This is a genomic window from Actinomadura rugatobispora, assembly GCF_055379765.1.
This window is the reverse complement of record NZ_AP029191.1, coordinates 10853398-10908677: the sequence shown is the minus strand read 5'-3', so window position 1 is coordinate 10908677 and position 55280 is coordinate 10853398. Positions and strand designations below refer to the sequence as shown.

Genomic DNA, 55280 nt, shown 5'->3' with positions numbered 1-55280 from the left:
CTGCTCGCGCACGAACACCGCGCGGAACAGCGCGGCCTTGCCCTGGAAGTGGTGGTAGGCCGCGCCCTTGGTCATCCCGGCCGCGGCGGCGATCGCGTCGATGGAGGTGGCGGTGTAGCCCTCGCCGCCGAACAGCTCGCGGGCGGCGGCGACCAGACGGGAGGTGGTCTCGTCCGAGCGTTCGGCCTGGGTACGGCGCGGCATGCGTCCTCCTCTTGACGGGACATACTCCCAGTATGTAACTTCCGGGCTGTTACATACCCAAGGTATGGAAATGAGCAGGCCATGACCGCACCGCTCATCGCGATCTACGGAGCCTACGGCCACACCGGCCGCCTGGTCGCCGCCGAACTCCTGGAACGCGGCCGCCGCATCGTCCTGTCAGGACGCGACGCCACCGCCCTCGACGACCTGGCCGCACACCTGCGAACCACCCTGGACGACCCCGCCCGCGTCCACGTCCACCCGGCCGCGCTCGACGACACCGCCGCACTGCACGAGCTCACCTCCAACGCCCGGGTACTGGTGCACTGCGCCGGACCCTTCTCCCAGACCGGAGGGCCGCTCGCCACCGCCGCCACCGCGACCGGTTGCCACTACATCGACCACGCGATCGAGGCCCACCACGTCAAACGGCTCTTCGACGCCCACGCCGGCCCCGCGCGCGACGCCGGCATCGTCATGATCCCCGGCCTCAGTTTCTACGGCGGCCTCGGCGACCTGCTCGCCTCCGCCGTCGCCCACCGCCGCCACGCCCCCGGCGGCACCGCCCCCGCCGAACGCATCATCGTCGGCTACGCGGTCAGCGGCTGGCGCCTGACCACCGGCGCCAAGAACACCGCCGCCCAGCTGTTCGCCGAGACCGAGCGCATCACCTTCACCGGCGGCGCCCTCCACACCGGCTACCTCGAACCCCGCAACGCCGTCTTCCCCTTCCCGCCGCCCCTCGGCCCCCGCACCATGATCGCGCCACTCCCCTCCTTCGAGACGATCACCATCCCCCGGCATGTCCCCACCCGCAACGTCGACCTCATGCTGACCGCCGCCACCTTCCAGGAGGACGGCGCCTTCGACTCCGAGGACGCCGACGCCGACACCCGCGCCGCCACCGACTTCACCGTCGCCGTCCAGGCCGTCGCACCCGAAGGACCCGGCGCCTCCGGGCACCTCACCGGCCGCGACCTGTGGCGCGCCGCCGCACTGGCCTCCGTCGAGGCCGCCGTGCGCATCGCCGACGGGCAGGGCCCCACCGCCACCGGCGTCCTCAGCCCGGCCGAAGCCTTCCCCGCCGCCCCCTTCCTGCGCGACCTGGAAGACCTCGGCGCCTTCACCCTCCACCTGCCCGCAGCGGCCGCCGACGGGAACGGGTGAAGGCCATGGAACCGATCCTGGTCACCGGCGCCGCCGGCGGACGGCAGGGCTCCACCGGCCTCCTGGTCACCCGGATGCTCCTGGAACGAGGCCACCCCGTCCGCGCGTTCGTCCACACCGACGACGACCGCGCCGCACGCCTGCGCGGCCTGGGAGCCGAGGTCGTCGCCGGCGACCTGCGGGAGATCACCTCCGTCCTCCCCGCGCTGGACGGCGTGCGCCGCGCCTACTTCACCTACCCCGTCACCGAAGGGCTCCTCACCGCCGCCGCGGCGTTCGCGGCCGCCGCGCGCCGGCAAGGAGTGGAACGCGTGGTGGAGGTGTCCCAGCTGGCCGCCGACCCCTACGCCGGAACACCCCACATGCGCCGCCACTGGCTTGCCGAGCAGGTCTTCGACTGGGCCGGCGTGGGCGCGGTGCACCTGCGCGCGGCCGTGTTCTTCGAGAACCTGGACTTCCTGGTCCGGGCAGGAGGACGACGCGAACTGCCCGTCCCGCTCGGCCCGCCCGACACCGTCGTGCCGCTCGTCGGCGCCGTCGACGTCGCCCGGGTCGCCACCGGGATCCTGACCGGCACCGGCCCAGGCCCCGATCCGGTGTGCCGCCTGACCGGGCAGATCCTCTCCGTCGAGCAGATCGTCCACGCCCACACCGCCGCGGGCACCCCCCTCACCTACCTGCGCCCCTCCCCCGAGCAGTGGCGCCGCCAGGCCCTCGACCTGTACGGGGACGCCGTCACCGTCGAGCACCTGGACCATCTCTGGCAGCTGTTCCGCACCATCGGCTCCCACCACGAGCTGTACGAGGTGACCCCCGCCATCGGTGAAGTAGGAGGCAGGGAACCGCAGACCTTGGAGGCTTTCATTGCATCCCGCCAGCGGCCTTGACATAGTAAGGTTCAGTCCGGGAGGCCGCGCAGGACGCGGAACAGCCTCACCCACTGATCGGGGTGGACGTAGGCCACCACCGTCCCCCGCTCCAGCTCCGCCGCACGGAACGCCGCGTCCACCCTCCCCCGCGAATACTCCCGGCGCAGCGAAGCGTGCAGCGTCCCTCCCCTCCCCTCGAACCCGGCCGCCACGCACCGCCGGTACTCGGCCAGCGCCTCCCCCGGCAGCAGCGGACGCTCCCGCCGCTCCAGGCGCAGCACGCCCGCGTCCACCCGCGGAACCGGCCGGAACCGCTCGCGCGGGATCCGCTCCAGCAGCCACCACCCGAACACCGGCCAGGTCTCCACGGTCAACCGGCTCCACCGGCCGCCGTACCCGCCCGTGCGCTTGCGCGCGTACTCCAGCTGCGTGATCAGCGTCGCCGACCCGAGCCCCGGCGCGCGCAGGCACCACTCCACGATCGGCGAGGTGGCCGCGTAGGGGATGTTGCCCGCCACGTGGAACGGGACGAGCGGCGGGCTCGCCCTCAGGAAGTCGCCGGTCACGCAGCGCACGTTGTCCAGGCCGGCGCAGCGGGTGCGCAGCCGCTCGGTCATCTCCGGGTCGATCTCGTAGGCGATGACGCGCTCGGCGCGGGCGGCCAGCGCCGTGGTGATCCGGCCGTCGCCGGCGCCGACCTCAACGATCAGGCCGCCGCCGTCGGTGGCGGCACGGGCGAAACGTCGCAGCGTGGCACGGTCGGCCAGCAGGTTCTGGGAGAGGACGCGCCGCCTGCGTCCCCGGTCCGAGGGCACGGGACGAGCGGCGGAACGGTTCAGAGCGGAACGCTGTGGAGTGGAACGGTGAGGCACGGTCGCCTGTCCTTAGCCGCCGGCCGCTGCGAGGCGGCCGGGCATACGAGGGTCATGGACGCTCGAAGGCCCTGGACAGGCAGGAAGGCATCGCCGCACGAACGCACGGCGCACAAGGCACAGGCACGCGGAAGAACGCGGACGGCACGGCGCGTGCGCCCGCACGAGAGGATCAGGCGTGAAAGAAGATCAGGCGCCGGCGCGACCTGGCTGGTCCAGGACGAGGCGACGCGCGCGAGGCCGCGCTACGGCGGCCAGATACGCGGCCACCTGGACCGCGCCGTCGGTCACTGCGCACATGCCGCCGATCCTAGGGAGACTTCGCGGTGGCATCCAACTGGTTTTCCTGGAGGTCGGCACGGCATCCCGGCCATCGGCCTTGACATAGTAAGGTCCAGGGTTTCGTAGGCTGGTGCACATCCCCGAAGACCGCGCGGACGGGAGCGTCATGGGCCGAGACCCCGACTATCTGGCCTTCATGCGGCGCCGCCTGGCCTCCCCTCCTCCCGCCGGGCGCCGGACGATCGAGGAGATCCGCCGCGAGCACGCCGCCGACCTGGCCCCGCTCCCCCGGCCCGCCGTCGCCGTCGTCCAGGACCTCACGCTGGACGGCCCCGGCGGCCCCCTGCCCGCCCGCCTCTACCGGCCCTCCGCGGACTCGCCCGTCCCCGCGATGGTCTACTTCCACGGCGGCGGCTGGGCGCTCGGCGATGTCGACAGCTACGACCCGGTCGTGCGCGCCCTGGCCGTCGCCAGCGGCGTCGGATGGGTGTCGGTCGACTACCGCCGCCCGCCCGAGCACCCCTTCCCCGCCCCCGTGGACGACGCCGTCGCCGCGATCGCCCAGGTCACCGCACGTGCCGGCGACCTGGGCCTGGACCCGGCCCGGATCGGCGCCGCCGGCGACAGCGCGGGCGGGCAGCTCGCCGCGTCCGCCGCCCTCCGCCTCCGCGACGCCCGGGCCGCTGCGCCGGTGCTCCAGCTCCTGGTCTACCCGGCCGTCGACCTGCGGGAGATCCCGCCGGACCCGCCCGACCCCGACGGCCTGGAGTTCAGCCCCTCCGGGCTGGCCCGCATCGTACGGCTCTACCTCGGCGACACCGACCGCACCCGTCCCGAGGTCTCCCCACTCATGGACCCCGACCCCGCGGGCCTCCCCCCGACGATCATCGCGACGGCCGAGTACGACAAGCTGCGCCCCCAGGCCGAGCAGTACGCTCGGCACCTGCGGGCAGCCGGAGTCCCCACCACCCTCATCACCGGCACCGGGCTCGACCACGGCTTCCTCGGCTGGGGCTCCTACGCCCGCCGCCCCGCCGAAGCCGTGGCCCAGATAGGCACCGCCGTACGGCACGCCCTGCACAGCCCGACGCCTTAACAAAGTAAGGCTAGCGGTGAAAGGCACGGGCGGTCCCATCCGGCCACGGCCTCCAGCCTGCCGACCTGGGCGAGGTGCCGGCGGCGGTGCGCCGATCAGCGGCGGAGGGTGCGCAGGTACTTGGCGAACTTCTCCGTGCCGTCGATGACGCGCGGCCCGCTGATGCCCTCGTTGTAGTCGAGGACGAAGAAGTTGTTCTTCCTGACGGCCGGCAGGTGCCGGGTGTGCGGCGAGGTCCTCAGGAACTCGATCTTCTTGGCGGCGGGCCGGTCGCCGTAGTCGAGGATGATCAGGACCTCGGGCCCGGCCTGGGCGACGGCCTCCCACGACACCGTCGTCCATCGCTGGTCGAGGCCGTCGAAGACGTTCCGGCCCCCGGCGGTCTTGATGATGACGTCCTCGGCCGCAATGGCCTCCACGCCGAAGATCCTGCCGAGGCGCTCCAGGTCGGTGTAGAGGGCCTCGAACGGGGTGACGCGTTCGGGGTGGCCCGGGTAGTTGTAGCAGCTCTCGGTGTGCATGTAGACGCCCAGCCCCGCCAGCCCGCCGGTGACCGTGACGCCGACGGCTCCGACGGACGCGCCCGAGGACACCCCCAGCACGAAGGGGTCGGCCAGCGCGTTGCGCACCATCGCCTGGATCGCGACGCCGACCGCGCTGAGCCCCGCCCCCACCAGCGCCGCCAGCAGCACCCGCGGCGTGCGGATCTGCCAGACGATCTGGTACGTCGTCGCCTCGTCCGCCGCGATCCGGCCCCCGGTCAGGGCCGCCCACAGGTACCGGGCGGTCTCCGCGGGCGGGACGGCCGCGGCTCCCAGCCCGATCGCCACGACCACCGAGGCCAGCAGGACGGCGAGCAGCGCGAGGCACACCACCGGCAGGCCGACGCGCGAACCGGGCCGTCGCCCGGGCCGCGGCGCCGCCTGCGGAGCCGTCCCATCAGAACGCGCTGCGGCCTCGGCGCCGGGCGCCGGCCTGGGCAGCGGGGGTGGGGGCATGGTGCGGCCTTCCTCGGCGATGAAGATCGATCCGAGGGGCAATGGTAATCATATTCATTTTCGCTTGTCGCCCCGCCCCCGCCCTACGCTGCGTCTCCATGGGCGTCCGCGGGGGCCGATGTGCTCGACGAGGGGCTGCGGGCGATGATCGCGCCGGTCGGTTCCTCGGCTGGTCGCCCATGTCGGGAGAGGTCCCGGATCAGAGCATCCGGCCCAGCCCGGCCGCCTGCCGGCGCAGAACGGGCAGGAAGTTGCGGCGCATCTCGTCGATCGAGGCGCGAGCGGTGAACGTGCTCGCGGTCAGCGCGGCGCGCACCCGGCCCGACGAGTCGGTCACGGGCACGGCCATGGAGCGTATGCCGTAGTCCAGCTCCTCGTTGGTGAACGCCACTCCCTCGTCCCGGGCCAGGTCGATCCTGCCGCGGATCTCCGGAACGGTCACCAGCGTGTTCGGCGTGGTGCGAACGGGTGCGCACGACTCGAGGTAGGCCGCCAGCTCCGCCTCGGGCACACCCGTGAGCAGGACCCGCCCGGACGCCGACGAGTAGGCGGGGAGCCGCGCTCCTATCCGCACCCCGGTGTTCACGATGCGCTGGACCTCGGCCCGCGCGACGATCAGCGCGGACCCGTCGTCGTACACCGCGACCGACACCGACTCGTTCAGTTCGTCGCGCGCGGCCAGCACGAAGGGCTGCGCCAGCGCGGGAATGCTGGCCGTCTCCAGGTACGCCGCGCCCAGCCGCATCATCCTCGGCGTCGGGCGGAAGAGCCCGCCGTCCTGCTGGAGGTATCCGAGGTCCCGCAGGGTCAGGAGGCAGCGGCGGGCGGCGGCGGGCGTGATGCCGGTCGCGCGCGCGGCGTCGGTCACCGTCAGCTGCGTGCGCTCGGCCGTGAACGCCTCGACGATGGCCAGCCCCTTCGCCAGCCCGGCCATGCCCTCCGGCTGCCGCTTCCCGGCGGGCTCGGCCGCCGCGTCCTCGTGTGATCGCACCACGGACTCCTTATACGGAAGGTCGCCGTCCCGTTTCAAGCACGCGCGAACTCGCCGGCGCGAAGCTCGACGTCGTGGTCGTACAACCAGGCGCGCAGTTCGCCGGACGCGGCGATCTCGGCGTCCCGCTCGCGCAGGTCCTCGTACTGGGAGTCGTACCTGCGGCCGTTGGCGCGCGCCCCCTCCTGCACCTTGGCCGTCCGGGGACGGCGGAACTCCTCGTAGGAGCGCAGGGCGCGCGGCGCGTCCTCGGGTGAGCCGCCGTCGAGCATTACCGCGAGCGCCACGCCGTCCTCGATCGACTGGTTGGCGCCCTGGCCGAGGTGCGGCAGCATCGGATGCGCCGCGTCGCCCAGCAGCGTCAGTCTCCCGTTCGTCCACTTGGGGAGGGGCTCGCGGTCGTACAGCCCCCACCAGTAGGTCGTCTCGACACGTGAGAGCAACTCCCCGACGAGCGGGTCCCACCCGGTGAAGGCCGCGCGCAGCGCGTCGGGGTCGCCCACGCCGGACCAGGTCTCCTCGGCCGCGTCGGCGCTGGGCAGGAAGCCCACGTAGTTGAGCAGGCCGCCGCCGCGCACCGGGTAGACCATGAAGTGCTTCCCCTCCCCCATCCACACCAGGTGCGCGTCCCTGGGCCAGCTCGGCAGGGCATCGGAGGCGATCAGCCCCCGGTAGGCCACGTGCCCGGAGTAGACCGGCTCCGCCGGCTCGGCCACGTACCTCTGCAGCGCGGAGTGGATGCCGTCGGCGGCGACCACGACGTCGGCCTCGGCACGGGCGCCGTCGGCGAACGCCAGCCGCGCCGAGCCCGCGTCCTGCTCGAACCCGACGCAGCGGTGCCCCGTGCGCACCACGCCGGCCGGGAGGGCGCCGGCGAGCGCCCCCAGGAGATCCGCGCGGTGCATCCCGTAGACGCCGTGCGCGCCCTCGGAGTCCGCGGTCCTGATCGGGCCGACCGTGCTGCCGTCCGTCCGGCAGTACCGCGACCCGGCGCCGACCCGGCCGCCGAGCTCGGCGACCGCCTCGCCCAGCCCCATCCGGGCCAGTTGCCGGACGCTGTTCGGCGTGATCAGCACACCGGCGCCGACCTCGCCGAGCGCGGGCGCCTGTTCGAAGACGGTGACCTCGATGCCGCGCCGCACCAGGGCGTTGGCGGCCGCCAGGCCGCCGATGCCGCCGCCCACGATCGCCACCCGCAACCGATCGCTTCCCACTGACCCTCCAATATTTTCGAATAACGAAAAGTGTTCGGGATTCGTTTCACGCTAGGACGCCCTGCCGCGACTGTCAACATCTGGGCACGTCACGCGGCAATCCCTGGGACGGCGTCGACTCTGAATCCGACTCGGCCCGCGCCGGTCAGCCTCTTGACATGCGGCGATACGAGTGCATCATGTAATTCGATTTTCGCGGTGAGTTTCGATAATCGAAAAGCGCCCTCCCGCCCCCCGCCAGGCACTGCCTCGCACACGAGAAAGGCCAGTGGCCATGACGACACGCTCGACCCTGAAGATCGGCTCGCAGCTCGCGCTGATCCTCGGGGCGCTGATCCCGTTGATCTCCTCGGGATGGGTGGGCATGCCGCTCTCCGAGCAGCCCGCGGTACTGCTCGCCACCCTCGCCCTCTGGACGGCCGGCCTGCTCCTCGGCTACCGCGCCTTCGTGCAGGAGAAGGACTTCCCGGCCGGCCACCCGGCCTGGCGGCGGATCTGCCAGTTCGTCACGGCCGCCTCGGCCACCCTGCTCCTGCTGGGCATGACCTTCGGGTTCGTCTACCACCCCACGATCGGCACATCGTTCCTGGGCACGGACTTCACCACGGTCCTGATGATCACGCTCGTCGTCATGGGCGTGCAGATCGCGCCCGACGACTGGAAGGCGGTCGTCAAGGACGCCCGGGTGGTCTCGCTCGCCGTGCTGATCCGCTGGCTCATCATGCCGCTGACCGGCTACTGCGTCGCGTTCCTGGCGTTCCGGCCGTTCCTCGAGCCCGAACTCGCCGGCAGCCTCGCCATCGGGATGATGCTGTTGTCCACCTCCCCGACCGGCGCGGCGTCCAACAGCCTGACCCTGCTCAGCAAGGGCGACCTCGCGCTCTCGGTGTCGGCCACCACGCTCAACGTGCTCATCGCGCCGTTCCTGCAGCCCCTGCTCATCAGGTTCTTCGTGGGCGGCACGGCGAGCGTGGACGCCGTCGGCATGTTCCTGGACCTCGTGCGGTTCGTGCTGGCGCCGGTCGTGGCCGCGAGCATCGTGGGCGCGCTGTTCCCCGGGCTCATCGCCAGGATCAAGCCCGTCCTGGGCCCGCTGGCGGTGCTGTCGCTGACCTGCGTGCTCATGGGGACGATCTCCAAGGGCGCGCCAGCGATCCTGGACAACCTCAACGTCCTGCCCTACGTCCTGATCGCCTGCGTGGTCCAGGGCCTCGCCGGGCTGATGCTCGGCTACCACGTCCCGAAGTACCTGGGCTTCAACCGGGAGCAGCGCATCGCCTCGTGCTTCGAGGTCGGCGTGGAGAACGCCGCGATCGCCCCCGCGCTGGCCGCCACGTACTTCAACCCGCTGGCCATCGTGCCCGCGATCGTGTACGGCAAGACCCAGAACATCCTCGCCGTCACCATCTTCGTGCGGAAGTTCCAGAAGGAGAACGAGGCGCTCGAACGCCGGGAGGAGGCCGCCGAACCGGCGGTGCGATGACGAAGCTCAGAATGCGCCCGCCACCCGCCTTAACATAGTAAGGTCGCTTTTGAAGGCGTTCGCAGCGCGCCTGATATGGCTTTTCATATCGATCAGTGATTCATAGCGGTATTGGACATGCGCGGCCGTTCTCTGCTCTGCTCTTCCGGGTGAGAATCCCTTTCCGGCCGCGGCCCCGATCGGCGGTCGCCCTGATGGCGGCGTCCGCGCTGCTGGCCCCGGCCTGCGCGGCGAATCCCCCCGCCGCGCAGACGGGCGCCGCCAAGCCCGTCGCCCGGACCGGCGCCCTCCCCTCCCGGATCACCGCCGACCCCGGCCTCCAGCGCAGGCTGCGAGCGCTGGAGGTCTCGTACGCGGGCCGCATCGGCGCGGCGGCGATCGACACCGCGACGGGCAAGGCCGTCGGCTACCGGGCCGGCGAGCGCTTCCCCTTCAACTCCATGTTCAAGGCGTACGCGTGCGCCGCGGTCCTCCGCAAGGCACGCGACACCGACCCGGGCCTCCTGGACCGCGTGCAGCACTGGAAACCCGGCGAGGTGCTGGAGAACTCGCCGGAGACCAAGGAGTACACCGACACCGGCATGACCCCCGCCCAGCTCTGCCGCGCGGCCGTCACCAAGAGCGACGGCCTGGCGGGCAACCAGCTGCTGAAGCAGATCGGCGGGCCCGCCGGGCTGACCGGGTACTTCCGCTCCCTGGGCGACCCGGTGGGCCGGCTCGACCGCTACGAGCCCGATCTGACCGGGTGGAGGCCCGGCGAGGCGCGCGACACCACCAGCCCCGCGGCGGCCGCGGGCGCCCTGTCCCGGATCACCGTGGGCGACGCCCTCCACGCCCGCGACCGGGAGCGGCTCGTCGGCTGGCTCCGCGCCTCCGTCACCGGCGCCGAGCGCATCCGGGCCGGCCTTCCCGAGGACTGGACGATCGGCAACAAGACCGGCACCGGCGGCGCCGCCAACCACGGGACCGCCAACGACATCGCGATCGCCTGGCCCCCGGGATCCTCCGCGCCCCTCGTCATCGCGGTCTTCACCAACCGGAACGCCAACGGGGTCCCGCCCGACGAGAAGGTCATCGCCTCCACCGCCACGGCACTGGCCCGGGCCCTCGGCCGCCTCTGACCCGCACCTCCCCCACCCCGCCCATCGCCGCGGCGCGCCGCCCCGGAAGCGGCGCGCCGCCGGGCGTCCACGCGTGGAATCCAGGAGCCGCAAGGGCTCCGTCTTTGAAGAGAACTGGCGATTCTTTGGCCGGGCGGGCGAAACGCCGCTGGCTATCGTGGAGCATGAGCACAGAGAGGTCCGGGGACCCCGCACCGGACACCGCGGAATCGGCTCGTCTCCGCGACGCGGCGACCCGGCTGTTCGCGGTGCTCGGCTATGACGGGACGGCCACGGAAATGATCGCCGACGCCGCGGGCGTCCCCCGGGAGCAGGTCGTGGCGGCGGGCGGGCGGAGCGGGCTGTACCGGCAGGCGCTCGAGGAGCACTGCCGGGAGCAGTGCCTCATGCTGGAGGAGATCGGCCAGGGGTTCAGACCCGGTGACGACCGGATGGCGATCGTGCTCGAGCACCTCATGGACTTCTATCTGGCACGCCAGGACCTGGTGGCCATGTGGCGGCAGCGCCGGATGATGGACGCGGCCGACATGACCGATCTCGAAGAGCGCTACCAGTACCCCATTCACCAGAAGGTCCTGGCCATTCTCGGCCCCGACGTCGTCGAAAGCCCGGAATACGAGCTGATCGGTGTCGTTTTCGCGTGGTGCCTGCTGGGGTTCACGGCCGGCGGCGCCCCGCGCCCCGACGGCTCGCTCCTGGATCCGGACGATCCCCGGGACCGCGCCCTGTTCCGCTCCCACATGATCGAACTCATGGAGAAACTGCGCTCCGCGTAACGGGAATCGGTTCTGATCCGGCGCCCCGGCCGACGGCCTTGACAAAGTAAGGTTCCCGCCGGCGAATGACTCCCGCCTGATCCCGAACTGCCCAAGTGATTATGTTTCGTCTGATTTCGGGCACGGAGTGCCCGGGTACGGGGACGAGCACGCCGTCTCGTCGGCCCGGCTCAACGGGGGTGTGCTGTGAGAGTTGTCGTCGACCTCACGCGCTGTCAGGGGTACGGGCAGTGCGCCTTCCTGGCACCGGAGGTGTTCACCCTGCACGGCCAGGAAGCGCTCATGTACGACACCGACCCCGGCGACGAGCAGCACGAACGCGTCCTGCGGGCGGCCGCGGCCTGCCCCGTCCAGGCGCTGCACGTCGACCGCCTGGTCACCCAGCACCGGACCGTGCGCCCCGAACTGGCCCCCTCGCCGACCGGCGGCGACGAGGAGTTCAAGCGCAGCGGGCGCATCGTCATCGTCGGCGCCTCCCTCGCCGGCGGCCGCGCCGCGGGAGTCCTGCGCAGGGACGGCTTCCGGGGCCGGCTGACCCTCATCGGGGACGAGCCGCACCAGCCCTACGACCGGCCGCCGCTGTCCAAGCAGGTGCTGACCGGCCGGGTGCCCGCCCAGCGCACCCTGCTCCCCTACCTCCGCAGGATCGACGTCGAGTGGCTGCCGGGGACCCCTGCGACCGGGCTCGACCTGGCCGCCAAGCAGGTCCTCCTCGCCGACGGCCGCACGGTCGGCTTCGACAAGGTGCTGATCGCCACCGGGGCGCGGGCCAGGCCCTGGCCGAACGAGCGGGAGGCCGCGCTGGACGGGGTGCACGTCGTGCGCACCCTGGAGGAGGCGGAACGGCTGCGGCGGCGGCTGTCGGCCGGCGTCGGCCGCGTCCTGGTCATCGGCGGCGGATTCACCGGGTCGGAGGTGGCGTCGGTGTGCCGCGGCCTCGGCCTCCCGGTGACCCTCGTCGAGGCGGGCCCCGCTCCCCTGGCCGGCGCCCTGGGCCGGGTCATCGGCGAGGTCGCGGCGGACATGCAGCGCGCCGCCGGCGTCGACCTGCGCTGCGGAGTCAGGGTCGGCGCCCTGGAAGGCGACGCCGGCGGGCGGCTGCGCGGCGCACGCCTGTCCGACGGCGGCACGGTGGAGGCCGACGTCGCCGTGGTCGCGCTCGGCGCCGTCCGCAACGTCGAATGGCTGCGCGACTCCGGGCTGGCCGCCGGCGTGTGGGGGGTGGCCACCGACGCCGGCTGCCGGGCCCTGGACGTCAACGGCCTGGTCACCGACGACGTGTTCGCCGCCGGCGACGTCGCGCGCTTCCCGCACCCGGTGTACCACTACCAGTTCATGGCGCTGGAGCACTGGGGCAACGCCGTCGCCCAGGCCGAGATCGCCGCCCACAACATGCTCAGCGACCAGGCCCACCGCTGGCCGCACCTGTCGCTGCCGGTCTTCTGGTCCAACCAGTTCGGCACCAACATCAAGTCGGTGGGGGTGCCGACCTTCAGCGAGGAGGTCGTCATCGCGCAGGGCTCGGTGCCCGACCGCCGCTTCGTCGCCGTCTACGGCCACCGCGGCAGGATCACCGCCGCCGTCACCTTCGACCAGGCCATGTGGCTGGACTTCTACCAGCGGCTGATCGAGCAGGCCGCACCGTTCCCGCCCGATTTCCGCATGGTCGACCGGCCGGACGGGGAGCGTCCCGTCCCGGCCGAGGTCCCGCCGCGGATCGTCCCCGCCGAGGGCGCGACCGTCGTGGTGACCGGCCACGACCCGGCCGAGCGCCGCGTCTCGGCCGTCCGCGAGTCATAGGGACGAGGAACCAGCGACACGGGGAGGCACCGACGTGGAACCGGCCGGCGTCTACGAGCGGATTCACCAGTTCTCCAACCGGGCCGACCCCTACCGGCTCTACACCGAGCTCCGCGACACGCCCGTCGCGCGGCAGGAGGACGGCAGCTACGTCGTCAGCACCTACCGCGAGATCGTCGCGCTGCTGCACGACCCGCGGGTCAGCTCCGACCGCCGCAACCTGGCCGAACCGGCCCACGCGGACCAGGACGCGCTGCCCTCGGCCTTCATCGGCCTCGACCCGCCCGAGCACGACCGGCTCCGCCGCCTGACGATGCGGCACTTCGGGCCGCCGCACTCGCCCGGCAAGGTCGACGCCATGCGCGCGGAACTGCTCGAGATCATCACCGGCCTCATCGACGGCGTCGCCGGCCGCGCGCGGGCCGACCTCGTCGACGACATCGCCTACCCGTTCCCCGTCACGGTCATCTGCCGCCTGCTCGGCGTGCCCCGCGAGGACGAGCCCCGCTTCCACCGGTGGGCCGAGGAGATCGTCGAGACCATCGGCCCCGGTGAGGGCGACAGGGACGAGCGGGCCCGGCGGCGCCAGGCCGCCGTCCTGGAACTGGGCCGGTACCTGGGCGAACTCGCCGAGGCCCACCGCCGCGACCCCGGCGACGACGTCCTGTCCGGACTGGTCACCGACCAGGGCCCCGACGGCCCCATGTCCGGGACCGAGGTGATCACGACCTCGGCGCTGCTGCTGATCGCCGGGCACGAGACCACCGTCAACCTCATCGCCAACGGGATGCTCACCCTCCTGCGCGACCCGCCGCTGCTCGAACGGCTCCGCCGGGAACCCGACCTGGTCGTCCACACCGTCGAGGAGCTGCTGCGCTGCGAACCGCCGGTCCACTTCCTGCCGCAGCGCGTCGCCCTCGACGACATCGCCATCGCGGGCGTCACCATCCCCAAGGGCGCCTCCATCGTCCTCGCCCTGGCCTCGGGCAGCCGCGACCCCGCGCACGTGCACGATCCCGACCGCTTCGATCCCGACCGCCCCTACATCCAGCACCTCGGGTTCGGCGGCGGCGTCCACCACTGCTTCGGCGCCCCGCTGGCCCGCCTCGAGGCCCAGATCGCGCTCCGCGAACTCGCCCGCCGGCTGGTGAACCCGCGCCTGGTCACCGACCCGCCGCCCTACCGCCCCAGCTCGACGCTGCGAGGCCCGCGCCACCTCGACATCGAGTACGACGACGTCATCCCGTAGCCCTTTTCAGGGGCGCGGGATGTTGCGGAGGTTGGCGCGGGCGAGCTGGATCATCCGCCCGACGCCGCCGTTGAGGACGAGCTTGCTGGTGGTCGTGGCGAAACCGGCCAGCTGCCGGCCGGTGACGTGCGGCGGGATCGACAGCGCGTTGGGATCGGTGACGACGTCGACCAGCGCCGGGCCGTCGTGGGCCAGCGTCTCGCGCAGGGCGTCCCGGACGTCGGCCGGGTCCTCGACGCGCACGCCGTGCCCGCCCGCCGCGCGGGCGATCGCCGCGTAGTCGGTGCGGGGGTAGGCCGTGCCGTACGGCGGGAAGCCCGCGACCATCATCTCCAGGTCGACCATGCCCAGCGAGGAGTTGTCGAACAGCACCACCTTGACCGGCAGGCCGTGCTGGACCAGCGTGAGGAAGTCCCCCATCAGCATCGAGAACCCGCCGTCGCCCGACAGCGCCACCACCTGCCGCGACCGGTCCAGCATCTGCGCGCCGATCGCCTGGGGCATGGCGTTGGCCATCGAACCGTGGTTGAACGACCCGATCACCCGGCGCCGGCCGTTCGGGGACAGGTACCGGGCCGCCCAGACGTTGCACATGCCGGTGTCCACCGTGAAGATCGCGTCGTCGGCGGCCTCCTCGTCCAGGATCGAGGCGACGTACTCGGGATGGACGGGCCGGTGGTGCTCGACGTCGCGGGTGTAGGCGGCGACGTCGTTCTCCAGCAGCTCGGCGTGCTTGGCGAGCATCCGGTCCAGGAACCGGCGGTCGGTCTTCTCCCGCACCTCGGCCGTGACTGCGCGCAGCGTCTCGCGGACATCGCCCCAGACCGCCAGGTCCAGCCTGGAGCGGCGGCCCAGATGCTCGGGGCGGATGTCCACCTGGACGACGCGGACGCCGTCGGGCAGGAACGCGGTGTAGGGGAAGTCGGTCCCCAGCAGGATGAGCAGGTCCGCCTCGTGCATCGCCTCGTAGGCGGCGCCGTAGCCCAGCAGCCCCGACATGCCGACGTCGAAGGGGTTGTCGTACTGGATCCACTCCTTCCCGCGCAGCGCGTGCCCGACGGGCGCCTTGACGCGGCCGGCGAACGCCATGACCTCGTCGTGGGCCCCGGCGGTGCCGCTGCCGCAGAACAGCGTGATCGCGCCCGCCTCGTCGACCAGCCGGGCCAGTTCGGCGATCTCGGCCTCCCCGGGCCGCACGGCGGGCCGCCGGGTCACCATCGCCAGGGGGGCGTCCTGCCCGGGCGCGGCCCGCCCGGCGACGTCCCCCGACATGGCGACGACGGCGACGCCCGAGCGGCCGATCGCGTGCTGGACGGCCGTCCGCAGGATCCGCGGCATCTGCGCCGGATCGGAGATCAGCTCCGAGTAGTGGCTGCACTCGGTGAACAGCCGGTCCGGGTGCGTCTCCTGGAAGTAGGCGGTGCCGATCTCGGCGCTGGGGATGTGCGCGGCCAGCGCCAGGACCGGCGCCATGCTCCGGTGCGCGTCGTAGAGCCCGTTGATCAGGTGCAGGTGGCCCGGTCCGCAGCTCCCGGCGCACGCGGCCAGGCGCCCGGTCAGCTGCGCCTCGGCACCGGCGGCGAACGCGCCGGTCTCCTCGTGCCGCACCTGCACCCACTCGATCGAGGGGTTGCGCCGCACGGCGTCGGTGACGGGGTTGAGGCTGTCCCCGACGACGCCGTACAGGCGCTGGACGCCCGCGTGCACCAGCAGGTCGACGAACTGCTCCGCGACCGTCTGCTTGGCCATGCCCCGAACCTCCGTCGAACGGCGGACGGCCCCGGTACGCGCCGCCGGCCGTGGCCGGGGCGCTCCGCCCTCACTGCGCAGGGTCCTGCCCCGGCACCGGACGCCGACGACACGGGGGCCCGGTCCTTTGTCAGCCCTCGAAGGAGTTCTGGGACGGCGTTTGACCGCGGGGATACTCGTCGTGGCGGCGCAGCCAGCTCATGAAGGGGTCGTCCCCGCGGCGGGGAGCGGGCTCCCAGTCCTCCTGCCGCCCGCGGGCGGTGAGGTCGAGCCAGTTGTAGGTGCCCAGGAGCAGGTCGAGGCCGCGCGCGTATCCGGAGTAGGTGTGGAAGACGCGGTCGCCCTCCCGCAGGAACGCGCTCACGCCGGGCTGCTCACCCGACCATCCCCGCCAGGCGGGGTCGTCCCGCACCAGCTCGGCCTGATCCTTGTAGTTGTACTCGACCGGTGCGACCGACTCGTCGAGGGTCACGTGGTAGTCGTAGTTGAAGTCGCTCCCGTGCGAGGAGTACCACGGGAAGGTCCACCCCATCCGCCGCCGGTAGCGCTCGAGCCTGTCCAGCGGCGCCCGGGACACCAGCGCGAACGAGGTGTCGCGGGCGTTCAGGTGGCCGAGATGGCCGACGTTGTCGGTCACGAACGAGCAGCTCGGGCAGCCCTCGTCCGCGTCGGGCTCGAACATGAAGTGGTAGATCAGCAGCTGGCCGCGCCCGTCGAACAGGTCCGGCAGCCTCGCCGGCCCGTCCGGGCCCTCGAACACGTAGTCCTTGGTGACCTCGACCATCGGCAGGGCGCGCCGGGCCGCGTTGACCCGGTCGCGCTGACGGGTCAGCGCCTTCTCCTCCTCCAGCAGCTCCCGCCGCGCCGCTAGCCACTGCTCGCGCGTGGCGACCCGCGGATCCTCGGACATGTCGTCCCCCCTCGTCTCGTCCCGTCGCCCCCGTCCGAGGACATGCCCGCCGCCGGGCGGTTCGATCCCGGGCGGTCCGATCTCGGGCCGTTGATCTCGGGCGGGCGCCGCGTGGGACGCTGGGCCGATGGAGAGCGATGTCGCCGCCGACCACCGCCCGTTCGCGGTCCGCGCCGGAGGCCAGGACCTGCTGGTCGCCTGGCATCCCCCGTCCCGCCCTCCGGAGGGACGCCCGCACGGCGCCGAGGGCGTGTGCCTGACCGGCACCGGGGAGGCGGTCCTGGTCAGCCATGACGGCGAGCGCTGGTCGTTCCCCGCCGGACGGCCCGAGGACGGGGAGACCTGGCAGGACACCCTGTACCGGGAGGTGCGCGAGGAGGCGTGCGCGGAGGTCGTGAGCGCACGCCTGCTGGGCTACAGCCGCGGCGAGTGCGTCGCCGGGCCGGAGAAGGGGCTGGTGCTGGTGCGCTCCATCTGGCGCGCCGAGGTCGAGGTGGGCCCGTGGACGCCCCGGTTCGAGATCAGGCACCGCCGGATCGTCGCGGCGGCGGACCTCGCGACCGAACTCAAGCTCGGCGCCCACCCGTTCGCGCCGCTGGTCCGCCGCGCGCTCCTGGAGGCCGGCATCGGCTGAGCCGAACCGGTCTCGGGCGGGCCGGTCGTTCAGAGCGTCCGCGTACCCGCGGGCGAGACGGGGCGGAAAGGATCGGCCGGGCGGCCGCCGACGGCGGCCGGAGCCGCCAGGACGCGGCCGTCGGCGGCGCCCTCGGGACGATCGCCCAGGCCGTACAGCGCCGTGGTCACCACGATCCGGTACGGCGGCGACGGCGTCAGGCACACGCTGGTGGGCTGCTCGGCGGGCACCGCGACGACCGCGAGCAGCTCACCGGACGGCGCGTAGCGGTGGACGGCCGCCGCGCCCCAGACCGCCGACCACAGGCACCCCTCGGCGTCGACGGTCATCCCGTCCGGGGAGCCGTCCGGCACGCGCGCGAAGACCTCGCGCCCGCCCGCCTCGCCCGAGGCGGGATCGACCGGGACGCGGTAGATCAGCCCGAGCGCGCTGTCGGCCAGGTACATCGTCCGGCCGTCGGCGCTGAAGGCTGGACCGTTGGGGACGGTCAGCCCGCCCATCGCCGCGGTGACCGCCCCGTCCCGGTCCACGCGGTAGAGGGATCCGGCTCCGCGCGTGCCGTCGTAGGCCATCGAGCCCGCCCAGAACCGCCCCGCCGGGTCGGCCGCGCCGTCGTTCATCCGCATCGCCGTGGCCGCGCCGTCCTCTGGGCGCGCGAGCCAGCGCACCCCGTCCGCCGAGCCGTCCGCGGGCAGGAGCGCGATCCCCGTGCCGGCGGCGGCGATCCAGCCGTGCGGGCCGCCGGGTGCCGTGACCGGGGCGACGGCGCCGAGCGGGAAAGGGACGCGGGCCGCGAGCACGGTGGGATCGAGCCGGTACAGGCGCCCGGCCAGCAGGTCGACGGCGACCAGCCCGCCGGGCACCGCGCGCAGCCCCTCCCCCAGCTCCCACGGCCCGGCGCCCTCCACCGCCGACCAGGATCCGACCAGGCCGCTCATCGCAGCGCCGCGCCTTCCGGGAGACCGATCATGTCGAGTTCGTCCCGGTAGGGCAGGCCCTCCCAGTCGCCGCGGCTCGACACGGCGAACGCGCCGACGGCGTGGGCGCGCCGCAGCCGCCCCTCCGCGTCCAGGCCGTCCAGGAGACCGGAGAGGTAGCCGGCGACGAACCCGTCCCCGGCCCCGATGGAGTCCACCGCCTGCACGCTGTGGGCGGGGACGGCGCGGACCCCGTCCGCAGTGAACGAGCGCGCCCCCGCGCCGCCGTCCTTGACGACGACCTCAGTGGCGCCCCCGTCCAGGAGCCGCGCCGCGACCGGCTCGGCCGCGATCGGCTCGGCGGCCCCGCCGGGGTGCAGGAGCTCCAGCTCGTCGGGGGAGGCGATGACGTGGTCGGCCTGCGCGGCGATCGGCGCCAGCGCCCGCGCCGCCTCCTCCCGCGTCCACAGCCGGGACCGGTGGTTGACGTCCAGGCTGATCCGCGCGCCGCGCTCCCGGGCCAGGGCGCACAGGGCCCGCACGGCCTCCCGGCAGGACGCGCCCAGCGCCGGGGTGATCCCGGTGAGATGCACGATCGCCGGCGTGTACGGCACCGCCGCGACATCGTCGGCGCACAGCCGCGACCCGGCCGAGCCGGCGCGGACGTACTGCACGCGGGTCACGTCCGGCAGCCGCTGCTCGAACATGATCATTCCGGTGGGGGCGGCGTCGTCGCGGCGCACCGCGGAGACGTCGACGCCCTCGGCGCGCAGCGTCCGCACGACCAGGCGGCCCGGCTCGTCCGCGCCGACCCGGCCCAGCCACGCCGCCGAGTGGCCGAGGCGGCTCAGGCCGATGGCCACGTTGCTCTCCGCGCCGGCGACGCCGGCGGTGAAGCCCGAGCCCAGCCGGATCAGCCCGGTGGCCCGCAGCGCCATCATGGTCTCCCCGGCGGTCAGCACGTCCACCCGCGTCACGAGGAGCCCCCCGGGACCGGCGCGGCCGCCCCCGCCACCGCGACGAACGCGCGGGCACGGCGGCGCAGCGCCTCCAGGTCGCCGCCGGAGGGGGCGTCGCCGCACAGCGGCGAGCCGACGCCCACCGCCAGCGCGCCGCGGGCCAGGAACGCCGCGGCCTCCTCCTCACCGACCCCGCCCACCGGGACGAACGGCACGTCAGGGAACGGATCGCGCAGCGCGCGCAGGTAGCCGGGCCCGTTCGCGCTCGCCGGGAACAGCTTCACCGCCGTCACCCCGGCCGCGACCGCGGCGGCCACCTCCGTGGGTGTCAGCGCCCCGGCCAGCACCGGCAGGTCCAGCCGCAGCGCCTCGTCGACGCCCGCGCCCAGCGAGGGCGTCACGATGTAGCGGGCGCCCGCGTCCCGGGCCCGCCGCACGTCGTCGCCGGTCAGCGCGGTGCCCGCGCCGAGCGCGACGGAGCCGCCGACGGCGCGGGCGATGTCCTCGATGGCGCCCAGGGCGTCGCGGCCGCTCAGCGACACCTCGATCAGCGGCACCCCCTCCTCGGCCAGCACCAGCGCCGTCCGCACCGACGCCGCCCGGTCCGAGCCGCGGACCACGGCCACCAGCCGGTGCCGCCGCAGCGCCTCCAGCATCCCGCTCCGAGTGATCATCGTGCCGGTCGCTCCCCTCACCTCTGGGCCCGTCTCTGGGCCCATCTCCGGGCCCATCTCTGGGCTCACCACTCCGCGTGCCCCCCGTCGGGATGCCGCCACACCGGCGGCCGCCACCGGTGCCCGACCCGGTCGGCCCGGCGGACGGCGGCCTCGTCGATCTCGATGCCCAGGCCGGGCGCCTCCCAGCGCTCGATCGCGCCGTCCACGAAAGCGAACGGCGACCGGTCGGCCATGTAGTCCAGCAGTTCGGCCCCGGTGTTGTAGTGGATGCCGATGCTCTGCTCCTGGATGAGGAAGTTCGGCGTCGCGAACGCCACCTGCAGGCTCGCCGCCAGCGACAGCGGCCCCAGCGGGCAGTGCGGGGCCAGCAGCGCCCCGTACACCTCGGCCAGCGAGGCGATGCGCCGCACCTCGGAGATCCCCCCGGCGTGCGACAGGTCGGGCTGGACGACCCCCACCCCGGCCTGGAGCGCGGGCAGGAACTCCGCGCGCGAGAACAGCCGCTCGCCGCACGCGATCGGGGTGGTCGTCGCGGCCACCACCTCGCCCAGCCGGTGGGTGTGCTCGGGCAGCACCGGCTCCTCCACGAACAGCGGCCGGAAGGGCTCCAGCAGCGGCACCAGCCGCCGCGCCGCCGGGACGCTCACCCGGCCGTGGAAGTCGACGGCCACGTCGTTGCCGTCGCCGATCGCGGCGCGCACCGCCTCGACCCGCCCGACGATCGCGTCGATCTCCCGCGCCGCCGGCAGCGGCGCCACCCGGCCCGAGGCGTTGATCTTCACCGCGGTCAGCCCGGCCTCGACCTGCGCCGCGGCCGCCTCGCCGACCCGCGACGGCTCATCCCCGCCGACCCAGCCGTACACCCGGACCCGGTCGCGGACCGCGCCGCCGAGCAGCTGGTGCACCGGGACGCCCAGGGACTTGCCGAGGATGTCCCACAGCGCCTGGTCCAGCCCGGCGACCGCGCTCGACAGCACGGGCCCGCCCCGGTAGAAGGCCGCCTTGGTCATCGTCTGCCACAGGTCCTCGACGCGCCGCGGATCGGCGCCGATCAGAAGGTCCGACAGCTCCTCGACTGCGGCGCGGGTGGTCGCGGCCCGGCCCTCCACCACCGGCTCGCCCCAGCCGGCCACGCCCTCGTCGGTGTCGATCCGGCAGAACAGCCAGCGCGGGGGGACGAGAAAGGTCTCCACCCGGGTGATCTTCACGTTCGGTTCTTCCCCCTCGGTGCCGCCACGGCCCTTCCCGGCGCCGTCACGGCGAACTCTCGAGCTCCCGTCATGAGGAGCTCTTGGTGATGCTCCAGCCGCCGTCCACGTACAGGGACACGCCGGTGATGTACGAGGCGTCCGGCCCGGCCAGGAACGCGACCGCGCCGGCGACCTCCTCGGGGCGGCCCAGGCGCCCCGCGACGGTCTCGGCGGCGCTGCGCGTGCGGTCCTCCTCGCCGATCCCCTGCCACTGCGCGGTGAGGACGGGGCCCGGCAGCACGGCGTTGACCCGGACCCCTGGCCCGTACTCGACCGCGAGCTGGCGGGTGAGCCCGGTCAGCCCGGCCTTGGCCGCCGCGTACGCGGGCCGTGCGGGCAGCCCGAAGGCGGCGTGCACCGACGACACGATCACGATCGCGGCGCGGCCGCTCGCGCGCAGGTCGTCCAGGGTCGCCCGCACCCCCAGGAAGGCCCCGGTGAGGGTGACGTCCAGCTGCCCGCGCCAGGACTCCAGGGACAGCTCGTGCGCCGCCGCGGGCTCGTAGCGCAGCGCGTTGGAGACCAGGACGTCGACCGGGCCGAGGCCGTCGCGGCAGGCGCGCACGGCCCGCTCCCAGTCGCCGGGGTCGCTCACGTCGCACAGCACGCCGAGCGCGGCGGCGCCTCCGGCGGTCAGTTCGGCGGCGACCCGCTCGACCTCCGGGGACACGTCCAGCAGTGCGACGCCGTACCCGTCGGCGGCCAGTCGCCGCGCGGTCGCCGCGCCGATGCCGCGGGCCGCCCCGGTCACCACGGCGACCGGGCGGCCCGGTGTCCTCTCCTGCGAGGTCATGGCGCCTCCACGCTGACGCGGACGCCGAGGGAGGCGGCGGCGCCGGGCTCGAGCCGCTCCCACGGGCCCAGCGCCTCGCATTCGACGATCCGGTCCGGCGGGTTGAGGCCGCCCAGGTGCTCCAGCGGACGTTCCAGCGGATGCTCCATCCACACCTCCGCGCGCGACCCGCCGTCGGGGTAGGCGGCGTCCGCGCGCACATCCCATTCCATGGTGAGCCGGTGGCGGCCGCGCGCATAGGTCAGCCGCCCGGTGGCGCCGGGGAAGCCGAGCTTGCCGACGACGTCCTGCGCCGGGACCTCCAGGAGCTCCGTCCCGGCCCGCTGCCCCGCGCCGACGCGCGTCCAGGCGGGCGCGGCGGTGCCGACGGCCAGCTCGACCGGCGCGCCCGCTCCCGCCTCGACCTCCACCCGGACGACCCCGCCGCCGGGGTACTGGGCGATGTTCCACAGGGCCCAGCGCACCGGCCGGGACGACTCGTTCACCGCCGTCAGCCGCAGATCGTAGGAGGCCCGCCCGGCCCCCAGCCCGATCTCGCGGCGCAGCCGCAACCCCGTGCGCGGGTCGTGGCCGCTCTCCAGCGTCACCGTCGCGCCGTCGCGCTCCTCGCGGACCGCGGCCGTGTACGGTCCCGAGTCCAGGACGGGGTCGGGCGGCCCGGCCCATTCCTGCGCCGACGACCATCCCTGCGGCGCCGGCCAGGTCTTGTCGCCGCCGTAGTTCGCCCAGGCCGCCATCGGGCCCGAGGCGGGCGCGGGACGGTGCCCGCCGGCCGGGTGCAGCCGGTCGTCCAGCAGCGCGGGATTGCGCCACAGCAGCTCAGTACCGTCGTGGACGAGGCTCAGCAGCCGTCCGCCCAGCAGCGGGACGATCCCGAGCCGCAGCCGCCCGTTGTCGAGCCACACCACCTCGTACGGGCCGGAGGCGTCCGTGGTGGCCTCGACGCGCTCTGTCATGACGCCTCGCCGGGCACCAGGACGACCTTGCCCTTGCTCGCGCCCGCCGCCAGCGCGTACGCCTCACCGGCCCGCTCGAACCCGAAGGCGTCGCTCACGACCTTCTCGGGCCGCAGCCCCCAGCCGACCAGGTTCCGCGCCAGCTCGCTCATCGCCGGGAGCGAGGTGACCCAGGAGGCGTGGATGGTGAGCTGCTTGTGCAGCAGCGTGTCCGACACCTCGGTGTGCAGGTCGCCGCCCTCCCCGACCAGCGACACGTGGCCCCACTCGGCCGCCGCCTCCAGCGCCAGGCTCCGGCCGGGCCGGGTCCCCGAGCAGTCGATGGTGACGGCCGCCCCGCCGCGCCCGGTGAGGTCGGCGACTTCCTCCGCGGCGTCGTCACCGGCGGGCAGGACGGCGTCGAACACCCCGGCCGTCGCGGCCCACGCGCGGCGCGCCTCCGCCGTCTCCACCCCGATGACCTTGCGGGCGCCCATGCCGCGCCCGATCATCCCGGCCGCCAGCCCGACCGGGCCGAGCCCGACGACCAGCAGGTCGGCGTCGCCGCTGACCCCGGCGCGGCGCAGCCCCTCGTAGGCGGTGCCGAAGCCGCAGGCGATCAGCGCGCCGTCGACGTAGGACAGCTCGTCGGGCAGCGGCACGCAGGTCCGCTCCTCGGCCAGCAGGTACGGGGCGTGCCCGCCGTCGCGCTGCCACCCGTAGGACTCGCGGCCGTACCCGCAGCTGATGTAGTGCCCGCGGCGGCAGTTGTCGCACAGCCCGCAGCCCACGATGTGGTAGACGATCACCCGGTCGCCGGGGCCGAACCGGCGCACGCCCGGCCCGGCCGCCACGATCCGGCCGGACGGCTCGTGCCCCGCGATCACGCCGCGGTAGGCGGGGCCGTCCACGCCCCGGTAGCCCTTGTAGCCGCGGTAGATGAAGCCGATGTCGCTGCCGCAGATCCCGGACGCGCCGATCTCCACCAGCACCTGCCCGTGGCCCGGCCGGGGCACGTCGTACTCGCGCAGCTCGGCGGTGGAGTCGCCGGGCAGGAAGACGCCCCGCATCCTGCTCGGTGTCGAAGTCATGATGATCGCCAGCTTTCTCAGAGCCTTCTCAGGAGGTCGGGGTGCCGCGGCCGCGGCGGGCGACGATCACGTTGATCAGCACCGCGCCCACGATGATCACACCGCGCACCACGTTCTGCAGGAAGGAGTCCACGCCGAGCAGCACCAGCCCGTTACCGATCACGGTGATGAACACCACGCCCAGCAGCGTGCCCAGCATCCCGCCGCGGCCGCCGGCCAGCGCGGTGCCGCCGATCACCACCGCCGCGATCACGTCGAACTCCAGCCCGGACGCGGCGCCGCCGCTGCCCGAGCCCAGCCGCGCCGCCAGCAGGATCCCGGTCACCGCCGACAGCAGCCCGGTGGTGGCGAACAGCAGCACCCGGACCCGGGTGAGGCTGATGCCCGACAGCCGCGCCGCCCCGGCGTTGCCGCCGATCGCGTACACCGACCGGCCGTAGGCGGTGAACCGCGCCACGTAGGCGAACACCGCGAACAGCGCCAGCATGATGACCGCGGCGGTGGGGACGCCCAGCAGGTCGCCGCCCAGCACCTCGAACACCCCGCTCTCGGGCAGCGTCACCGGCAGGGCGTCGGTCAGGTAGAGGCCCAGCCCGCCCAGGACGCTCCACACCCCCAGCGTCGTGATGAACGACGGCACGTCGAACGCGGCGCGCAGCCAGCCCGCCAGCCCGCCCCACAGCAGGCCCAGGACCAGCGTGAGCGCGATCGCCCCCGCCACCCCCAGGCCCCATTGGGTGCTTCCCTTGGCGACCAGCACCGAGGAGAACGCCACCGCCGGGCCGATGCTGATGTCGATCTCACCGGCGATGATGACGAGGGTGACGCCCCACGCGGCGATGCCGATCATGGCGGCGTCGCGCAGCATCCCCAGCTGGTTGTGCACCGACAGGAAGCCCTCGGCGGAACTGCCCAGCGCGATGTACAGCACCGCGATGGCGGCCAGCAGGCCGATCTCGTTCAGCTGGTGCGCCCGCCCGGCCAGCAGCCGGGCCGCCGCGCCGCCGGCGGGCGCGCCGGGCGGCGCGGCCCGGCCGGTCTGTGCGGTGGTCATGTGATCTCGTTCTCCTCGGTTGTGCGATGCGGGGGTTGCGGCGGACGGCCTCGCGAGGCGGGGCCGCGCGGCGCGGGATGCGGCTCAGGCGGCCATCGCGGCGGACAGGACGGCGTCGACGGTGACGTCCGCGCCGGTGAACTCGGCGGCGACGGTGCCGCCGCGCACCGCGATGACGCGGTCGCAGACCAGCGGCAGCTCCTCCAGCTCCCCGGAGACGAACAGCACGGCGTTCCCCCGGTCGGCCAGCTCGCGCACCAGCCGGTAGATCCCCTCCTTGGCCTCCACGTCGACGCCGCGGGTCGGCTCGTCCAGGAGCAGGATCCGGCTGCCGGCGTGCAGCCACCGGCCGATCACGGCCTTCTGCTGGTTGCCGCCGCTGAGGGTGGCGATGGGGGTGCGGCCGGAGGCGGTGGCGATCGACAGCCGCTCGATCAGGCCGCGCGCGGCCCGGCCGACCTTGGACGGCGTCACGGAGGTGCCCGTGCTGACCGCGCGGTAGTCGGACATGACCATGTTCTCGCCGACGCCCAGCAGCGGGACGATCGCCTCGCTCTTGCGGTCCTCGGGGGTCAGCCCGACGCCGCGCCGCTTCATTCCGGCGGCCGTGACCCTGGGCACCTGCGCCCCGTCCACCCGGACGGTCCCGGCGGCGATCGGGGCGAACCCGGCCAGGGCGCGCAGGATCTCGGTGCGTCCCGAGCCCATCAGCCCGGCCAGCCCCAGGATCTCGCCGGGGTGGAGGTCGAAGGAGACGTCCACGACCTTCGGCGGCACGCTCAGCCCCGACACCGACAGCAGCGGCGTCCCGGTGCGGTCGACCGTGCGCGGGCGGGGCCGGACGGCCGCCTCGTAGGCGGAGCCGAGCATCATCGCGACCGCCTCGTCGGTGGAGGTGGTCTCCAGGTCGACGGTGCCGACGACCCGGCCGTCGCGCATCACGGTGGCGGTGCGGGCGATCCGGCGGATCTCGTCGAGCCGGTGGCTGACGTAGATCACCGCGACGCCGCTCTCGGCGATCCGGCGCACCGCGTCCAGCACGGTCTCCACCTCGGCGGCCGCCAGCGCGCTGGTGGGCTCGTCCAGGATCAGCAGCCGGGGCTCGCGGCGCACCGCCCGGCAGATCTCCACGAGCTGCTGCTCGGCGAGCGGGAGCGTTCCAACCCGGGCGTCGGGGGCGATGTCCAGACCCAGCCGGCCGAAGATCTCCCGCGCGGCGCGGCGCATCGCGGCGTGGTCGACCCGGCCTCCGCCGGTCCGCGGCCAGCCGCCCAGGAACAGGTTCTCCGCCGCCGTCATCCCCGGGACCAGGCTGAGCTCCTGGTGGACGGTCCGCACGCCCAGCTCGCCCGCGCGGCGCACGCCGCCGCCGTCCAGCGGCACCCCGCCGATCTCCACGGTGCCCGCGTCGGGCCGCTCCACCCCCGACAGCACCCTGATCAGGGTGGACTTGCCCGCGCCGTTGCGGCCGAGGAACGCCCGGACCTCGCCGGCCTCGATCTCCAGGCTCGCGCCGGTCAGCGCCCGGACTCCGGGGTAGTGCCGCGTGACGTCGGCGATGCGTACCAGCGGGGTGCTCATGAGTGGGTCCTTCGTTCGGGGGTCCTGGGGTTCGCCTCTCTCGGACGCGCAGGGGGTCTACGGGATGCCATCGGGGTGCTCCCGGAGCCAGCGGGCGCCGTCCTGGGCGCCGAGGTAGCGGTCGACGGGCGCGGGGACGATGAACCCCGCCGGCGGGTTCCCCGCCAGCACGGCCCGGGCCACCTCGCCGGCCAGCCGCCCGACCTTGATCCCCGAGATGTCGGCCACGCCCTTGAGGACCCGGCCGTCCTGCAGCTTCTTGGCCGCCTCGACGGACATGTCGCCGCCGAAGACGGCGGTCTCGCCGATCCGGCCGCGGGTCTCGACCGCCCGGACCGCGCCGAGCGTCTGGGAGCCCGCCTCGCCGTAGAAGGCGTCCAGGTCGGGGTGGGCGGTCAGGAGCTGCTGGGCCCGCTCCACGGCCTCGTCCATCTGCAGGCCCTGCTGGCTGGCCACGATCCGGGCGCCCGGCACCTTCTCCTTCAGCGCCCGCTCGAAGCCCTTGCGGCGCTGGACGCAGACCTCGAACTGCTCGCAGTTGATGATCCCGACCTGCGGGGCGCGCCGGCCCGCCCGCAGGAAGTGGTCGGCCATCTGCTCGCCGCTGACCCGGCCGAACTCCTCCGGCGAGCCCAGCACGAAGGCGCGCACGTACTTGCGGGCCTGCTCGTCCTCGACGCAGGTGTTGTAGCAGATCACCGGGACGCCGCTCTCCTTGGCGAGCCGCATCGCCGGCACCGACGCGGTGGCCGAGGCGGGCGACACGATGAGCGCGTCGGCCTTCGCCGAGCTCATCGTGCTGATGAACGAGCTCTCCCTGGCGGGGTCGGACTGGATGTTGGTCTGGAGGAGCTGCGGCCCGCGGCCCTCCTCGCCCAGCGTCGCGCGCAGCCCCCGCTCCACGCCCGCGTAGTAGCCCTCGGCGTTGAGGTAGACGACGCCGATCCGGCCGTTCTCGCCCACCCGGCCGCCGCACGCGGCCGTGACCGCCAGGACCGCGGCCGTCACGACAACGGCCAGGGTCCGGCGCTTGGCATGGTTCATCGACGCACTCCTCGACGTGCTCCTGCTTCACCGCGGCGTTCACCGGGAGGTTCACCGGGGGGTCGGCCGCGGGTGTGTCCGCCGACACTGTTTAACGCCCTCGTAGCACCGCTGTCAACATTAATTAGTATTTTATGATTACTGGAGGGCGAGCGATGCCGCTAGGGTGCTCGCCGACGGCCGGAACGGAGGGGGACCCGTGGCGCGCTACTCGGAACGCGGACTGCACGGCCAGACCGTGCAGGAGATCGCGCGCCGCATCCTCACCGGCGAGCTGCGCCCCGGCGACACCATCGACCCGGCCGCCCTCGGCGCCGAGCTCGACCTCAGCCTCACCGCCCTCCGCGAGGCCCTCAAGGTCCTGGCCGCCAAGGGCCTGGTCGCCTCCCGCCAGAAGCGCGGCACCTTCGTCCGCCCCCGCTCCGACTGGAGCCTCCTGGACCCCGACGTCATCCGCTGGCAGTTCGCCAACCGCAACGACCACGCCTTCCTGGAGAACCTCGCCGAGGTCCGCGGCATCATCGAGCCCCAGGCCGCCCGGCTGGCCGCGCTGCGCCGCACCGAGCACGACCTCGCCGCCCTCGACGACGCCCTGGCCGCGATGGGCCGGGCCGACGGCGACGCCGCCCTGGCCGTCCAGGCCGACCTCGCCTTCCACCGCGCCCTGCTCACCGCCACCCACAACGAGCTCCTGGAGCGGATGGAGATCGTCATCGAGGTGGGGCTGGCCGAACGCGACCGGCTCGTCCACGGCGTCGGCGGCCACGACGACCCGGTCCCCAGCCACCGCGCCGTCCTGGACGCCGTCCGCGCCGCCGCGCCGGGCCGGGCCGAGGAGGCCATGCGCGACCTGCTCGCCAAGGCCCGCCGCGACCTCGACACCGTCCGCGAGGACTGAGCCCCCGCCGCCTACGGCTTCGGGCCGACGCGATCCCTGGGATCGGGGTCGGGGCGGGCCCCGGCGAGAAGGCGGCGCGCCTTGTGCGCGGCCCGCCAGCCGGCGTACCGGTGGACGGGCGGCGCCGAGTCGACCGGGTGGTACCGGACACGGGTGAGGACCACGCGGACCGCCAGGAGGGGACCGCCCGCCTCCCCGTCGAGCCGATCGATCGGCACGGCGGGCGGTTCCGCGCCGGACAGGACGATGGAGCGGGGCCGGGGCAGGCCCGTGAGATTCAGGCGCACGCCGCGCTCGATGGCGGGCGCGCACTCCTCGTGCACCTGCCGGTCGTAGGCGTCGAACCCGTGGTCGAGGCCGCCGGCGAACTCGTACCCGAGCCGCCCCTCGGGAAGGGGCTCGAAATCCAGGCTGAACCAGGCGAAGTCGGGGGCGCAGTTGCCGACGCTGCCGTACCGCACCTCGACGCCGCGGACCGCGCGTCCCGGGAACGTCTCTCTCACGCGGGCAAGGGTACGGGCATCGCGGCCGCTCACGGCAGGGGTCGGCCGCGGCCCCCAGAAGCCGCATCGGGTAACGTGGCCGCAGGTGTGCCGGGAAGTCTGGTCGGCGAGGTCCCTCATCCGTCGACTTCGAAGGAGCCCGGTGATCCGTCCCAACCGCCGAACCCCGTCCGGAAACCGTTCCGCCGGCCGCGCCAGGGCCCTGTTCAGCCGCGGCTCGTGGCCCGAGGCACGGCGGATCGGTCACATCCTGCGGCAGGAGACGGTCGGCGGCGTCCTGCTGGTGGCCGCCGCCGCGGCCGCGATCCTCTGGGCCAACTCGCCCTGGTCGGACGTGTACGAGTCCGTGCGCGACCACACCGCCGGGCCCGCGGCCCTGCACCTGGACCTGTCCCTGGAGTCCTGGGCCGCCGACGGGCTGCTGGCGATCTTCTTCTTCGTGGCGGGGCTCGAACTCAAGCGCGAGTTCGTCGCCGGCGACCTGCGCGACGTGCGGCGGGCGCTGGTGCCGGTGCTCGCGGCGGTCGGCGGCGTGGTCGTCCCGGCGCTGATCTACCTGGCGCTGACGCTCGGCGAACCGGGCGCGGCGCGCGGCTGGGCGATCCCGACCGCCACCGACATCGCCTTCGCCCTGGCGGTGCTGGCGGTGATCGGGCGGTTCCTGCCCACCGCCCTGCGCACCTTCCTGCTGACGCTGGCGGTGGTGGACGACCTCATCGCCATCGTGATCATCGCGCTGTTCTACACCGCGCACCTGTCGGTGCTTCCGCTGCTGGGCGCCCTCGTCCCGCTCGGGCTGTTCGCGGTGCTCGTCCAGCGGCGGGTGCGCAGCTGGTGGCTGCTCCTGCCGCTGGCCGCCGCCACCTGGACGCTCGTGCACGCCTCGGGCGTGCACGCCACCGTCGCCGGCGTGCTGCTGGCCTTCACCGTCCCGGTGCTCCGCGGCCACCGGGCCGGCGGCCCCGACGCCGGCCCCGGCCTGGCCGAGCACTTCGAGCACCGCTTCCGCCCGCTGTCGGCCGGGGTCGCCGTCCCCGTCTTCGCCCTCCTGGCCGCCGGAGTCCCGCTCGGCGGCCTCGACGGGCTGGCGTCCGCCCTCGGCGACCCGGTCGCCGTGGGCGTGCTGGCCGGCCTCGTGATCGGCAAGCCGGTGGGCATCATGGCCGCGACCTGGCTGGTGTCGCGCTTCACCCACGCCGACCTGGACGAGGAGCTGGCCTGGCTGGACGTGCTGGGCCTGGGCCTGCTGGCCGGGATCGGCTTCACCGTCTCGCTCCTGATCGGCGAGCTGTCGTTCGGCGGCGGATCCGCGACCGACGACCACGTCAAGATCGCCGTGCTGGGCGCCTCGCTGACCGCCACCGCCCTGGCCACCGTGGTCCTGCGCCTGCGCAACCGCGCCTACCGGCGCATCCACAAGGTCGAGACGCTCGACCTGGACCACGACGGCGTCCCCGACGTCTACCAGGAGCGGTGAGGCGCCCGGCTCAGCCGGCGGGCGCGCGGCCCTCCCTGCGCAGGGCCAGGGCTCCCAGGGCCGCGTAGCCGCCGGTGATCGCCACCAGGCCCGCGGCCGACGCGCGCGGCACGTCCCCGCGGACCAGGTGGACGGCCCCGGCCGCGGTGTCGCACACGTCCACCGCCAGGCACAGCCTCCGCCAGCGCCGCCGCGCCGCCTCGTCGCCGAGGAGGTAACCCAGTCCCAGCGCGACGGCCCTGCTGCCGAAGACCCGGATCAGGTACCTCAGCTCGGGGGTGTCCCTGCTCCCCATGCCCGCCAGCCGCACGTTGAGGCCGGGCGCCGCCAGCGCCAGCACTCCCCAGACGACGCGGCCGCCCGCCGCCGCCTCCAGTGCGCCTTCGATGCCTGCACCGTTCATGCCTGAGCGTTCCATGCCGCCCACCCTCCCGCCCCGTCTCGGACGGGATCGATTACCCCGGAGGTAGGGTCACCGGCCGCGCGCTCACCCGCCCAGCGACGCGCGGTCGTGCGGCTCCTCCCAGTCGGCCCGGTGCGGCTCGACCTCGATCCGGGTCACGGCCTCGTCCAGGAACGGCGGGCCGAGGTGGGAGAACGCGTCCAGGTCGGTGGTGCCGCGGAAGGCCGGACGCCGGTAGAGGTCGCGGGCGTAGCCCCACAGGTTCGGGAAGTCGGTCAGGCGGCGCTCGCTGATCTTGGCGAACGGGTTGTAGGTCAGGTCGAAGCGGACCAGCGTCACCCACAGCCGGACGTCGGACTCGGTGATGGAGTCGCCGTGCAGGAACCGGCGGCCCGACAGCCGCTCGTCCAGCCGCTCCAGGGCGGAGACCACCCGTCCGCGCAGCTCCTCGTAAGACTCGTTCGAGGCCGCGCCGGCGACCCGGTAGGTGCCGTCGTTGACGTTGGCGTAGATGTAGTCGTCGAGCTCGTCGATCTCCGCGCGCAGCTCGGCGGGGTAGAGCCGCACCTCCGGGTCGCCCCACTCCTCGAACCCGGTGCCCAGGTCGATGGTGATATCGGGGAAGTTGTTGCTCACGATCCGTCCGGTCTTCCGGTCCCACAGCACCGGGACGGACACGTGGCCGTCGAAGCCTGGCTCGGTCGCCTCGTAGGCCTCCCGCAGGAACCGGAAGCCGTTGACGGGGTCGGCGCCGCGCCGTTCCCGGAACGCCCAGCCCCGCCCGTCCCGCTTGTCGTCGACGTAGGAGAGCGAGACGACGTCCTCCAGCCCCTTGAGGGCGCGGACGATGGCGGTGCGCTGCGCCCACGGGCACAGGTGCGCGACGTAGAGGTGGTAGCGGCCCGGCTCGGCCCGGTAGCCGCTCGACCCGTCGGCGGTGACGCGCCCCTGGAACGGGTAGCGCGGCCGGTACCAGCCGCCGTTCCGGACGCTGAGCGCGGTGGCTCCGTAGACGCCGTGCTCGTCCAGGTCGACGGGGTCGGCGTAGACGGGGGCGCCGGTCGGCGTGGTCATCAGATCGCCTCCAGAGGGTTCGCGGGACCACGGGAGCCGCACCTCGACCTATCCGACCAAAGCTATCGGTTTAGCAGGGATTCGGCCGTTCGGCGGCGCGGTCAGGATCGCACGGCACCGGGTGGTAACAGCAATGTTCCCTCTTCCCGGCCTGCCGGGCGGCGCGTACATTCACCAGTGCGCCGGGGACGATCGTCCGCGCGGCCGACCGGCGTTCTCTGGGACTCGACGGGGAAGGAAGCGCGATGCCGGCGGAGTCTCGACTGCCCGACGACGTGGACCCGGGCACGTGTGCGGCGTTCCGCGACGTCCTCGACCGGGTCGGGAGCAAGTGGGCGATCGCGATCATCGCGGCGGCGAGCGACGGCCCCATCCGGTTCGCCGAGCTCCACCGCGCGATCCCCGGCATCAGCCGCCGCATGCTCACCCTCACGCTGCGCGCCCTCGAACGCGACGGGCTCCTCGTCCGCACCGTGCACCCGACGGTGCCCCCGCAGGTCGAGTACGCGGTCACGCCGCTGGCCGAGGAGCTGTTCGCCTCCACCCGCGCGCTGTCGGATTGGGCGGCGAACAACCACGAGAAGGTCGCGGCCGCCCGCGCCGCCTACGACGGCGGCGAGGCCGCCGACCGGTAGCCGGGACCGGCGAACCGCACGGCCACCGGCCCCCGCGGGCTCACCACCTGTAGTCGAGGAACTTCCCGTCGAAGGTGACCACGACGCGGTCGCCGTCGGGATCCGGACGGCGCGAGACGTCGACGCGGAAGTTGATCGCGCTCATGATCCCGTCGCCGAACTCCTCGTGGATGAGCTCCTTGAGGGCCGGCCCGTACACCGACAGGGCCTCGGCGAAGCGGTAGATCGTGGGGTCGCTCATCAGGGCCGGGTCGGCGCCGCGCGCGGGCTGGAGCCGCAGGCTCTCGGCGACCGCCTCCTCGAGCCCGAGGAACTCGCAGACGCGGCGGGCCTGCTCCTCCGTCATCGGGTGCTGGCCGAGCAGCGCCGCGGTGGTCCACACGACCGGCGCGCCGATCTCCCCGGCGATCTCGGCCCAGGTCACGCCGCGTCGTATCCGGGCGGCGACCACCAGCGCGGCCGCGTCGGACTTGCTCATGATCGGGTTCATGGGGGCACCGTAGGCCAATAACACCCCGTGCGCGCCGGTGTGAGCCCGAGGTGACGAGATGATCTTCACCTCGTCACACGCCGGAAATAAACGGAGCCGAAACTCGACCGGACACGAGCCGGAACTTGGGCACGCCACCACCTTCCCGCCGGTGCCCGCCGGCCTGCCCCCACGAGAGAGCGACGCATGTCCTACCTGAACCCAGCGGAGTTCGTCACCAAGATGATCGACGCGGGCGAGGCCAAGGCCTTCATGTCCACCCGCGACACCATCATCCGCGCGTACATGGCCGGTGCCATCCTCTCGCTGGCCGCGGCGTTCGCGGTCACGATCACGGTGCAGACGGGCGAGCCCCTGCTCGGGGCCGTGCTCTTCCCGGTCGGCTTCTGCATGCTGTACCTGCTGGGTTTCGACCTGCTCACCGGCGTCTTCACCCTGGTGCCGCTGGCGCTGATCGACAAGAGGCGAGGCGTCACCGTCCGCGCGGTGCTGCGCAACTGGTGGCTGGTCTTCGTCGGGAACTTCGCCGGCGCGCTCACGGTCGCGGTCATGATGGCCTGCATCTTCACCTTCTCGTTCAGCATGGACCCGAACGAGGTCGGTCGGCAGATCGGCACGATCGGCGAGTCGCGGACGGTCGGTTACGCCGACCACGGCGCCGCCGGGATGCTGACCCTGTTCATCCGCGGCGTCCTGTGCAACTGGATGGTCTCCACGGGCGTGGTCGGGGCGATGATGGCGACGTCCGTCCCGGGCAAGGTGATCGCCATGTGGATGCCGATCCTGGTCTTCTTCTACCTGGGCTTCGAGCACTCGATCGTCAACATGTACCTGTTCCCGTCCGGCCTGATGCTCGGCGGCGACTTCTCGATCGCGGACTACCTGCTGTGGAACGAGATCCCGACGGTCATCGGCAACCTGGTGGGCGGCCTGACCTTCGTGGGCCTCACCCTGTACGCCACGCACGCCCGTACCGGCGCGGCCCGCAACGCACCCGCACTCCCCGAGAAGGTCAAAGTCCCGGCCGAATGACCGGTCTCACCCTCGCCTGAACTGACCTGGACGGCCGCGACCGCGGCGACGAACATGGGGGCGTCCGGGCCCGTGAGATGCTGCACTCGTGATGAGGACCGGGTCCGCCGAACCAGCCCCGCGCCGCCGGCGCGGCCGTCCCGGCTACGACCAGTCGGCGATCCTGCGCGCCGCGGTGGAGCTCTTCAACCGCAAGGGGTACGACGCCACCAGCATGGGCGACCTCGCCAAGGAGCTGGGGCTCACGAAGCCGGCCATCTACCACCACGTCACGAGCAAGGAGCAGCTGCTCGGCCAGGCCCTGGACGACGCTCTCGACGAGCTCACCGCGGTCGTGACGGAGGCCTCCCGCGAGAGGGCGGGGGCGACCGCCCACGGGCGCCTGCGCGAGGTGGTGCGGCGCAGCGTCGAGGTGCTCGTCGCGCACCAGCCGTCCGTCACGCTCCTGCTCAGGGTGCGGGGCAACAGCGACGTCGAGCTGGCCGCCCTGGAGCGGCGCCGCTGGCTCGACGACCGCCTGGCCGGGCTCGTCGCGGACGCCGTCGCGGAGGGCGCCCTGCGCGACGACGTGCCGCCGGCGCTGGTCAGCCGCCTGCTGTTCGGCATGGTGAACTCGCTGGTCGAGTGGTATCGCCCTGACGGGGCCCACGACCCGGCGACGGTCGCCGACGCGATCACCGCCATCGCCTTCGACGGCCTGGCCCGGCACGAGACCTGAGCCCGGCGCGTCGGCGGACGGGCGGGGACGGTTCAGGCGTCGTAGTCGACGGTCACCTTCTCGCCGACCGGGAACGTCTGGCAGGTGAGGACGAACCCGGCGTCCACCTCGGAGGGTTCGAGGGCGTGGTTGCGGCGCATGTCGACCGCGCCCTCGCGGACGACGGCGCGGCAGGTGCCGCACACGCCGCCCTTGCAGGCGAACGGCAGGTCGGAACGGGTCGCCTGGGCGCCGTCCAGGAGCGTCGCCTCCCGGGAGACGGCCGAGGTCGCGCGCAGGCCGTCGAGCACCGTCGTCAGCTCGCTCGTCGCGCCCGTCGGGACGGCCCCCTCGGTCCGCCGCGGCCGCGGCGGGGGCGCGTCCACGTAGAACAGTTCGACGTGCACGCGGTCGGCGGGGACGCCGAGGCCGGAGAGCACCGCGCGGGCGTCCTCGACCATCCACAGCGGCCCGCAGAGCCACACGTGGTCGAACACCTCGACCGGCACCAGGCCGGTGAGCAGGCGGCGCAGCCGGTCGCCGTCCAGCCGCCCGGAGAACAGCTCGACGTCGCGCGGCTCGCGCGAGAGCACGTGGACCGTCTGGAGCCGGGGGCCGTACCGGTTCTTCAGGTCGCCGAGCTCCTCGGTGAACATCACGGTGCGGCTCGTCCGGTTGCCGTACAGGAGCGACACCTGGGCCCGGGGGTGGGTGAGCACCGTCGAGGCGACCGACAGCATCGGGGTGATGCCCGATCCGGCCGCGACGCACAGGTGCCGCTCGCCCGGCCCGGGGTCGGCCCGCCAGGAACCGGTGGGCGTCCCCACCTCGATCCGTGTTCCTGGCACGACCTCGCGGACCAGCCAGGTGGAGAAGAGCCCGCCCGGGATCTCGCGGACGCCGATCCGCGGCGCGGCCCCGGCCGGTGCGCAGATCGAGTAGGAGCGGCGATGCTCCCGCCCGTCCACGACGCGGCGCAGGGTGAGCGACTGGCCCGCCCGGAAGTCGTAGGCGTCGCGCAGCCCGTTTGGAACGGCGAAGGTGATCGCCGCGGCGTCCTCGCACAGGCGGTCCACCGCGGCCACGGTCAGCGGGTGGAAGGCGGTCCGCCGGGGCGGCGCGGGCGCGGACGTGGGCATGTCAGATCTCCTTGACGTGCTCGAACGGCTCGAGGCACTCCGTGCAGGTGTAGAGGGCCCTGCAGGCGGTGGCGCCGAACTCGGAGACCGGCCGGGTGGCGGCCGCGCCGCAGCGGGGGCAGGACGGGGCGGGCCGCACCGGTCCGAGCGTGAGCCGCACCGGTCCGCCGGCGGGGCGCGGGGCGGGTCCGGGCGGCGATATCCCGGCCTCGCGGAGGGCGGCCCTGCCGCGTTCGGAGATCCAGTCGCTGGACCAGGGCGGGTCGAGCACGACGCGCACCTCGACGCGGGGGAACCCGGCCCGGTTGAGCCGGTGGACGAGGTCATCGCGCATGGTCGCCATCGCCGGGCAGCCGGTGTAGGTCGGCGTGATCGAGACGACGACGGCCGCGGCGTCCGCGTCCAGGTCGACGCCGCGCAGCACGCCGAGGTCGGCGAGGGTCAGCATCGGCATCTCCGGGTCGCGCACCTGCCCGGCGGCCTCGGCGGCGCGTTCGCGGGCGTTCACCAGCGCCCGCCCGGATGTGCGCGCGCGACCTCCTGCATCTCTGCGAGCAGCCGGCCGAGGGCCTCGGTGTGCAGGCCGTCCCGGCCCCTCCGCCCGCCGTCGCCGGGTGGCGGCTCGCGGTCCGGGCGGTCGACGCCGCTCACGGCGAGGACCTGGTCGAGGACGGCGTCCGCCTCTTCGTGGAGGGAGCCGGGATCGACCGCGACGCCGGCGCGGGCGAGGGAGAGTTCGAGGGGGTGGGCGCTGACCAGTTCGGTCCGGAGCGGCCACAGCGCGTCGAGGGCCGTGAGGAGCCGGCGGCGCGATTCCTCGGTGCCCTGCGCCAGGGTGAGGAACCAGCGGCCCGCCCAGTCACGGTGGTAGGCGACCTCCTTGACCCCCTTGGCGGCCACCGCGGCCAGCACCGTGTCCCTGCTGGTGCGGAGCCGTTCCAGGAGGGCGAGGCGTGCCACCGAGAACAGGAGCAGGCGGACGACGACGTGCGCGAAGTCGCCGTTCGGCACTTCGGCGAGGCGCACGTTGCGGAACTGCCCGGCGTCGCGGAAGAAGGCCAGCGCGTCCTCGGCGGGCACCGGCGAACCCTCGGGGAGGACGGGCACGACGCCGGGGTCCGCGGCGGCCGCCCGTGCCAGGAGCAGGCGCGCCTGCCCGAGGAGGTCCAGTGCCATGTTCGCCAGCGCGATGTCCTCTTCGAGGTCGGGCGCGCGGCCGCACCACTCCGACAGGCGCTGCGACATGATCAGCGCGTCGTCGCCGAGCATGAGGCAGTACGCGGCGAGTCCGGCGTGATCGACTCCGTCGGGCACCCGCGTGTCGACGCCGGACAGGGGGTCCTCGAAATCGGTGCCGAACGCCCACTGGGAGGAGTCTCCGCCGATCAGGCCGTCGAAGACGGTGCCGTGGTCGTCGCTCATGGTGGTCCGCCCCTCACATGTGCGGGACGTTCTCGGGGATGTCGTAGAACGTCGGGTGCCGGTAGACCTTGTCGCCGTTCGGCGCGAACAGGGGGTCCTTCTCGTCCGGGCTGGAGGCGGTGATGGCGTCGGCCCGCACGACCCAGATGCTCACGCCCTCGTTGCGCCGGGTGTAGACGTCGCGCGCGTGCCGCAGGGCCATCACCTCGTCCGGGGCGTGCAGCGATCCGACGTGCACGTGGTTGAGCCCGCGCTTGCCGCGGACGAACACCTCGTAGAGCGGCCACTCCCGCCGGTCCGTGCTCATCGGGCGCCCTCCCCCACGGACGTCCGGTCCGCGAACGCCGTCGCGGCCTCGCGCACCCACGCCCCGTCCTCGTGCGCGGCCCGGCGGTGGGCCAGCCGCTGCGCGTTGCACGGCCCGTCGCCGCGGATAACGGCGGCGAACTCCTCCCAGTCGGGCTCGCCGAAGTCGTAGTGGCCGCGTTCCTCGTTCCAGCGCAGGTCCGGGTCGGGCAGCGTCACCCCGAGCGCCTCGGCCTGGGGGACGGTCATGTCGACGAACCTCCGCCGCAGCTCGTCGTTGGAGTTGCGCTTGATGCCCCAGGCCATCGACCGCTCGCTGTTGGGCGACTTCGCGTCCGGGGGGCCGAACATCATCAGGACCGGCCACCAGAACCGGTCGACCGACTCCTGCACCATGGCGCGCTGGGCGGCGGTCCCGCGCATCATCGTCATGAGCAGCTCGTAGCCCTGCCGCTGGTGGAAGGACTCCTCCTTGCAGATGCGGATCATGGCGCGGCCGTAGGGCCCGTAGGAGGTGCGGCACAGCGGCACCTGGTTGCAGATCGCGGCGCCGTCGACGAGCCAGCCGATCGTGCCGACGTCGGCGTAGGACGGCGCCGGGTAGTTGAAGATCGAGGAGTACTTCTGCCGCCCGGCCAGCAGCAGGTCGGTCAGTTCGGCGCGGGAGACGCCCAGGGTCTCGCACGCCGAGTACAGGTAGAGGCCGTGCCCGGCCTCGTCCTGCACCTTGGCCAGCAGGATCGCCTTGCGGCGCAGGGACGGGGCGCGGCCGATCCAGGCGCCCTCGGGCTGCATGCCGATGATCTCCGAGTGCGCGTGCTGGGCGATCTGGCGCACGAGCGTCCCGCGGTAGTCGTCCGGCATCCAGTCCCGGGGCTCGATGCGGTCGCGGCGCGCGATGGTCGCGTCGAACGCCGCCCGCGGCGGCCCCTCCGGGTCCGGCTCGGCGGTCGTGGTCGTCATCGTTCCTCCCGAGGCGTCGGCCCATTTACTTATCGCTCGGTCAGTAATAAGGTCGCACGGGTCGGCCCGGCCGCGCAACATCGGTGACACCATTGAGGCCACGCATGGCGTGCTCACGACTCCGGAGGCTGAAATGCACCGCATCACCGTCCAGTACTTCGCCCCCGCCGATCCCGCGGCCTTCGACGAGCGCTACGAGCGCGTGCACGTGCCGCTGGTCCGCGCCCTGCCCGGGCTGAAGTCGTTCACCCTGTCGCATCCACGCCCGCTCGGCACCGACGCGCCCCACCTGGTCGCCGAACTGTGGTTCGAGGACGGCGACGCCCTCAAAGCCGCGCTGACCAGCCCTGAGATGGCGGCGGCGGCCAAGGACGCGGCCACCTACAAGGTCGCCTCCTCGGTCATGTACACCGGCGAGGTCCGCGAGGCCCTGGACTGACCCGCGAGGCCGGCTTACGGGGCGGCCTTGCGGGCCTTCCGCTCGGCCAGCAGACCGGCCAGGGTCACGGCGGCGGTGTAGGCCGGACGCGGCTCCCGGTCGCTCCGCGGCCCCGCCGTGTCTCCGGCGGGGACGGCGGTCAGGTCCCAGGCGAACACGGCGATTCCACGGGGCGGCCCGCCGATGACCGGCCCGACCAGGTACGCCACCGGCGACCGGCCGATCCGCGCGTCGGGCAACCACACCGCTTCGGTCACCACGGCCGTCTCCCTGTCGGCCAGTTCCACCAGATCGCCCACGGTGGGGCCGTCGATGGCGCCGGTCAGCACCGCGTCCAAGGTCTGCCGCGCACCGTCCACGGCGGGGTCCAATGCGGGGTCCGGCGGCGAGTGCGGAGCCATCCGCGCCTGCCAGACCGTGGACCCCAGGGTCAGGTAGCGGCGGGCGCCGTAGTCCAGCGGCGCCATGACCCGGTGCGTCGCCGCGGCCTCCGCCCGCGAGGCCGTCACCGCCTCGACGACGGCCGCCACGGCATCGGCGCCGGGCATCAGCCGGGAGTCGTGGCGCAACACCGCGGAATAGGTGGCGCGCAGGACCATGACACGGTCGGCGCCACCGCCGAACAGGCGCACTTCTCGCCCCGGACGGCCGACCACGCGCTCCTGGAAGAGATCGGTCAGGTATTGGCCGCGACGTTTCGGGTCGAAGGCATCCTGGAGCCGCGCCTCACTCTCACGCTCTCCCACCCGGTTCTCCCTTTCCAGTGCCCGGCGTGTTGCCGCACTCCACGGCCTGTCGCGTCCCGCGGGCCTCAGCCGGACGGCGTGCTGCCCACCTCGGCGCAGTACTTGACGACGCTGGCGTAGTAACCGGCCCACGCCGATTCACTGGTCGAGCTCGTACGAACCACCTGCCCGAAATTGCCGAGGGCGACGCTGACGTTGTCATCGGGCACGTTCTGAGCCATGGCGCGGAGTTGCGTGGCCAACTGCGACGCGGCCACCGACGCCGCGGCGTCGGACCGCGAGCGGTCCCGCTCGAACGCCGCAATGGCCGCGAAGGCCTCGTCGCAGGCCGTCCGGGAAGCGGTCCTGTCACGATACTGGTCGCCGAAGTAGACGGCCCCGGCGACGACCACCGCGGCCTGATCATGGAGGTGACGCCGGGCGGCAGCCACCGCGCCGCGTGGTCCGCGGGCGCGGCCAGCCGGTCCAGGATCTCCCCCACCTCCGGCCGTGCGGCGGGGTCCTTGGCCAGGCAGCCGGCCACCAGGCCGGCGAGCCCGGCGGGCACCTCCGACAGGTCGGGCTCGTCGTGGACGACGCGGTAGAGGACGGCCTCCACCGGGCCGCCGCCGAACGGGCTGTGACCGGTGGCGGCGAAGGCCAGCACCGCGCCGAGGGAGAACACGTCGCTGGGCGGGCCGACCGGGCGGCCGCGCACCTGCTCGGGGGACATGAACGCCGGGGTGCCGATCACCCCCCGGGTCAAGGTGTGGGACGTGCCGTCCAGCGCGCGGACGATCCCGAAGCACGCGGGGCCCGTCCTCGGCCAGGATCACGTTGCCCGGCTTGAGGTCGCGGTGCACCAGGCCGCACGCGTGGATCGCGGCCAGGCCCTCCGCCAGGCCCGCGCCCAGGGCGGCGACCGCCTCGGGCGGGAGCACGCCGTACGCCTCCACGGCGTCCTGCAGGGGCGGGCCGGGAATGTAGGCGGTGGCCAGCCAGGGCGGATCGGCGCCGGCATCGGCGTCGACGACCTGCGCGGTGTAGAACCCGCCGACCCGCCCCGCCGCCTCCACCTCCAGGGCGAACCGGCGCCGGAACCCCGCGTCGTCGGCGAACTCGGGGCGCACCAGTTTCACCGCGACCGGACGACCGCCCCGGGAACGGCCCAGGTACACCTGCCCCATCCCGCCCCCGCCCAGCCTCCGTTCCAGCCGGTACGGCCCCACCTGCCGCGGATCGGCCGGTCGCAGCGGTTCCATGTGGAGACACCTCTCAAAAGGACATAGGAGTCTGGTCGACCATTCGAGATCATCTCAGGCGACAGACCGTCCATAAGCGGTGTCGGGTACATCCCGTGCGTGCGGCTCTCAGTCCAGGCGGACCGCGGACGGGGTCCACTGCGGTCACGCCGTGCAGGACGTGCGCCAAGACCTGCGCCCCCGCACCACCCCGAGGCCGGGACGGTCGAAGTAGGCGGGGCCGTCGAACCCCGCCTGGGCCTGTGCCGCGCCTAGCGCGCGTCCCGCCGCGTCACCGTCCTTCCCGGGACGGCGCGGGCGCCTCGGCGGGCCGCCGACCGTCCGGCCGGGAGCGGGGACCGTCGCGGCCCTCGCCCCGTTCCAGGCCGGCCCGCACCGCGCCCGCCGAAGCCACCACGACCAGGGCGATGCCGGCGATCTGCAGGCCGCGCGGCTGCTGGCCGAGCACGGCGTACCCCACGGCCAGGCTGATCACCGGGCCGAGGCTCAGCAGGATTCCGAAGGTGTGGGCGCTGACGTGCCGCAGCGCCAGCAGGTCGAGGCTGTAGGGCAGCGCCGAGGAGAACAGCCCGACGACCACCGCGAGCGCCAGCACCCGGCCCTCGGTCAGCGGGCCGCCCGTCTGGGTGACGGCGACCGGGGCCCAGAGCACCGCGCTCAGCACCATCGCCGCGACGAGGCCGGTCCGGTCGGGGAAATCGCGTCCCAGCCGCCGTGTCAGCAGCACGTAGGCGCCGCGCAGGACCGCCGCCGCGGCGGCGAACGCCAGCCCCGCCCCCGACAGCGCGCCGGGCACGGTCAGCAGCGCCAGCCCGCCGATCGCCAGCAGCGCCCACACCGCGTCCATGCGGCTGCCCGCGGCCAGCAGCGCCACCGCCAGCGGCCCCAGCAGCTCGATCGTGGTCGCGATGCTGAGCGGAAGGTGGTCGATGGCGGCGAAGAAGCAGAAGTTCATGCCGGAGATGACCGCGGCGTAGGCGCAGATTCCGGGCAGGTGCGCGCGCCGGATCCGGCCCAGCCGGCGTGCGGGCAGCAGCGCCAGGACGCACGCGGCCAGGATCACCCGCAGCGAGACCGTGCCCCAGGTCCCGATCCGGTCGAACAGGTGGGTCGCCGCGGCGGCGCCCACCTGCAGGCTGGTGATCTGGATCGGGACCAGGGCCGGTGCCAGCGCCGTGCGCCGGTCGGCGGTCACGACGCGGAGAGCATCGCCTCGTGGACGCCGCTCCAGTAGCCGGCGGTCAGTTCGAGGAAGCCGTCGAAGCCCTGCCGCACCCGGGCGAGGTCGTCGTCACCGCGGCAGACCGCGGCGGCCGACACCACGGCCTCGGCCTTGTGCTCCTTCTCCGCCTCGCCGATGTGGACGTAGAAGTACTCGCAGGCTTCGTGGAACTCGTCCTCGCCGTACAGGTCCTTGTAGTTGCGGACACCCTCGTAGAGGCGGACGAGCATCGAGAACGCCAGATGCTCCTGCCCGAGCAACGCGCCCTGCACGACGCGCTGGTCGGCGTCGGAAAAGAGGGAGCGCTGCCCTTCGCTGAACGCGCGCGTGCTGGGGAGCGCCTCGGCGCCGCGCAGTTCGTCCAGTGAGTAGGGGGCGCCGCGCAGCCGGGTGAGGAGGTCGGTGAGGAACTGCTCCAGAAGGAGCAGATGCGCCTTGGCGGGGTCTCCGTTGCCGTACTCGGAGTACAGGTTCTTGACGCATTCGACGCGGGCCGCCAGGTCCTCGGTGTTCAGGACCGACAGCGCCACCATGACCGAGGTGTTGACGGTGCGGGCGTAGAACTCGCGCGCGAACGTCTCGACCTCCGGGTAGGGCAGGGGGGCGGCCATCCAGCGCTTGTAGAAGTCGTTGTCGAGCGCCGGATGGTGGTGGACGGAGGCGGCGAGTTTCTCCACCGCCTCGGTGTAGGGCGTGGCGAGGGTCTGCTGCGCGGACATGGTCCTCCTTGGGAGCGGTTGAGATGACACGTGTCCGAGGCGCCGCAAACAGTTTGCATTAACTCGTGATCTGACGAAAGCCCACACCAATGGAAAAGACCGTCTCTCCTTCCCCACGGGTGCGTGAACCGCGGGCCGACGGCGGGTGGCCTCAGCGGCACCGGTGGAGGATCCAGGCCAGGTAGCAGCCGCCGAAGGCGTGAGGCTTCGCGCAGCGCAGAGTCTGCGACCCATGCCAGCGGAAGGCGGCATCGGACCAGGGGCTCGTCATCCGGCCCCGTGCCACCAACTCGGCGGCGGGCCGCCGCATACAGCGGCGGACCTCGGGCATGACGGCGCCCGGCATCGCAGCAGAGGAAGGAGAAGAAGATGAGCACCATCGTCGAGTCGGTCGACGTGGACGTTCCGGTCCGCGCCGCCTACGACCAGTGGACCCAGTTCGAGACCTCCCCGAGGTTCATGGAGGGCGTCGAGCAGATCCACCGGCTCAACGACACCACCACCCGCGTCACCGCCCAGATGGAGATCGACCCCGAGGGGTTCGCCGAGAAGGCCGCCGACAGGCTCGGCGCCGTCAAGGGCCGGGTGAAGGGCGACATGCAGCGCTTCAAGACCTTCATCGAGGAGCGCAAGATCCCCACCGGCGCCTGGCGCGGCCAGGTCGACCGGCCGCACTGACCCGCGAGACCGCGCCTGAAGGCGGAACCCGCGGCGGCCCCGGCTCCTCGACCACGCGGGGCCGGGGCCGCTGCGGGGGCTTCGGGTCGGAGGTACCGGTCCCCTAGTTGGACCCGTCTCCGCGCGCAGCACGTGAGCTGTCCAGCACCCCATCGTCGCCTCCGCGCCAGCGACGCACCGCCTCGGCACGATGCGCCTCCGGCGCGGGAGGCTCGGGGTGGGCGCGGAGATCCGGAGAGTCAGAAGGGCGAGCGCCGGCGGGCCCGGCGGCCTGCCTCCCCGCTGCGGCCCACGGCCCGGGACGAGCTCCGGAACGGCTTGCTCAGCAGCCGCCCGAGAGGGCCGGGCGCGCTCCGGCCCGTCCGGGAGCCGATGCCGAGCGCGCGCTGGGTCCCCTGCTGGGGATGTCGTGAGAGCCGCGGGGCGAGGAAGGCCAGGACGAGCAGGACCGCGCACACGGCCACGATCGCGACGATGGCCATTGAGTTCTCCTTTGAGTGATACGTCGTGCTCGACCGGCTTTACCCCTCAATCTCGATGCCATGCGCCCGCGCCGGGGCGCACCGGTTACCTAGCGTTACTTGCTGTGGGTTGAGTATTCTTCGGCGTTGAATTGACCGTGGCGACGAGCGGATGGGTGAAGCGTGGTCCTGCCCGGGATGGCCGGTGGGTCGAGGTCACCGTTACAGGACGTGCCAGGGCCCGGTGTGACGCCGGTCCCGGCGGACACGGTGCGGGCGGGCGACGGCTCCGGGCCGATCGAGCTTCTGCTCGTCGAGGACGACGCCGGTGACGCCCTGCTGGTCGAGGAACTGCTGGTCGACGGCAATGTGCACAACCGGCTGACCTGGGTGCGCTCCCTCCAGGAGGCGCGCGCCGAGCTGGCGGGCGGCGGGCGCGGGCGCTGCGTGCTCCTCGACCTGCACCTGGCCGACGCGCAGGGGCTGGACGCGCTCAAGATCGTGCTGGCCGAGGCGCCGGAGGCCGCGGTGATCGTCCTCACCGGGCTGGCCGAGGCTGAGGCGGGCCTGGCCGCGGTGTCGGCGGGCGCGCAGGACTACTTCGTCAAGGGCCAGTTGGAACCGGAGTGGCTCGGCCGGGCGATCCGCTATGCCGTCCAGCGCAAGCAGGCCGAACTCTCAGCCGCCGCGCTCCAGGCCGGCCGGCTGCGCGCCGAGGAGAACGCGCGGCTCGAACGCGGGCTGCTGCCGAACCCGCTGCTGACCACCGACCAGGTCACGGTGGTCCCCCGCTACCGTCCCGGACGCGCCACCTCACTGCTCGGCGGCGACTTCTACGACGTGGTCGAGACCCCCGACGGCGCCGTGCACGCGGTCATCGGGGACGTGGCCGGCCACGGGCCCGGCGAGGCGGCCCTCGGCGTCTGCCTCCGGGTGGCGTGGCGGTCGTTCATCCTGACCGGCGCCCGCGGCGCCCGCCTCATAGAACTCTTGGAGGAACTGCTGCTCGCCGAGCGCGACGACGATGAGAGCTTCGTCACTCTCACGACCCTCACCCTCACCCCCGACCATCGGACGGCGATCGTCCTGCGGGCAGGCCATCCGGCGATGATGCTCCGCGAGTCCGACGGTCCGGTACGGCTCGTCGAGCCCGAGGGCGGCATGGCGCTCGGCCTCATCCCTGGCCTCGGCGAGTGGCCGGAGGAAGAGGTGCCGCTGGCGCCGGGGACCGAGCTGGTGCTGTTCACCGACGGGCTGTTCGAGGGCGAGGTCGGTCCGGGCGGCAAACGGCTCGACCTGGACGGGCTGCTGGAACTGGCGGGGCGGTCGCGGCACCTGGACGCCGCGGGCTTCGTCGACTCACTGATCGCGGACGCCGAGGAGGCCTCGGCCGAATACGGCGGGCTCGGTGACGACGTCGCCGTGCTGAGCCTGGGCTGGAAGAACCGGTGACAGGGAACGAGAACGGGAACACCCCGGACGCGACGGACGCGGGCGAGGCGGCTGAGCGCCCGGCCCGCCGGAGGCGGGGCGGCGGCCTCACGGTGCAGCAGTGGCTGGTGCTGGTCCTCGCCGCGGTGGGGCTCCTGGTGGCCGTCTCGGGCGTCGTCGGCTACACCCTGCTGAACCGTACGAGCGAAGCCGCCGACCGCCTGCTCGGCGGGCTCTCCCCCGCCCGCACCGAGGCGTACCGGCTGCAGGCCGCGCTCCTCGACCAGGAGACCGGGGTGCGCGGCTACGTGCTCACCGGCGACCCCTCCTTCCTGGAGCCCTACCGGCGCGGGCAGCGCGCGGAGCGGCAGGCGGCCGGCAGGCTCGTCGCCCTGGTGCGCGAAGTCCCCGAGGCCGGCGCGGACGTGCGGCGGATCAACGGGCTGGCGGCCGCCTGGCGCACCTCCTACACCGAGCCCGTCGTCGACCGGGTCGCCGAGCGCGGCCCCGGCTCGGTGGACGCCGCCACGGTCCGCGGCGGCAAGGCCGGCTTCGACCGGCTGCGCGACGCGCTGGACGACCAGAACCGCCGGCTCGACCGGCTGGTCGCCGAAGGCCGCGCCGACCTCCGGGACAACCGGGCCACCCGTGACGCGGCCCTGGCGACCATGGTCGCGGCGATCCTGGTCGCCGGGCTGTTCCTGGCGATCGTGCTGCACGTCGCCGTGGGGCGGCCGCTGTCGCGGCTCGGCCGCTCCTCCCGGCGCGTCGCCGACGGCGACTTCGACCACGTCATCGAGCCGCGGGGGCCCGCGGACCTGCGCGCCGTGGCCTCCGACGTCGAAGCGATGCGGCATCGCATCGTGCACGAGCTGGGGCTGTCCACCCGGCGGGCACGCCAGCTGGAGGAGCGGACCGCCGATCTGGACGCCCAGACCGAGGAGCTGCGCCGCTCGAACGCCGAGCTGGAGCAGTTCGCCTACGTCGCCAGCCACGACCTGCAGGAGCCGCTGCGCAAGGTCGCGTCGTTCTGCCAGCTGCTCCAGCGCCGGTACCAGGACAAGCTCGACGAGCGCGGCAACCAGTACATCGAGTTCGCCGTCGACGGCGCCAAGCGGATGCAGGTGCTCATCAACGACCTGCTCTCCTTCTCGCGCGTCGGGCGCCTCTACGACGAACGCCGCCCCATGAACCTGGGCGAGCCCCTGGACAAGGCCCTGTCCAACCTCCAGGAGTCGATCGAGGAGTCCGGGGCCGTCATCGAGCGCCCCGAGAGCCTGCCCGAGGTCGAGGGCGACATGACCATGCTGACCATGCTGTGGCAGAACCTGGTCGGCAACGCGGTGAAGTTCCGCTCCCCCGACCGCGCGCCGATCGTCCGTATAGGGTGCGAGGAGACCGGCGAGGGGTGGGAGCTGTCGGTGGCCGACAACGGCATCGGCATCGCGCCCGAGTTCGCCGAGAAGATCTTCGTGATCTTCCAGCGGCTGCACGGCCGCGAGGCGTACGGCGGCACGGGCATCGGCCTGGCCCTGTGCAAGAAGATCGTCGAGACGCACGGCGGGCGGATCGGGCTGGACACCGAGCACTCCGGGGGGGCCCGCATCGGCTTCTTCCTGCCCCGTCCCGGCGGCTCCACCGCATCCGGCGGCGAGTCCGCCACCACCGACGTCTCCGAGGGAGCCGCATCATGACCACGCCCGTACGTCCCATCGAGGTCCTCCTGGTCGAGGACGACCCCGGTGACGAGCTGATGACGCGCGAGGCGTTCGAGGACAACAAGGTCGGCAACGTGCTGCACGTCGTCCGCGACGGCCTGGAGGCGCTCGACTTCCTCTACCGCCGGGGGGAGTACGCGGACGCGCCGCGTCCCGACCTCATCCTCCTGGACCTCAACCTGCCCCGCTACGACGGCCGCCAGGTCCTCGAGCAGATCAAGAACGACGGCGAGCTCGCGTCCATCCCGGTCGTCGTGCTCACCACCTCCTCCGCGGAGGAGGACATCCTGCGCAGCTACCGGCTGCACGCCAACGCCTACGTGACCAAGCCGGTCGACTTCGAGCAGTTCATCGCGGCCATCCGCCAGATCGACGACTTCTTCGTCACGGTGGTCCGCCTGCCGCCGCGCGGCTGACCCCGCCTGTCGTCGCCGGTCCCGGCCGCCGCGCCGCCGCGGCGAAATTCTTTCCGGGGACGTGTCCATTCGGCGCCGTCCCGTTCGTAGTGATGGCGTACGGCGGCCACGCCGTGCCGGAGACGACGCAGAACAAGGGAGTCAGACCGTGAAGTACATGCTGCTGATCATGGCCGATGCCGCGGACGAGAACGGCGGCGCCGCCGGCTGCACCGTCGAGGACTGGACGGCCTACGACAAGGAGGTCCGGGAGGCGGGGATCATGGTCTCCGGGGAGTCGCTGGCCGACCTGGTCACCGCCACGGCGGTCCGGGTGGACGAGGACGGCCGGCGGATCGTGACCGACGGGCCGTTCGCCGAGACCCGGGAGCTGCTCGGCGGCTTCTACGTGATCGACGTCCCGGATCTCGACGCCGCGCTCGACTGGGCCGCCCGCTGCCCCGGCGCGCGGGACGGGTCGATCGTGGTCAGGCCGGTCGCCGACTTCGGCGCCTGAGCACGATGGACGGGCGGGACGCGGGGGCGGGCACGCCGGACGGGACGCCGGCGGCGTCGGTGGAGGCGGTGTTCCGCGAGGAGCGCGGCCGGCTGCTGGCGGCCCTGGTCCGCCGCTTCGGCGACCTCGACCTGGCCGAGGAGGTCACCTCCGAGGCCGTCGAGGCGGCGCTGGAGCGCTGGCCGGTCGACGGCGTTCCGCCCAAGCCGGGCGCGTGGCTGATGACCACGGCGCGCCGCAAGGCCGTCGACCGGCTACGGCGCGACCAGGCGTTCGCCGCGCGGCTGGCGGTCCTGCAGGTGGAGGCGGACCGGGCGGGCCCCGTCCCCGCCGCCGAGCCGGGCGGCGACCTGCCCGACGAGCGGCTGCGGTTGTTCTTCACCTGCGCCCACCCGGCGCTCGCGGCCGAGGACCGCGCGGCGCTGACGCTGCGCTACCTGGGCGGGCTGACCACGCCCGAGGTGGCGCGGGCCTTCCTCGTTCCCACCGCGACGATGGCCAAGCGGATCACCCGGGCCAAGAAGAAGATCCGCGAGGCCCGGATCCCGTTCCGCGTCCCCGGCGCCGACGAGCTGCCGGACCGGCTGCCGGGGGTGCTCCAGGCGGTGTACTCGATCTTCACCGAGGGGTACGCGGCCAGTTCGGGCCCGCTGCTGCAGCGGCTCGACCTGGCCGAGGAGGCGGTCCGGCTGGCGCGGATCCTGCACCGGCTGCTGCCGCGCGAGCGGGAGGCCGCCGGACTGCTCGGGCTGATGCTGCTGGTCCACGCCCGGCGCGACGCCCGTACCGGCCCGGCCGGGGAGCCGGTGCTGCTGGAGGAGCAGGACCGCGGCCGGTGGGACCGGCCGATGATCGAGGAGGGCCTCGTCCTGGTGCCGGCCGCGCTGACCGGCGGCCCGCCCGGCCCGTACGGGGTGCAGGCGGCGATCGCGGCCCTGCACGACGAGGCCGCCGACGTCGCCTCCACCGACTGGCCGCAGATCGTGGCGCTGTACGACGTGCTGCTCGCGATCGCACCGTCGCCGGTCGTCGCGCTGAACCGGGCCGCGGCCGTGGCGATGCGCGACGGCCCGCAGGCCGGCCTGGACCTGCTCGACGAGCTGGCGGGCGAACCGCTGCTGCGCGGCCACCACCCCTACCCGGCCGCCCGGGCCGACCTCCTGCACCGGCTCGGCCGCGACGCCGAGGCCGCCTCGGCCTACCGGGAGGCGCTCGACCTGGCGGGCACCGACCCGGACCGGGCGCTCCTGCGGCGCCGGCTCGACATGATCGAGCGCCCCGGCTCGTAGCCGGACCAACGACCTATAGAAGAGAGTTCGACATGCGACGCGACGAGATCCTCGCTTGGGTGCGGGCCGAACGGCTCGGCCTCGCCGACTTCCTGGACACGCTCGACGAGCACGAATGGCGGGCCGACTCCCTCTGCCAGGGGTGGACGGTGCACGACGTGGCCGCCCACATGACCCTGTCCACGCGCACCACCCTCCTCGTCGCGGTCAAGGGCGCGATCCGGGCCCGCGGCGACTTCAACCGCATGGAGGCCGACCTGGCGCGGGAGCGGGCCGCCAGGTACGGACCGGCCGCGCTCGTCGAGCAACTCCGCGAGACCGCGGGCTCGGCCCGCCGTACGCCCGGCGCCGCCCCGCTGGACCCGCTGGTCGACGTCCTGGTGCACGGGCAGGACATCGCGCGCCCGCTGGGACGCGTCCGGGAGATGCCCGCCGAGCCGGCGATCCCGGCGCTGGAGCACGTGCTGCGCCGCCGGTTCTACGGTGCGCGCAAGCGCCTCCGCGGCACGCGGCTGACCGCCACCGACGTCCGGTGGTCGGCGGGCGAGGGGCCGGACGAGATCCGCGGTCCCATCGCCGACCTGCTCATGCTGGCCACCGGGCGCACGGCGGGCCTGGCGGCGCTGACGGGCGCGGGCGTCGCGCGCGTCGCCGCCTCCGCGACATAACCGGATGGCTCCTCGGGCACCCCGGCGTGATGCGTTGTGGCGCCCTCCCCTGGAGGATCCGCAGGCGAGCACGTGGCGGGCACGCTCGGAACGCATCTCGCGGGGCAGTTCCAACCCCTCTGCGAAGCCGTAAGACTTCCCGGCACCGTCCGGCCCCATCTGCCGGCGCTGCACGACCTGCTCGAGCCCGTGCGGGACGTCACAGCCGCCACCTGATCTCGCGGTCGGGGGCGTAGCGGCACGTCGCGCCGGTCGAGACGGACGCGCGGAGATGGGCGGCGAGGTCGGGGTGCCGGTCGCCGATACGGCGCAGGGCGTTGTGGATGCGCGCCGTCACCGTCTTGCGGGCGCGCTCGCCGGTGTCGCCGAGCCTGCGGGCGCGTCCCGCCAGGCCGGTGGCGCGGCGCAGCTCGTCGAGCAGGGCCTCGCGCTCGCGGTCGTATTCGGCGGCCCGCCGGTCCTGCCCGAGCTCCGTGGCCTGCTCGATGGCCTCGTCGAGCCGCGCCAGGCGCTGCCGGTAGCGCGCCTTGGCCTCGTCGTCCAGGACGGCGTCGGCCCCCAGGGACGCGGCCGTCTCGACGGCCTGCGTCGCGTCCTGGGGGTTCAGCAGGCGTACCGCGGCGAGGTCGCGGCCCGGCTGGGAGAGGAGGCAGTGCAGGTCGCGCAGCCCTTTGGCATCGGGCATGTGCACGGTGCCGCCGCCGTAGGTCAGCCGCCAGACGGAGCCGTCGCGGGTGAACTCGTACGAGCCGTCGGCGGCGCCCTTCCTGGACGGGCCGGGAGCCATGTGCTCGGCCCGTTCGGCCAGATGCGCCATGCCCAGCCGTCCGGCCTCGGCGGCCACCTCGCGCAGCAGCGCGGCGGCGGTGGCGGCATCCTGCCCGCTCCCCCGGGCGTTCAGGACGGTCGCGAGTTCGAAGCGGGCCCGTACCGACCACGCGCGCAGGTGCAGCCGGTCGGCGGACCGCCGGGCCTCGGTCAGCTCGTCCACCGCCTCGTCCCAGCGCCGCTGCGCCGCCGCCAGCATGCCGGCCCACAGCGATGCCGGGCCACTGATGCTCCACCCGTAGAACGAGACGACCCACTGCCCCCGGTAAGGGGCGAGGTCCGCCCGCGCCCGCTCGCACCGGACCGCGTCCCCCGAGGCCGCCGCGGCCTGGGACTCGTACCTCAGCCACAAGGGGAGGATGCTGCGCTGCAGGACGGTGTCGGCGTCCCGCGCCGGACGCGGTACGGGCTTGGACGGTCGTTCGCCCCGTTCCAGCGCGCTGATGGCTTCGAGCAGTTCGATGTGCGGATGGCCGTGCGCCGCCAGCGACCGCAGGACGCCGTCCGCCTCATCGAACCGCCCCTGGAGCAGGGCCAGGGCCCAATGGTGGTGGAGGGCGAGGAGCCGGAAGTACTTTCCGTCCCGTTCGGTGAGCGCCAGCGTTTCGGCGAGCAGCTGCTCGGCCTCGGCGAAGCGGCCCATGGCGGCGCAGACGACGCTGCGGTCCATGACCGAGGCGAAGCCCATGCGAGGCGAGCCGCTGTCCCTCGCCGCCCTCGCCACCGCGTCCAGCTGCTCCAGGTAGGCCGGATCACCGTTCTCCAGCAGCGTCACCCAGTGGACGCACATGGTGACGAGTTCCATCACGCGGTCGCCGTGGCGCCTCGCCACCTCCACGAGCTCGCCCGTCAGGGCGACCCTGTCGGCCACGGTGTCCGGTCCCCATTCGGCGACCAGGCGTCCCCACAGCCCGATGCGCAGTGCCTCGTCGTCGCCGGACTCGCGCGCGGCGGCGACGACCCGGCGGGCCACGACGCCGGCCAGCTCCTGCTCGCAGCCGGGAGCGTCCCCGGCGGGAGCCGCCCCTCCCGCCGGCAGCGCGTGCGTCTCCCGGAGGACGCGGGACTTCAGCCCGGTCCGGTCGCCCTGCCCGTCGGTGCTGAAGAGGACCATGGCCACCTGGCCCAGGAGTTCCAGGTCGCCGGCCTCGCGGGCGAGCGCCGCCGCCCGCTCGAAGGCGAGCCAGGACCGGTCGTGCTCGCCGATGAACTGCAGCTCCGTGCCCAGGAACAGGAACAGCCGGACACGCCTGCCATGGGCGTCGGCGGCGAGCCGTTCCAGGGCGCGCTCGCAGTGCCGCACCGCCTCGTCGCAGGCCATCCTGGCCGACGCGTGCCGCGCCGCGTCCAGCAGCAGGTCCACCGCCACGTCCTCGTCGAGTTCGCCCGCGGCGAGGTAGGCGTGCCGGGCGAGCGCGGTCGGCCGTTCGGGATCGGGCACCCCCGCCGGATCGCGCAGAGCGCGGACGGCGGCGGCGTGCAACCGCCGCGTGTGCCGCTCCTCCAGCGAGTCGTACAGGGTCTCCCGTACGAGGTCGTGCCTGAAGACGAGGTCGCCTCCGGGGGCCGTCCGCACCAGATCGGCGTCCACCGCCTCCGCGAGGAGCCCGGCGACGCCGGTCCCGCTCGCGCCCACCATCCCGGCCAGCGTCGCGGGGCCGAAGCGCCGGCCGAGCACGGCGGCCGCGCCGAGCAGGTCGGCGGCCGGTTCGCTGAGCAGGGACACCCTCCGGCGCAGCGCGGCCCGCACGCCGGAGGAGATCCGGGTGACCGGATGCCCGGCCGACAGCAGCCGCGCCGCCTCCTCGACGTAGAACGGGTTGCCGCCTGTGCGCAGGTGCGTCTCCCCGAGCACCTGCTCGAGCGGCCGTTCCCCCGTGATGCGGGCCATCAGCTCCGCCACGCCCTCCGGCTCCAGGCCCGCCAGCCGGACGGTGGTCGCCCTCATCACCAGCGGCTGGAACAGCGGGCGCAGGGGATGGCCCGGCCGCTCGACCTCGACGTCCCGGTACGTCGCCACCACCAGCAGCCGCTCGAACCAGATGTGCTGCGCCGCGAACTCCAGCAGGCGGAGCGACGCCGCGTCCGCCCAGTGCAGGTCCTCCAGCACCGCCAGGACGGGCCGGTCCTGGGAGGCGGCGATCAGGACGGAGGTGACCGCGTCGAACAGGCGGAAGCCGTCGACGGCCTCGTACTTGGCGTCCTCTCCCAGCAGGGCCGGCAGCAGCCCGCCGGCGGACGCCGCCACCCGCGCCCACCCGGCGTCGTCGAGGCTGCGCCGCAGGCCGCGGAGGGCCTGGGTCCACGGCCAGTACCCCGGGGTGCTGTCGGAGTCCCAGCACGCGCCGTGCAGCACGCGCACGCCCCGCCGCGTCGCCTCCCCGACGGCGGCGCCCACCAGCGAGGTCTTGCCGATGCCGGCCTCGCCGGTGACCAGCACCAGGCCGCCGTGGCTCGCGGCCGCCCTCTCGATCTGGGACCGCAGCACGCGCAGCGGCGCGTCCCGCCCGATGAGCGTCGACTCCATGAGGCCTCTTCCCCCACCCGACATCACCGAGAGTTTAATATTGATCACTGTCGGCGATAACCGCTCGGCGCCCGCACGCCAAATAGACAAGCGTGTTTACAGTCGCTATTTTCGGCGCATGCCTGGCGAATCGGCTGACATCCCCGGGGCGAGGGACCGGTGACCCGCTTCACCAAGAGCGTGGAAACGGTCCTCGGCATGGCCCGCCGGGAAGCGCGGGCGGGGCACGCGCCCTCGGTGGAACCGGGGCACCTGCTGATCGGGCTGAGCAAGCTGAGCCGCGCCGACATGGCCGAGGTCCTCGTCGGCAGCGGCCTCACCGCGGACGACCGCGCCGCGATGGAGAACGACGCCCGGCGCCTGTATCAGCTCTTCGTCATCGCCCGCGCCGATCCGGTCGCGCTGCGCCGCCGGCTGCGCACGGCGCTCGCCGCTCCCGCCCCGGGACGGCCGCGCAACGGGCCGGTCCATCGCAGCCCGGCCGCCTACCGCGCGTTCAGCAGGGCGGCCCAGCTGGCGGACCCGGGCCCGGCGGGTCCGTCCCACCTTCTGCGGGCGGTTCTCGAACGGCTCGGGCCCGCGGAGTCGCGCGCCTTCGTCGCTCTCGGCGTCGCGGATCCGCTCGCCGCCTTCTTCCCCGAGCCCGGCGGGCGGGCCGCCCCGGCCGCCCACAGCGCCAGGTCGCCTCGCCCCGAACCGGCCCGGAAGCCGAAGCCGGAGCCGGAGCCTCCCGAGGAGCGCAAGCTGGAGTTCCTCGACCGGTACGGCCGGGATCTGACCGCGCTGGCCCGCCAGGGCAGGCTCCCGGAGCTGATCGGACGGCGCGAGGAACTGCGCAAACTGGCCCGCGTGCTGGTGCGGCAGCGCAAGGCGAACGCGGTCCTGGTGGGCCACGCGGGCGTGGGGAAGACCTGCGTCGTGGAAGGGCTGGCGCAGCGGCTCGCCGCCCCGGGGGCCCCCGCCGCGCTGGCCGGGTCGCGCGTGATCGAAGTGTCGATGGCGGGCCTGGTCGCGGGCGCGACGTACCGGGGCGAGTTCGAGGAGCGGCTGCAGGGCGTGCTCAAGGAGGCGACCGGGGCGCCCGAGGTGATCCTCTTCATCGACGAGCTCCACACGGTGCTCAGCGCCGGCGGGAGCGGGGCGGGCAACGCGGCGAACATCCTCAAGCCGGCGCTGGCGCGGGGCGAGCTGCGCTGCGTCGGGGCGACGACCCCGGGCGAGTACCGGCGGTACATCGAGTCCGACCCCGCGCTGGAACGCCGTTTCGAGGCGGTCTGGATCGACGAGCCGAGCCGCGCGGAGGCGGTGACCGTCCTGAGCGGGCTGCGGGGACGGATCGCGGGCCACCACGGGGTGGAGATCGATCCGGCGGTCCCGGAGGCGGCGGTGGACCTGGCCGTCCGGTACCTGCCGGACCTGCGCCTGCCGGACAAGGCCATCGACCTGGTCGACCAGGCGTGCGCGGCGACGCGGATCCAGACCCTGAGCCCGGAGCCGGAGAGCGTCGCGCCGGCCCGGGTCGGCCGTGCCGAGGTCGCCGCCGTCGTGGCCGAACGCGCCCGGATCCCGGTGGAACGCGTCGAGGAGGACGAGGCGCGGCGCCTGCTGGGGATGGAGGAGCGCCTTCGCCGCCGGATGATCGGCCA

The 55280-nt window shown here is 73.7% G+C and carries 55 protein-coding genes and 3 pseudogenes (2 of these 58 only partly in view); 23 read left to right on the top strand and 35 right to left on the bottom strand.

From position 1 onward, the window contains the following. Positions 1–204 carry the 5' portion of a TetR/AcrR family transcriptional regulator gene (locus ACZ466_RS48775; RefSeq protein WP_378283205.1) on the bottom strand. The gene continues 405 nt to the left of window position 1, outside the view, so the window shows 204 of its 609 coding nt (coding positions 1–204); its start codon is at positions 202–204; its stop codon lies beyond the left edge, outside the window. Between the two features lie 81 nt (positions 205–285). Between ACZ466_RS48775 and ACZ466_RS48770 the strand changes: the two genes are divergently transcribed. Then, positions 286–1371, top strand: coding sequence for a saccharopine dehydrogenase NADP-binding domain-containing protein (locus ACZ466_RS48770; protein WP_378283206.1), 1086 nt, complete (start codon positions 286–288; stop codon positions 1369–1371). Positions 1372–1376: 5 nt separating this feature from the next. Continuing rightward, positions 1377–2258: an NmrA family NAD(P)-binding protein gene (locus ACZ466_RS48765; RefSeq protein WP_378283207.1), complete on the top strand. Its 882-nt coding sequence runs from the start codon at positions 1377–1379 to the stop codon at positions 2256–2258. An 11-nt stretch (positions 2259–2269) separates the two neighbouring features. Here the strand turns inward: ACZ466_RS48765 and erm are convergent, their stop codons facing one another. After that, the gene (gene erm, locus ACZ466_RS48760; protein ID WP_378283208.1) at positions 2270–3055 is read right to left on the bottom strand and encodes an ErmE/ErmH/ErmO/ErmR family 23S rRNA (adenine(2058)-N(6))-methyltransferase; all 786 of its coding nucleotides are present in this window, start codon (positions 3053–3055) and stop codon (positions 2270–2272) included. Positions 3056–3524: 469 nt separating this feature from the next. Here erm and ACZ466_RS48755 point away from each other — a divergent pair, with 469 nt between their 5' ends. Beyond that, positions 3525–4490 (top strand): alpha/beta hydrolase, encoded by a 966-nt coding sequence (locus ACZ466_RS48755; RefSeq protein WP_378283209.1) that lies wholly within the window; start codon positions 3525–3527, stop codon positions 4488–4490. Positions 4491–4585: 95 nt separating this feature from the next. Here ACZ466_RS48755 and ACZ466_RS48750 read toward each other — a convergent pair whose 3' ends face one another. From ACZ466_RS48750 to ACZ466_RS48740, 3 genes are all read right to left on the bottom strand, one after another. Continuing rightward, positions 4586–5488 carry an iron chelate uptake ABC transporter family permease subunit gene (locus tag ACZ466_RS48750; protein WP_464044059.1) on the bottom strand — a complete coding sequence of 301 codons (903 nt, stop codon included), beginning with the start codon at positions 5486–5488 and terminating at the stop codon, positions 4586–4588. A 199-nt stretch (positions 5489–5687) separates the two neighbouring features. After that, the gene (locus ACZ466_RS48745) at positions 5688–6479 is read right to left on the bottom strand and encodes an IclR family transcriptional regulator domain-containing protein (RefSeq protein ID WP_378283211.1); all 792 of its coding nucleotides are present in this window, start codon (positions 6477–6479) and stop codon (positions 5688–5690) included. A gap of 35 nt (positions 6480–6514) precedes the next feature. After that, the gene (locus ACZ466_RS48740) at positions 6515–7693 is read right to left on the bottom strand and encodes an FAD-dependent monooxygenase (RefSeq protein WP_378283212.1); all 1179 of its coding nucleotides are present in this window, start codon (positions 7691–7693) and stop codon (positions 6515–6517) included. A gap of 274 nt (positions 7694–7967) precedes the next feature. Between ACZ466_RS48740 and ACZ466_RS48735 the strand changes: the two genes are divergently transcribed. From ACZ466_RS48735 to ACZ466_RS48715, 5 genes are all read left to right on the top strand, one after another. After that, entirely contained in the window at positions 7968–9176 is a 1209-nt protein-coding gene (locus ACZ466_RS48735; RefSeq protein ID WP_378283213.1) for a bile acid:sodium symporter family protein, read from the top strand. Positions 9177–9325: 149 nt separating this feature from the next. Continuing rightward, complete coding sequence (gene bla / locus ACZ466_RS48730) at positions 9326–10297, top strand: class A beta-lactamase (protein WP_378283214.1); 972 nt, start codon at positions 9326–9328, stop codon at positions 10295–10297. A 164-nt stretch (positions 10298–10461) separates the two neighbouring features. After that, a complete protein-coding gene (locus ACZ466_RS48725; protein WP_378283215.1) occupies positions 10462–11073 on the top strand; it encodes a TetR/AcrR family transcriptional regulator in 612 nt (203 codons plus the stop codon). A gap of 186 nt (positions 11074–11259) precedes the next feature. Beyond that, positions 11260–12873 (top strand): FAD-dependent oxidoreductase, encoded by a 1614-nt coding sequence (locus ACZ466_RS48720; protein ID WP_378283216.1) that lies wholly within the window; start codon positions 11260–11262, stop codon positions 12871–12873. Positions 12874–12907: 34 nt separating this feature from the next. Beyond that, positions 12908–14122 (top strand): cytochrome P450, encoded by a 1215-nt coding sequence (locus tag ACZ466_RS48715; protein ID WP_378283217.1) that lies wholly within the window; start codon positions 12908–12910, stop codon positions 14120–14122. Between the two features lie 6 nt (positions 14123–14128). Here the strand turns inward: ACZ466_RS48715 and ACZ466_RS48710 are convergent, their stop codons facing one another. Next, a complete protein-coding gene (locus ACZ466_RS48710; protein ID WP_378283218.1) occupies positions 14129–15871 on the bottom strand; it encodes a pyruvate dehydrogenase in 1743 nt (580 codons plus the stop codon). A gap of 130 nt (positions 15872–16001) precedes the next feature. Further along, entirely contained in the window at positions 16002–16781 is a 780-nt protein-coding gene (locus ACZ466_RS48705; RefSeq protein WP_378283219.1) for a DUF899 domain-containing protein, read from the bottom strand. Positions 16782–16908: 127 nt separating this feature from the next. Between ACZ466_RS48705 and ACZ466_RS48700 the strand changes: the two genes are divergently transcribed. After that, positions 16909–17415 carry an NUDIX hydrolase gene (locus ACZ466_RS48700; RefSeq protein WP_378283220.1) on the top strand — a complete coding sequence of 169 codons (507 nt, stop codon included), beginning with the start codon at positions 16909–16911 and terminating at the stop codon, positions 17413–17415. A gap of 29 nt (positions 17416–17444) precedes the next feature. Here the strand turns inward: ACZ466_RS48700 and ACZ466_RS48695 are convergent, their stop codons facing one another. The 10 genes from ACZ466_RS48695 to ACZ466_RS48650 all read right to left on the bottom strand — a co-directional run bounded on the left by ACZ466_RS48695 (position 17445) and on the right by ACZ466_RS48650 (position 27716). Continuing rightward, positions 17445–18353, bottom strand: coding sequence for an SMP-30/gluconolactonase/LRE family protein (locus tag ACZ466_RS48695; protein WP_378283221.1), 909 nt, complete (start codon positions 18351–18353; stop codon positions 17445–17447). Then, positions 18350–19309, bottom strand: coding sequence for a sugar kinase (locus ACZ466_RS48690; RefSeq protein ID WP_378283222.1), 960 nt, complete (start codon positions 19307–19309; stop codon positions 18350–18352). Before ACZ466_RS48690 ends, ACZ466_RS48695 begins: the two co-directional genes overlap by 4 nt. Then, the gene (locus ACZ466_RS48685) at positions 19306–19965 is read right to left on the bottom strand and encodes a bifunctional 4-hydroxy-2-oxoglutarate aldolase/2-dehydro-3-deoxy-phosphogluconate aldolase (protein WP_378283223.1); all 660 of its coding nucleotides are present in this window, start codon (positions 19963–19965) and stop codon (positions 19306–19308) included. The genes ACZ466_RS48690 and ACZ466_RS48685 overlap by 4 nt, the downstream gene beginning before the upstream one ends. Positions 19966–20030: 65 nt before the next feature. Then, positions 20031–21176: a galactonate dehydratase gene (gene dgoD, locus ACZ466_RS48680; RefSeq protein WP_378283224.1), complete on the bottom strand. Its 1146-nt coding sequence runs from the start codon at positions 21174–21176 to the stop codon at positions 20031–20033. 70 nt (positions 21177–21246) lie between these two features. Further along, positions 21247–22011 carry an SDR family NAD(P)-dependent oxidoreductase gene (locus ACZ466_RS48675; RefSeq protein ID WP_378283225.1) on the bottom strand — a complete coding sequence of 255 codons (765 nt, stop codon included), beginning with the start codon at positions 22009–22011 and terminating at the stop codon, positions 21247–21249. Next, on the bottom strand, positions 22008–22967 hold the full coding sequence (locus tag ACZ466_RS48670) for a DUF4380 domain-containing protein (protein ID WP_378283226.1): 960 nt from the start codon (positions 22965–22967) through the stop codon (positions 22008–22010). Before ACZ466_RS48670 ends, ACZ466_RS48675 begins: the two co-directional genes overlap by 4 nt. Beyond that, entirely contained in the window at positions 22964–24037 is a 1074-nt protein-coding gene (locus tag ACZ466_RS48665; protein ID WP_378283227.1) for a zinc-dependent alcohol dehydrogenase family protein, read from the bottom strand. Before ACZ466_RS48665 ends, ACZ466_RS48670 begins: the two co-directional genes overlap by 4 nt. A gap of 28 nt (positions 24038–24065) precedes the next feature. Further along, positions 24066–25091 (bottom strand): ABC transporter permease, encoded by a 1026-nt coding sequence (locus tag ACZ466_RS48660; RefSeq protein ID WP_378283228.1) that lies wholly within the window; start codon positions 25089–25091, stop codon positions 24066–24068. Positions 25092–25175: 84 nt separating this feature from the next. Beyond that, positions 25176–26672: a sugar ABC transporter ATP-binding protein gene (locus ACZ466_RS48655; RefSeq protein ID WP_378283229.1), complete on the bottom strand. Its 1497-nt coding sequence runs from the start codon at positions 26670–26672 to the stop codon at positions 25176–25178. A 57-nt stretch (positions 26673–26729) separates the two neighbouring features. Continuing rightward, on the bottom strand, positions 26730–27716 hold the full coding sequence (locus ACZ466_RS48650; protein WP_378283230.1) for a substrate-binding domain-containing protein: 987 nt from the start codon (positions 27714–27716) through the stop codon (positions 26730–26732). Positions 27717–27915: 199 nt separating this feature from the next. Between ACZ466_RS48650 and ACZ466_RS48645 the strand changes: the two genes are divergently transcribed. Next, positions 27916–28614, top strand: coding sequence for a FadR/GntR family transcriptional regulator (locus ACZ466_RS48645; protein ID WP_378283231.1), 699 nt, complete (start codon positions 27916–27918; stop codon positions 28612–28614). Positions 28615–28625: 11 nt separating this feature from the next. Here ACZ466_RS48645 and ACZ466_RS48640 read toward each other — a convergent pair whose 3' ends face one another. Then, a complete protein-coding gene (locus tag ACZ466_RS48640) occupies positions 28626–29117 on the bottom strand; it encodes a hypothetical protein (protein WP_378283232.1) in 492 nt (163 codons plus the stop codon). Between the two features lie 247 nt (positions 29118–29364). Here ACZ466_RS48640 and nhaA point away from each other — a divergent pair, with 247 nt between their 5' ends. Continuing rightward, positions 29365–30594, top strand: coding sequence for a Na+/H+ antiporter NhaA (gene nhaA / locus ACZ466_RS48635; protein WP_464044058.1), 1230 nt, complete (start codon positions 29365–29367; stop codon positions 30592–30594). A 10-nt stretch (positions 30595–30604) separates the two neighbouring features. On the opposite strand, the gene ACZ466_RS48630 is transcribed toward nhaA, so the two are convergent. Beyond that, the gene (locus ACZ466_RS48630; protein ID WP_378283233.1) at positions 30605–30997 is read right to left on the bottom strand and encodes a hypothetical protein; all 393 of its coding nucleotides are present in this window, start codon (positions 30995–30997) and stop codon (positions 30605–30607) included. Between the two features lie 84 nt (positions 30998–31081). Next, a complete protein-coding gene (locus tag ACZ466_RS48625; protein ID WP_378283234.1) occupies positions 31082–32071 on the bottom strand; it encodes a glutathione S-transferase C-terminal domain-containing protein in 990 nt (329 codons plus the stop codon). A 245-nt stretch (positions 32072–32316) separates the two neighbouring features. On the opposite strand from ACZ466_RS48625, the gene ACZ466_RS48620 reads away from it, so the two are divergent. Beyond that, positions 32317–32706, top strand: a complete 390-nt coding sequence (locus tag ACZ466_RS48620; RefSeq protein ID WP_378283235.1) for a winged helix-turn-helix transcriptional regulator — start codon at positions 32317–32319, stop codon at positions 32704–32706. Between the two features lie 40 nt (positions 32707–32746). Here ACZ466_RS48620 and cynS read toward each other — a convergent pair whose 3' ends face one another. After that, complete coding sequence (gene cynS, locus ACZ466_RS48615; protein WP_378283236.1) at positions 32747–33196, bottom strand: cyanase; 450 nt, start codon at positions 33194–33196, stop codon at positions 32747–32749. Between the two features lie 186 nt (positions 33197–33382). Between cynS and ACZ466_RS48610 the strand changes: the two genes are divergently transcribed. Next, entirely contained in the window at positions 33383–34228 is an 846-nt protein-coding gene (locus ACZ466_RS48610; protein WP_378283237.1) for a formate/nitrite transporter family protein, read from the top strand. A gap of 91 nt (positions 34229–34319) precedes the next feature. Further along, entirely contained in the window at positions 34320–34946 is a 627-nt protein-coding gene (locus ACZ466_RS48605; protein ID WP_378283238.1) for a TetR/AcrR family transcriptional regulator, read from the top strand. A 32-nt stretch (positions 34947–34978) separates the two neighbouring features. Here the strand turns inward: ACZ466_RS48605 and paaE are convergent, their stop codons facing one another. Genes paaE through paaA form a run of 5 tightly spaced genes read right to left on the bottom strand, consistent with a single transcriptional unit; the run spans position 34979 to position 38755 of the window. Continuing rightward, a complete protein-coding gene (paaE, locus tag ACZ466_RS48600; RefSeq protein WP_378283239.1) occupies positions 34979–36064 on the bottom strand; it encodes a 1,2-phenylacetyl-CoA epoxidase subunit PaaE in 1086 nt (361 codons plus the stop codon). 1 nt (position 36065) lies between these two features. Continuing rightward, positions 36066–36572, bottom strand: coding sequence for a 1,2-phenylacetyl-CoA epoxidase subunit PaaD (gene paaD / locus ACZ466_RS48595; protein WP_378283240.1), 507 nt, complete (start codon positions 36570–36572; stop codon positions 36066–36068). After that, on the bottom strand, positions 36569–37486 hold the full coding sequence (gene paaC / locus ACZ466_RS48590) for a 1,2-phenylacetyl-CoA epoxidase subunit PaaC (RefSeq protein ID WP_378283241.1): 918 nt from the start codon (positions 37484–37486) through the stop codon (positions 36569–36571). Before paaC ends, paaD begins: the two co-directional genes overlap by 4 nt. A 13-nt stretch (positions 37487–37499) precedes the next feature. After that, on the bottom strand, positions 37500–37793 hold the full coding sequence (gene paaB, locus ACZ466_RS48585) for a 1,2-phenylacetyl-CoA epoxidase subunit PaaB (RefSeq protein WP_378283242.1): 294 nt from the start codon (positions 37791–37793) through the stop codon (positions 37500–37502). Continuing rightward, a complete protein-coding gene (paaA, locus tag ACZ466_RS48580; protein ID WP_378283243.1) occupies positions 37790–38755 on the bottom strand; it encodes a 1,2-phenylacetyl-CoA epoxidase subunit PaaA in 966 nt (321 codons plus the stop codon). The genes paaB and paaA overlap by 4 nt, the downstream gene beginning before the upstream one ends. A 133-nt stretch (positions 38756–38888) precedes the next feature. On the opposite strand from paaA, the gene ACZ466_RS48575 reads away from it, so the two are divergent. Continuing rightward, on the top strand, positions 38889–39194 hold the full coding sequence (locus ACZ466_RS48575) for an EthD family reductase (protein ID WP_378283244.1): 306 nt from the start codon (positions 38889–38891) through the stop codon (positions 39192–39194). Between the two features lie 14 nt (positions 39195–39208). Here the strand turns inward: ACZ466_RS48575 and ACZ466_RS48570 are convergent, their stop codons facing one another. The 7 genes and pseudogenes from ACZ466_RS48570 to ACZ466_RS48540 all read right to left on the bottom strand — a co-directional run. Further along, on the bottom strand, positions 39209–39940 hold the full coding sequence (locus ACZ466_RS48570; protein WP_378283245.1) for a hypothetical protein: 732 nt from the start codon (positions 39938–39940) through the stop codon (positions 39209–39211). Between the two features lie 65 nt (positions 39941–40005). Continuing rightward, positions 40006–40371 (bottom strand): hypothetical protein, encoded by a 366-nt coding sequence (locus ACZ466_RS48565; RefSeq protein WP_378283274.1) that lies wholly within the window; start codon positions 40369–40371, stop codon positions 40006–40008. An 86-nt stretch (positions 40372–40457) separates the two neighbouring features. Then, a pseudogene (locus ACZ466_RS48560) lies at positions 40458–40673 on the bottom strand (protein kinase domain-containing protein); the annotation flags it as partial. 121 nt (positions 40674–40794) lie between these two features. Further along, positions 40795–41106 (bottom strand): annotated as a pseudogene (locus ACZ466_RS48555) (protein kinase family protein); the annotation flags it as partial. A 346-nt stretch (positions 41107–41452) separates the two neighbouring features. Continuing rightward, on the bottom strand, positions 41453–42376 hold the full coding sequence (locus ACZ466_RS48550) for an EamA family transporter (RefSeq protein WP_378283246.1): 924 nt from the start codon (positions 42374–42376) through the stop codon (positions 41453–41455). Beyond that, positions 42373–43122 carry an iron-containing redox enzyme family protein gene (locus ACZ466_RS48545; protein ID WP_378283247.1) on the bottom strand — a complete coding sequence of 250 codons (750 nt, stop codon included), beginning with the start codon at positions 43120–43122 and terminating at the stop codon, positions 42373–42375. Before ACZ466_RS48545 ends, ACZ466_RS48550 begins: the two co-directional genes overlap by 4 nt. 209 nt (positions 43123–43331) lie before the next feature. Then, positions 43332–43502 (bottom strand): annotated as a pseudogene (locus tag ACZ466_RS48540) (hypothetical protein); the annotation flags it as partial. Here ACZ466_RS48540 and ACZ466_RS48535 point away from each other — a divergent pair. Beyond that, complete coding sequence (locus tag ACZ466_RS48535; protein WP_378283248.1) at positions 43492–43800, top strand: SRPBCC family protein; 309 nt, start codon at positions 43492–43494, stop codon at positions 43798–43800. The pseudogene ACZ466_RS48540 and the gene ACZ466_RS48535 overlap by 11 nt on opposite strands. A gap of 239 nt (positions 43801–44039) precedes the next feature. On the opposite strand, the gene ACZ466_RS48530 is transcribed toward ACZ466_RS48535, so the two are convergent. Further along, positions 44040–44282, bottom strand: a complete 243-nt coding sequence (locus ACZ466_RS48530; RefSeq protein ID WP_378283249.1) for a DUF6411 family protein — start codon at positions 44280–44282, stop codon at positions 44040–44042. A 210-nt stretch (positions 44283–44492) separates the two neighbouring features. Between ACZ466_RS48530 and ACZ466_RS48525 the strand changes: the two genes are divergently transcribed. The 6 genes from ACZ466_RS48525 (at position 44493) to ACZ466_RS48500 (ending at position 50279) form a co-directional block, all read left to right on the top strand. Continuing rightward, complete coding sequence (locus tag ACZ466_RS48525) at positions 44493–45713, top strand: PP2C family protein-serine/threonine phosphatase (RefSeq protein WP_378283250.1); 1221 nt, start codon at positions 44493–44495, stop codon at positions 45711–45713. After that, complete coding sequence (locus tag ACZ466_RS48520; RefSeq protein ID WP_378283251.1) at positions 45710–47386, top strand: sensor histidine kinase; 1677 nt, start codon at positions 45710–45712, stop codon at positions 47384–47386. The genes ACZ466_RS48525 and ACZ466_RS48520 overlap by 4 nt, the downstream gene beginning before the upstream one ends. Further along, the gene (locus ACZ466_RS48515; protein WP_378283252.1) at positions 47383–47826 is read left to right on the top strand and encodes a response regulator; all 444 of its coding nucleotides are present in this window, start codon (positions 47383–47385) and stop codon (positions 47824–47826) included. Before ACZ466_RS48520 ends, ACZ466_RS48515 begins: the two co-directional genes overlap by 4 nt. Before the next feature lie 157 nt (positions 47827–47983). Beyond that, positions 47984–48322: a YciI family protein gene (locus ACZ466_RS48510; RefSeq protein ID WP_378283272.1), complete on the top strand. Its 339-nt coding sequence runs from the start codon at positions 47984–47986 to the stop codon at positions 48320–48322. Between the two features lie 5 nt (positions 48323–48327). After that, on the top strand, positions 48328–49611 hold the full coding sequence (locus ACZ466_RS48505) for an RNA polymerase sigma factor (RefSeq protein ID WP_378283253.1): 1284 nt from the start codon (positions 48328–48330) through the stop codon (positions 49609–49611). Positions 49612–49643: 32 nt separating this feature from the next. After that, positions 49644–50279 carry a maleylpyruvate isomerase family mycothiol-dependent enzyme gene (locus tag ACZ466_RS48500; protein WP_378283254.1) on the top strand — a complete coding sequence of 212 codons (636 nt, stop codon included), beginning with the start codon at positions 49644–49646 and terminating at the stop codon, positions 50277–50279. Between the two features lie 199 nt (positions 50280–50478). On the opposite strand, the gene ACZ466_RS48495 is transcribed toward ACZ466_RS48500, so the two are convergent. Continuing rightward, positions 50479–53634, bottom strand: coding sequence for an ATP-binding protein (locus tag ACZ466_RS48495; protein ID WP_378283255.1), 3156 nt, complete (start codon positions 53632–53634; stop codon positions 50479–50481). A gap of 159 nt (positions 53635–53793) precedes the next feature. Between ACZ466_RS48495 and ACZ466_RS48490 the strand changes: the two genes are divergently transcribed. Further along, positions 53794–55280, top strand: the 5' portion of a protein-coding gene (locus ACZ466_RS48490) for an AAA family ATPase (RefSeq protein ID WP_464042042.1). Its footprint extends 937 nt past the window's final position; the window shows 1487 of its 2424 coding nt (coding positions 1–1487); its start codon is at positions 53794–53796; its stop codon lies beyond the right edge, outside the window.

Bases quoted from the DNA above. Each gene is read 5' to 3' on its own strand.
- ACZ466_RS48770 (WP_378283206.1), top strand. From the start codon at position 286: ATGACCGCACCGCTCATCGCGATCTACGGAGCCTACGGCCACACCGGC.
- ACZ466_RS48765 (WP_378283207.1), top strand. From the start codon at position 1,377: ATGGAACCGATCCTGGTCACCGGCGCCGCCGGCGGACGGCAGGGCTCC.
- ACZ466_RS48750 (WP_464044059.1), bottom strand. From the start codon at position 5,488: ATGCCCCCACCCCCGCTGCCCAGGCCGGCGCCCGGCGCCGAGGCCGCA.
- ACZ466_RS48735 (WP_378283213.1), top strand. From the start codon at position 7,968: ATGACGACACGCTCGACCCTGAAGATCGGCTCGCAGCTCGCGCTGATC.
- ACZ466_RS48725 (WP_378283215.1), top strand. From the start codon at position 10,462: ATGAGCACAGAGAGGTCCGGGGACCCCGCACCGGACACCGCGGAATCG.
- ACZ466_RS48710 (WP_378283218.1), bottom strand. From the start codon at position 15,871: ATGGCCAAGCAGACGGTCGCGGAGCAGTTCGTCGACCTGCTGGTGCAC.
- ACZ466_RS48705 (WP_378283219.1), bottom strand. From the start codon at position 16,781: ATGTCCGAGGATCCGCGGGTCGCCACGCGCGAGCAGTGGCTAGCGGCG.
- ACZ466_RS48700 (WP_378283220.1), top strand. From the start codon at position 16,909: ATGGAGAGCGATGTCGCCGCCGACCACCGCCCGTTCGCGGTCCGCGCC.
- ACZ466_RS48695 (WP_378283221.1), bottom strand. From the start codon at position 18,353: ATGAGCGGCCTGGTCGGATCCTGGTCGGCGGTGGAGGGCGCCGGGCCG.
- ACZ466_RS48685 (WP_378283223.1), bottom strand. From the start codon at position 19,965: ATGATCACTCGGAGCGGGATGCTGGAGGCGCTGCGGCGGCACCGGCTG.
- ACZ466_RS48675 (WP_378283225.1), bottom strand. From the start codon at position 22,011: ATGACCTCGCAGGAGAGGACACCGGGCCGCCCGGTCGCCGTGGTGACC.
- ACZ466_RS48670 (WP_378283226.1), bottom strand. From the start codon at position 22,967: ATGACAGAGCGCGTCGAGGCCACCACGGACGCCTCCGGCCCGTACGAG.
- ACZ466_RS48665 (WP_378283227.1), bottom strand. From the start codon at position 24,037: ATGACTTCGACACCGAGCAGGATGCGGGGCGTCTTCCTGCCCGGCGAC.
- ACZ466_RS48660 (WP_378283228.1), bottom strand. From the start codon at position 25,091: ATGACCACCGCACAGACCGGCCGGGCCGCGCCGCCCGGCGCGCCCGCC.
- ACZ466_RS48655 (WP_378283229.1), bottom strand. From the start codon at position 26,672: ATGAGCACCCCGCTGGTACGCATCGCCGACGTCACGCGGCACTACCCC.
- ACZ466_RS48650 (WP_378283230.1), bottom strand. From the start codon at position 27,716: ATGAACCATGCCAAGCGCCGGACCCTGGCCGTTGTCGTGACGGCCGCG.
- ACZ466_RS48630 (WP_378283233.1), bottom strand. From the start codon at position 30,997: ATGAACGGTGCAGGCATCGAAGGCGCACTGGAGGCGGCGGCGGGCGGC.
- ACZ466_RS48625 (WP_378283234.1), bottom strand. From the start codon at position 32,071: ATGACCACGCCGACCGGCGCCCCCGTCTACGCCGACCCCGTCGACCTG.
- ACZ466_RS48620 (WP_378283235.1), top strand. From the start codon at position 32,317: ATGCCGGCGGAGTCTCGACTGCCCGACGACGTGGACCCGGGCACGTGT.
- cynS (WP_378283236.1), bottom strand. From the start codon at position 33,196: ATGAACCCGATCATGAGCAAGTCCGACGCGGCCGCGCTGGTGGTCGCC.
- ACZ466_RS48610 (WP_378283237.1), top strand. From the start codon at position 33,383: ATGTCCTACCTGAACCCAGCGGAGTTCGTCACCAAGATGATCGACGCG.
- ACZ466_RS48605 (WP_378283238.1), top strand. From the start codon at position 34,320: ATGAGGACCGGGTCCGCCGAACCAGCCCCGCGCCGCCGGCGCGGCCGT.
- paaE (WP_378283239.1), bottom strand. From the start codon at position 36,064: ATGCCCACGTCCGCGCCCGCGCCGCCCCGGCGGACCGCCTTCCACCCG.
- paaC (WP_378283241.1), bottom strand. From the start codon at position 37,486: ATGAGCGACGACCACGGCACCGTCTTCGACGGCCTGATCGGCGGAGAC.
- paaB (WP_378283242.1), bottom strand. From the start codon at position 37,793: ATGAGCACGGACCGGCGGGAGTGGCCGCTCTACGAGGTGTTCGTCCGC.
- paaA (WP_378283243.1), bottom strand. From the start codon at position 38,755: ATGACGACCACGACCGCCGAGCCGGACCCGGAGGGGCCGCCGCGGGCG.
- ACZ466_RS48575 (WP_378283244.1), top strand. From the start codon at position 38,889: ATGCACCGCATCACCGTCCAGTACTTCGCCCCCGCCGATCCCGCGGCC.
- ACZ466_RS48545 (WP_378283247.1), bottom strand. From the start codon at position 43,122: ATGTCCGCGCAGCAGACCCTCGCCACGCCCTACACCGAGGCGGTGGAG.
- ACZ466_RS48535 (WP_378283248.1), top strand. From the start codon at position 43,492: ATGAGCACCATCGTCGAGTCGGTCGACGTGGACGTTCCGGTCCGCGCC.
- ACZ466_RS48530 (WP_378283249.1), bottom strand. From the start codon at position 44,282: ATGGCCATCGTCGCGATCGTGGCCGTGTGCGCGGTCCTGCTCGTCCTG.
- ACZ466_RS48515 (WP_378283252.1), top strand. From the start codon at position 47,383: ATGACCACGCCCGTACGTCCCATCGAGGTCCTCCTGGTCGAGGACGAC.
- ACZ466_RS48510 (WP_378283272.1), top strand. From the start codon at position 47,984: ATGCTGCTGATCATGGCCGATGCCGCGGACGAGAACGGCGGCGCCGCC.
- ACZ466_RS48505 (WP_378283253.1), top strand. From the start codon at position 48,328: ATGGACGGGCGGGACGCGGGGGCGGGCACGCCGGACGGGACGCCGGCG.
- ACZ466_RS48500 (WP_378283254.1), top strand. From the start codon at position 49,644: ATGCGACGCGACGAGATCCTCGCTTGGGTGCGGGCCGAACGGCTCGGC.
- ACZ466_RS48495 (WP_378283255.1), bottom strand. From the start codon at position 53,634: ATGGAGTCGACGCTCATCGGGCGGGACGCGCCGCTGCGCGTGCTGCGG.